The following is a 57,671-nucleotide window of genomic DNA, read 5'->3' as shown; positions in this document are numbered from 1 at the left end:
CGAATATGCACCGCGTGAAAGTGCAGAAGGCCTGGCGTTTGGCTGTCTCTACCATCAACCGACACCAGAAGAAGTAAAATTTATCGCCGATGAAATATCAAAATGCCCACCGAAGGTGCGAATTGAGATTATGCGGGATCATACTAACTTAGACTGGCGGGATTTGTTGCCATTGATCAATCTCCCCACCCTGGTGTGCGTAGCCCGACACAGTGCAGTTTTTGACTGGCAGGGCAGTGCCTATGTTGCTGAGCAGATTCCCGAAGCACAACTGGTGTTTTTTGAAGATTCCGGTCATATGCTTTTCTGGGAAGAAGCCGAGAAATTCAACCAGGTCGTTGCTAATTTTATCAAAGCCTAAAATACAGTGTCAACAATAGCATGGGTTGTTGCTTTACCCATGCTATTGTTTTTAAACCCAAGAAAACGAATTGAAAGGAGAACCCAAATGAAAATCGTGATTGCTCCGGATTCCTTCAAAGGATCATTATCAGCCACTGCAGTTTGTGACATTGTCGGAGATGCGATTCTAAAAATTATGCCAACCGCTGAGATTGTGAAGATACCCATTTCTGATGGTGGGGAGGGGCTAGTAGAAGTACTGGTCAGGCACCAATCCGGTGAAATGATCACAATAAAAGCAAAAGATCCTTTAGCTAGAGAAATAACAGCGACCTACGGAATTCTCCACGACGGGGTGGCAGTAATTGAAATGTCGGCCGCTTCTGGTTTGCCACTGCTTGCTGATGATGAACGCAATCCGTTAAAAACAAGTACCTATGGCACCGGAGAAATGATTGCCGATGCCATTAAGCGGGGCTGTCGTAAGATCATTCTGGGTTTAGGGGGCAGTGCCACCAACGATGGCGGATTGGGTGTTGCCAGTGCTTTGGGGGTATGTTTTTATGATCAGGAGATGGAACTGCTAGAACCAATTGGTAAAAATTTATGTCGGGTGAAAACAGTTGATACCAGTAAAGCCGAGAGCTTATTAAAGGGAGTGGAGATTACCATTGCCTGTGATGTAAAAAATGTACTTTGCGGCCATCTGGGAGCAGCAGCAGTTTATGGACCCCAAAAAGGTGCCAACCCGGATATGGTGACTTTTCTGGATCGGGGACTCGAAGCTTTTGGTCAGTTGCTGGAGATGAAAACGGGGATGAAGCTGATCCAATTAAAAGGGATCGGTGCGGCCGGTGGGATGGCCTTACCTTTGGTGGCTTTCTTCAATGCGCAGCTAAAATCTGGTCTCGAGATTGTATTGGATGAAATTGGTTTTGATTCTGCAATTTGCGGGGCAGATATGATTATTACCGGTGAAGGGAAAACCGATGCGCAGAGTGTGATGGGCAAGGTAATTTCTGGGGTCGGAAAACACGGAAAAAACCAGAATATCCCAGTTGTGGTGATCTCCGGCGCCTTGGATGTGGGCTATGAAACCATCTATCAGTGTGGCGTGGTGGCGGCTTTTGCTCTCTTTAGCAATGATCGGGGGCTGGCATGGCACATGGAAAATGCGGCTGAATTATTGGAGCAACGCATTTGCGACCTTTTTCGTTTTCTGGCGATTATCTGTATGATCCCACAAAATTCAAGTCAGAAAAAAAGGAGTGGATAGATGCTGGATAAAAAAATAGCGCAAAAAATAGCCGATGAGGTGATGAACACCTTGGGTTATAACATCAATGTTATGAATAAGAATGCCATTATTATTGGGAGCGGTTTACCGGAGCGACTGGGCACCTTTCACGAAACTGCGATGTTTGCCATCCGTCATTCCGTTACTTGTGAAGTCACCGAAGAGGAGGCCAAAAAACTTCAGGGTGTAAAGCCAGGGATCAATATGCCGATTGTGGATAAAGCTGGTGATGTCATCGGGGTAGTGGGAATAACCGGCGATCCGGATGAGGTACGCAACATTGGCAAACTGGTGAAAATGACCGCCGAACTGATCATTGAACAGCAGGAAACGATGAACCGCTTCTATACTCACCGTAACGACAAGGAAATATTTTTAAATACCTTAATCAGCGAGCAGCGAACCATCAGTGAAGAAGAAATAACGGATTGGGGCGAGCGCATCGGTTATAATATGGAAAGCAATCGGGTGGCGGTCATTCTGAGTTTTACTGCGGATTATCAAAATTCGGAAGAAAGTATGCTTGAAAATATCCTTAACCAGATCAAGCAGTCAGACAGCCATTTAAAAAATGACATCTCATCAGTGATGTCCGGTGGTTTTATTTTAGTGTTTAAATGCCTTAAAAAAACCGAACCATGGGAAATCGAAAAAACGATCAAAAGATATTTGGATGATTCAATCAATAGTGAAGATGTCAAAAATATGCAGTGTTTTGTAGGTAGCTACTACCTGGGGATTGAGGGTTACGTGAAATCGTATGCCGATGCCTATGGAATGTATCGCAGTGGTGTTTATAAAAGAGATCAACATGTTTATTTTTCACATCAGCACTATTTCTGGCGGCTCTATAATCAATTGGACAAGGAAACGTATGCGTTGGCGGTGGAACCATATATAAAAAAAATACAGAAATATTTCGGAAAAGGTACGGATGAAGCGATGTTGACCATGCGCAAAATAATTGAACATCACTTTCATTTTGATTTAGTGGCTGAGGATTTGTTTATCCATAAAAATACGGTTATTTTCAGAAAAAAGAAAATGGAGGAGTGTCTGGGATTTCCGATCAAATGTGGCAGTGATGACAATCTTTTATTTATGATAATTCTTAATCATTATGAAAAATTAAAAAAAATTAAAGATCAGCCAATCAGGTAAAATTTTGCAGATATTATGGAATTGTAACTAAAAATATGATATTATAGTGACAAATAATATTTGAAAGAGGAATAAAATTGGACGACGTACCGTTATATGAGACAAAAACGAAAACTCAATGTATAAAGCCAGTCACAGTGATGACTGATGGATCTGTTTACTGGGAGGAATCTTAGTCAATGGATAACAGTGTGATAGGTTTTATAATTGTTCTGGGGGTGATGTTGCTGATGTCGGCATATTTTTCGGCGACAGAAACGGCATTTACATCCCTTAATCGTATTCGCATTAAGAATCTGGCAAAGGATGGTAATAAGCGCGCAGCACAAGTACTGGCGCTTTCTGATCGCTATGATGCGTTATTGTCAACGATTCTGATTGGTAATAACATCGTTAATATCGCCTCGGCTTCGATTGCCACAGTGGTGTTTGTTCAGTATTTTGGCAATGCTGGCGTAACCATTTCTACTGCAGTGATGACGGTGCTGGTGCTGATTTTCGGCGAAATTTCGCCCAAAAGTCTGGCCAAAGATTCACCGGAAAAATTTGCAATGTTTTCAGTCCCCTTTATCCGATTGCTGATGTTTCTTTTAACACCGGTCAATTTTCTTTTTTCACAGTGGAAGAGGATGCTGGATCGATTGTTTAAGGTCAGCAGTGAACGCAGTATGACTGAAGAAGAACTGCTGACAATTGTCGAGGAAGCTGAAAATGATGGTGGCATCGATCTCCAGGATGGGGAACTGATCCGTAGTGCCATCGAATTTAATGACCTGGATGTGGATGACATCCTGACCCATCGGGTCGATGTCGTAGCGATTGATATGGATAACCCCAAGGAAGATATTGCCAAAATCTTTTTTGATACCGGCTTCTCCCGGTTGCCGGTTTATCAGGGCACCATTGATCAGATAATCGGTTTTATCAGTTATAAAGACTTTACCCATTACGTAGCCAATGGCAAAAGCAGTTTGGAGGAAATTATCAGTCCGGTGGTTTTTATTACCCCAAACATGAAGATTTCCAAGCTATTAACCCTGCTTCAACAGAAAAAATGCCATATTGCAGTGGTGTCCGATGAATACGGCGGAACCGCCGGGATTGTTACCCTGGAAGATGTCATTGAGGAACTGGTGGGGGAAATCTGGGACGAACACGATGAGGTCATTGATGAATTTGTAAAAATTTCAGATCATGAGTACCGGATTCTAGGTAAAGCCAATCTGGGAAAAATGTTCGATCTGTTTGATATGGATGACGATTTTGATGTGATTACTGTTGGGGGGTGGATTGTTGAATTTCTCGATCGGGTTCCGGAGGTTGGCGAAAGTTTTGAGTTTGAAAATTTGGGCTTTACCATCACCCAGGCGGACGAACGGCATGTGATCGAAATTGTTGCAGTCAAACATGAGATGGTTGATGCTGAAGAAAAATAACCTTGTACAAAAATAAGAGAAATACGTCTGACAGACTAAAAGCTGTCAGGCGTATTTTCATGTCAGGCCATAATACCGTCAACCGTACCAATAAAGGTGTCCACATAGGTGTTGCGCTGATCAGTGCTGATTTGTTGATGCTTCAGCAGGCAAAGATAATCGTCAAAGGTTTGGATCAGCAGTTGATTGACCAGTCGGTATTTTTCGAGGATCACCGGGTCTTTCTTAACGCTCAATTCCCAGGTATCCTTCATATAAGAAAAGATATGATTGGTCATATCCCGCATCATCCCGGCCAGCATTGCGACCTGGGGGTTTTGATAATCGGTATCTGCCTCATAGGTGGAGTGTGGTGAAATATTGAGTCGCTCTTGCTCTTGCAGGGCTTTATAGGATGCGCTACCCTGCAGAATAATCATGTGATGATAGAGGACATTGACGCTAATTTCCAGTTTATCTAAAAGAGCGTTCCGTTTTAAAAAGTCGTAATTGACTTTCAGATCTTCCAGGGTCGAATCAGGCTCAAACATAATAAAACCGACGCTGGGTTCGATCCCGTATTTCCTGAGAATCCGCAGGGCGTTTTCATTATCGGCCACTGTGGTCAGCTTATTAAGTCGTTTCAGGGCTTCATCCCGACCACTTTCTAATCCGATGAGGATGTGCTTAAGACCGGCGTCCACCAAAGATTCGATGGTTTCCTCTTCGATATCGTCGGCTCGGGCTTCAATGCCAAAGTGGATCTGGCGTTCTTTTAAGAGACGGGCCAGTTTCAGGACCCGCTCTTTACCGGCATGACCGGGGCCGTAAAAGTTGGGATCCATAAAGTAAAAGTAGCGGATATCCGTTTCTTTCATCACTGCATCAATTTCGGCAATGATATTTTCCGGGCTTCGTCCCCGCCATTTCCTTTTAATATCACCATAGTAGGGGTTGATGTAACAGAAGGTACAGCCGCCGTAACAGCCGCGACTACCGGAGATATTGACCTCACCAAACGAATAGGAACCCACGCTGCGCAGGGGAAAGGGTAAGGCATCGATATCGATAACCACCTCGCCCCGGGTGGCGACAATGCCGTTTACGCTGCGTATGGCCATTCCCGAATCAGGAATAGTGGGATAGTTTTCGGCAAGTCTTAAGAAGGTCAGCTCAGCTTCACCCAATACGGCGGAATCAATAGCCGGGCAGCGGTTAAGGATTTCCTCATAGGCAAAGGTGGGGTAAAATCCATAAACACAGACATAGGCAATCCCGTAGCTTTGTTTGACGTGTTCGATAAATTGATACAGGGTCTGATTGTCCTTCCAGTGATACACCAGATGAATCCCTAAAATCGTCGGCGGCTGGGCCGCAATTTGTGCTTCAATGGCCGGATAATCCAGCTGTTCCAGATAAGCGTCCACAATGGTTACTGGAATGTTGTTGGCAGCCAGCATGCCACCGATGTAGCCGGTGTTAAGACAGGCGGACAGGGGGGCATTGGCGATATCGTTACAGCGATCAGCGCTGATGGAACGGGGATGCTCGAGTAGAATGACGTTCATGAGGTGACCTCCTGCCACATAAAGATATTTTTTTTAGTGTGATAGATTTCCAGTTCATACCGAGCCCGGTCGTAGGGCGCCGGGTTATAGTAAGTCGGGTAGAGCAGATCGGTTTCAGGGGTGATCACGCCATGCTCCAGCGCCTGTTGTTCGACCCTGGTGCCCGGTAAAATCCGGATATTATTAAGGACGATCGTGCCCAGGGTTTTGGAAGCGTGATGGATTTTATAAATCGCATCAATAAGTTCCTTGGCTTCTTGCTGGGTGGCGGCGGTATCCCCGGGCGTATTGACCAGAAAGTGATAAACGGTAACCACGCCGCTGGCCGCCAGAACCTGAGCGGTGTCGAGGATATCCTGGACCTTCATATTTTTATCCAGCGCATCCAGTGCAGTCTGGCTGAGGCCATCGGGGGACAGTGAAAAACATTCACAGCCGGATTGGGTATAGAGCGCAACGTTTTCCTCGGTTAACAGGTTCTCCCGGAAAAAGCCGCTCCAGTTGATCGGGAGACCCCGCCGGATAATTTCGGCACAGATCGAATCGAGATGATCGACAGGAATATTAACCACCGAATCGGTGAAATGGATCCGGGTGACGCCGTAGCTGTCGTAGAGAAACTGAATTTCGTCGACCACTGCTTCCGGCGTGCGGCAGCGCATTTTCGCGCCCTGTAGCAGCGGATAGGAACAATAGCCGCAACTAAAACAGCAGCCACGTTTGGTTTCCACGCCGATACTTTCGACATATTTATTGACCGTGAGGTAGGGGCGGGGGTCCAGCAGATCGCGGTTGGGCATCACATAGTCCCGCATATCATAATCACCAACTGGTGGGACAACGATCACCGCTTCCTTTTCTCGATAGCAAAGCCCGGGTAGCCGGGGCGGATTGTTAAGGTTATTAAGTAACGGGACGATGATGTTCTCGGCTTCACCAGTGACGCCGAAATCAATTTCCGGGTAGTCCTGCATCAGTCGTTCCGGGAACAACGAAAAACCAGTACCGCCAGCTAAGATTCTGGTCTTTGGGGCGTAGCGTTTAATCACCGCCAGGGTTACGGCAAAGCCGGGAATCAGCGATGAGGTTTTATTGCCCAGAGGATCGATGTTACGCAGCGAGAGACAGACCACATCCGGCTTATCGCTTTCCAGCTGCTGTCGCAGATCCCCATAGGGATCGAGGGCCATGTTCATGTCAAAAAGCGTTAGTGTGTGATCGGTGCAGCGTTCAACCTGGGAGGCTAAAACGACGATTCCAATCGGATAAACCCGCTCGATATCGATGCCCTCCATTGAAAGGGCCTGGATGAAAAGAATTTTCATGGTTTCTCCTTGGTTTGATTAGCAGTTAATTGGTATCTTGTTTAAAACAAAGGCGATCCAGTGCCGACTGAGATCGGGCGGCAAAGATCAGGGCGGTGTCGGTGGCCAGGGGCATCAGCGGTGAGGTGACCAAATCGTGCTTTCCCAGTTCAGCACTTACCCAGGCTCCGGAAAAAACCTTGCCGTTGTAGGTGTTTAAAAACATGTTGATATCGCTCAGATGCGCTTTGACGGGGTGATGTTCATTAAAAAAATCATGGATCAGGATGATGCCGTCATCGCTCAAATGGCTGGCCGCAGTTTTTAAGACTTGTTCATTTTCCGCTTCGGCGTAGGCATGAACAATATTTGAAAGAATAATCAGCTGATATTTTTGAGTTAGCCCCCAGTCCGGTTCCAGAATATTGGCGGGATGATAGCAAACCCGATCAGAAAAAGTGGTGGCCGCAACAAGTTTTTGGGTCTGGGGCAGCATCTGTTTGATATCTAAAAGGGTTGCTTCGGTGTCCGGGAAAGCCTCCAAAAAGGCCAGCGCCATAGCCCCGGAGCCGGTTCCCACATCCAGAATAGCACCGCTTAGTTCCGTAAAAAAGGCGGTACAATCCTGGGCTTTAAGTTTGGCGACATTGTCCATAGCCCGGATATAGTTGGCCCGGCGTCGGTTCAGTTCAGTCTCGCTGATATCTTCCGGTAAAAAATTAACCCGGCCACCGGCAATCAGCGAGGCCTTCAGGGTAGTCCAGTCATCGCGCAGGTTTTTTCGCCACAGAATTGAGTCACCCTGATAAAGCGGACTCTCTTTCAGTAGATATTCTTTGGTAATCAATTGGTTATAGTAAATGTTTTGGTGTTGTCCCAGCAAGCCAAGGCTTTTTAAAAGTGCCAGGTATCGTTTAAGGGCGCTTTCGTTGGCGCCAAGTTTGGGGGCGAGCTCAGCGAGACTGGCACCCCGGATTCCGAAATCATCGATGGTCTGAAAAAGATCCATCTCCAGCGCCGTAAACAGGGCATCGGAAACCCAGTAGGCCGTGGCCAGGTCTTCCAGATACTGACCGCCGTTGGTCTTAGGATCATAGCCCTTCATGACCATTGGTTACTCCGGCATCGGAAAAGGTTAGAACATCACCAATCACCCGGGCCGAGGATTCCACCAGATGCATGGCGACCGCTGCCCCGGTGCCTTCACCCAGGCGGAAATTAAGGTTAAGCAGCGGTCTGAGCCCCAGGGCCTGCCACATCAGCTGATGACCCGGTTCTTCACTCTGATGGGAGGGGATCATGTAATCCAGCGCCTGAGGGCAGAGGGCCTTGGCAATCAGTGCGCCAGCGGTGGAAATAAAGCCGTCCACCAGGACTGGTACCTGTTTGAAGGCGGCACCCAGAATCACTCCGGCAATCCCGGCGATCTCGAAGCCGCCGACTTTGGCGAGGACATCGATGGGGTCGGTTTTGTCGGGCTGATGGCGGTTAATCGATTCCCGGATCACTTTGATCTTATTAATCAGAGCGGCGTTATCAATCCCGGTGCCTCGGCCAGTGACGGATGAAACCGGATACTCGGCCATGACGGCCAGGATTGCAGCGCTGGGTGTGGTGTTGCCGATACCCATATCGCCGGTGGCCAAAAGGTTAATCCCCTGCTCTTCAATGACCTGAGCAGCCACGTTGATTCCGGCTTCCAGAGCAGCAATGGCTTGCTCCCGGGTCATTGCCGGTTCGTAGTAAAAATTCTTGGTGCCACGAGCGATTTTGCAGTCGATAATGGCACCTTGCTTAACCAGCTCGGGCATATCCACGGCGACGCCCATGTCGACAACAATCACTTCAGCCCCGGAGGCCTTCGCCAGAATGTTAATGCCAGCACCGCCTTTGACAAAGTTTTGTACCATCTGGGGGGTAACCTCCTGGGGAAAGGCGGAAACGCCTTCAGCCACAACGCCGTGATCTCCGGCCATGGTGATGACCATTTTTTTATCAACGTTGGGGCGGATGGTGCGCTGAATCCCCGCCAGTTGTTCAGCTACGACCAGTAGCTGACCGAGACTCCAGGGTGGAATGGCCAATTGTTCAATATGATCCCGGGCCGCCTGCCGCCACTTGGGATCAGCTGGTTCGGTGTTATCGATGACGTGTTTTAAGGTATATTTGGTTTCGATCATGGTACTTATCCCTTCTATATGGTATTAATTATAATGCACAGCGTTTCGGGAGGTCACGGACCTCCCCTACGGTCTGATGATTTAGATCGGGTGCTGTTTTTTTGGTGCACAAACAATCCGATAAACAATAACGAGACATCTATTTTAGCAAGGTAGTGATTGGTCAGTTCGGGGCGAACCGTGTTCGCCCGCATCACTTAAGCTATCATTTATGCCAGTCCAAAAAACTCAGCGGCCACATCGGCTGGACATTTGCTGTCGGCACAGACGGCACAGCCATGGGAGGGCTTTTGGGCTGCCAAAGCGGCGATCAGATTGGCCTGATTGATGGCGTTTTTGACCTGTTCTTCCTGATTGCGGGCAACCCGGGCCCGGGACATCGCCAGATCCCGGTTCCAGGCGGCTTTACCACGTTTTAAGACATTAGCGGCATTAGCAGCGATCCGGGTGGTTTCGACACCGATCCGGACATCGTCTTCATTGGGCAGACCCAGATGTTCGGCTGGAGTCAGATAACAAAGGAAGTCGGCCCCGTGCATACCGGCAAAGGCCCCGCCGATGGCTCCGGAAATGTTGTCATAACCGGGAGCAACATCAGTGGCCAGGAAGCCCAGAATATAATAGGGCACCTCAAAGCAAAGTCGCTTCTGCAACAGCATCGCCGATGGAATATGGTTTAAGGGGACATGGCCGGGACCTTCCACCATCACCTGAACGCCTGCGGCCAGAGCCCGTTTGGTCAGTTCACCAGCGACCATCAGGCCCCGCAGATGAGCCTGATCGAGGGAGTCGGCGTTGGCGCCGGGTCGAATGGCGTCGCCGATGCTTAAGACCGTATCGGTGGCTTTAAGAATTTCCAGCAACCGGTCAAACTGTTCATAGAGGGGGTTTTCTTTGTCATTATGGAACATCCAGCCGGTCAGCAGCGAGCCGCCCCGGCTGACCACATCGGCCACCCGACCGGTTTTCTTTAATATTTTGAGAAGATCCATATTCAGAGCCGAGTGAACGGCCATAAAATCCATACCGGACTGACATTGTTTTTCGACCACAGAAAAAAGATCGTCGGCCGTCATATTGACCATCAGGCCGCGTTTTTCGGTGGCTTCTTTGGCCGCCTGATACACCGGCACACAGCCAGCCGCGATATTGGAATTGGTTAAACTCAAGGTTCGCATGGTGTCGATATCTTCGCCCATACTTAAATCCATAAAGCCATGGGCGCCAGCGGCTTCAATGATTTTTAGTTTTTTGACTTCCATTTCCATGTCATCGCGGTCACTGGAGGTGCCCATCAGACCGTTAACTTTGACGTCCAGTCCGCCGCCGATACCACAGATTTTAGTACGGTTGCGCAATTTGTTTTTAGGAATGACAATCCGGCCAGCGGCCACCCCATCCCGAATAAATTCCGGGGTGAAGCCTTCGCTAATCGCCACCATTTCCATTTCTTCGGTAATTTTTCCCGCCCGGGCTTTTAACATTTGGGTCATCGTTCGTTCCTCACTTCCTGGTTTTCATCTCGTAAATACTTACCGACAATTTTCATGGCACAGAAGTCGCCGCACATGCTGCACTCGGAGGCGAAGTTGGTACTGCGATCCTTCCAAACCTTGGTGGCGGTTTCGGTGTCAATGGCCAGTTCCATCTGTCGGCCCCAGTTGAGTTCCCGCCGGGCATGGGACATTTCCAGATCCCAGGCAATCGCTGCCGGATGACCCTTGCCGACATCACCGGCATGGGCGGCAATGCGGCTGGCCATCACACCCAGATAGACATCTTCGGCACTGGGCATACCGATGTGTTCAGCCGGGGTCACATAGCAGAGAAAGTCAGCGCCATAGTAGGCAGCAATGGCGCCACCGATGGCGCCAGTGACATGATCCATCCCGGCCCCGGAATCAGTGGGCAGACAACCAAAGACAAAGTAGGGTGCGCCATCGCATAATTGTTTTTGTAATTGGACAGTCGTTTGGATCTGATCCAGCGGCACGTGACCAGGACCTTTAACCATCACCTGAACGCCAGCCGCCCGGGCCTTTTTAACCAGGCCGCCGAGGATTACCAATTCATGAACCTGAGCGCCATCCAGCGAATCAGCGATACAGCCGGGACGCATGCCGTCGGCAAAACTCAGGACAACATCATATTTTTTGCAGATTTCCAGAACCCGGTCGTATTGGTCAAAAAAGGGGTTTTCACACTGGTTATGAACCATCCAGCCGATCAGATGGGAGCCTCCATAACTGACCAGTGGATCAATCCGGCCCTCATCTTTAGCCCGATTGATCACGTCCATGGTAGTGCCGCAGTGTAGCGCCAGAAAACTGACACCCTCGGCAGCCTGTTTTTCCATCATCGCAAACATGTCGTCGGCGGTCATATCTAAAGCGGTACCGTATTTTTCCTGAGCCATGGCCAGGGTCTGATACAGGGGCAGGGTACCCACCGGCCGATCCACTGTAGCTAAGACTTTTTCACGCATCGCATCAATCGGGCCCCGGACACTTAAGTCCATCAGGGTATCGGCCTTGGCCTTAATGGCCTGGTCAATTTTAGCCATTTCACCGGCGATGGTGTCGTCAACTTCATACATCCCGACGCTGGCTGAGACCTTGGTAAACAGTCCTTTACCGACTGCCACCGGGTTGATATTGGGGCGGGCGCTTTTAAGAATAACGATTTCGCCAGCGGCCACTCCCTGGCGAATCAGCTCGGGATCGAGTCCTTCTTTTTCGGCCACATAAATCATTTCGGCGGTGATTTCACCCGCCCGTGCTTTTTCCAGAATTGTCATTGTTTCCTCCTGAATTTTTAAATAATTGTTTATTCGTTTCAGCTTTTTAAAACTTGCAGAGTACCGACAATTAATAATCTGATTGTTTGCATCGGGGCGGACACGGCAACGCCTGTCCGAAGCCGCAAGCAAACAATGGATTAATAATTGGTCGGGACGGTGTTCAATGAGATCGATTATGGATTAAAGTCACCAAAAACTGAAACGTTGGCAAATAAAAAAGTCCACAGCAGTTATTATAAAAATAACCGCCATGAACTTTACCTTCGTTCATTCAGGATCGATCATAGGCAGGTCTCCTGACTCGGGGTTTTAGCGCTACGCCACACCTTCCCATTAAAAAACAGTGGTCTTTGTGGTTTGCTCCGCCCTTACAGTGATGGGTTCGTTCAGGACTCTCACCTGATTCCCTATTCTCCTTATTGCTAAGGCACCATATGCTCGCTTTTCGATTTACTTGTTTTTGATTATACAACCTAAAAAATAAATGTGCAAGAAAAAAATTAAAAAAATGATTTGGACAGTTGAGATAAAAAAAGAATCAAACTATGTTATAATAAATCAAATGAATGAGGGAGGTGAGAGGATGAATCTTGTTTTTATCTGGTTGATTTTGTTTATCGTTTTTCTGGTAGCTGAACTGGTTACAGCTGGGGCGTTGGTTTCAATCTGGTTTTGTGTGGGCTCTTTGGTGGCTTTAGTTGCCGCCTATTTTGGCGCGGCTTTCTGGGTGCAGATGATCGTTTTTTTTGTCGTTTCCATTGGTTTATTATTGGGTACAAAGCCGTTTTTAAAGAAACATCTGGATCCCCAAAAAATGGCGACCAATGCCGATCGGATCCTTAAAAACCGGGGCATTGTTGAAGAAGAAATCAATAACCTCAAAGGTCAGGGGGCGGTCAAAATAGACGGGAAGTCCTGGTCAGCCCGAAATGTCGATGGTGAGGCTGTTATTCCGATTGGTGCTGAAGTGACTGTTGTGGGAATCGAAGGCGTTAAGGCCATGGTTCGGGCGGCTGAGAAAGAAACTATTTCAAAATAAAAGGAGGAAAAAAACATGTATGGACTCATTATTTTAGGTGTCATCTTTATCATTTTTATTGTTGTGATTATTGTCAATGCCAAGATTGTTCCTCAGGCCAATGCCTATGTAGTCGAACGGCTGGGAGCTTATCATTCTACCTGGGAAACCGGTTTTCATATTGCGATACCAATTATTGACCGGATCTCCAAACGAATCAGTTTAAAAGAGCGGGTAGCCGATTTTCCACCACAACCGGTTATCACCAAAGATAACGTCACAATGCAAATTGACACGGTTATATATTTGCAGGTAACCGATCCCAAATTTTATATGTATGGGGTGGATAATCCCATGAAGGCAATTGAAAACTTAACGGCCACGACACTCCGTAATATCATCGGAGATATGGAGCTTGATGCAACGCTCACCTCCCGAGATGTCATTAATACCAAGATGCGGGTGATTCTCGATGAAGCCACCGATCCCTGGGGGATTAAAATTAATCGGGTCGAGCTTAAAAATATTATGCCACCAGAAGCGATCCAAAATGCGATGGAACGGCAGATGAAGGCCGAGCGGGAACGACGTGAAAAAATTCTTCAGGCCGAAGGGGAAAAAGCCAGCGCTATTCTGGTGGCAGAAGGTGAAAAATCGGCGGCAATTTTGCAGGCAGAAGGGTTGAAAGCGGCCGCTATTTTAAGCGCTGAAGCAGACCGGGAAGCCCAGATCAGACGGGCGGAAGGGGAAGCCGAAGCGATTATCACGGTTCAGGAAGCCGTTGCAAATGGGGTCAAAATGTTAAACGCTGCTGATCCAATCCAGTCGGTGATTGCGCTAAAAAGCCTATCAACCTTTGAAAAGGTAGCCGATGGCAAAGCCACCAAGATCATTATACCATCTGAAATTCAGAGTTTAGCCGGTCTGGCCACATCCCTCAGTGAAATTATGAAGGATCAGACTAAAGTCAGTCAGCAGAGTAATTTATAAACGACCATGAATGGGCAATTGGGAAACGGCAAGCCGTTTTTCGATTGCCCAAATTTTTTAACGAACAATTAAGAAAGAGGGCATATTTTGGAAATCACGAATACGCAACTTATCAAACGTTTTATACCCTATTATCAAAAATATAAATGGATTTTGTTATTGGATCTCTTTTGTGCGACCCTGACCACGGCCTGCGATCTGGTGTTGCCGCTGATCGTGCGGTTTATTACCAATGCCGCAATTAATGATTTGGCCAGTCTGACAGTGGAAACAATTCTAAAACTGGGACTGTTATATCTGATGCTGCGACTGATCGACGCAGTGGCTAATTATTTTATGGCCGATGTCGGTCATGTGATGGGGGCTCAGATCGAAACCGATATGCGCCGGGATCTTTTTTCGCATCTTCAGAAGCTGTCTTTTTCGTTTTACAGCGATACAAAAATCGGTCAGCTGATGTCCCGAATGACCTCGGATCTTTTCGATGTCACTGAGTTTGCGCATCATTGTCCCGAGGAATTTTTTATTGCCGGTCTGAAAATTGGAGTATCCTTTGGGATATTGGCCAGCGTTAATATCTGGCTGACGCTGATTATTTTTGCCGCATTACCGGTGATGCTTTTGACCACCACCTATTTTCGTAAGCGAATGCGCCGGGAAATGATGCGGTCGCGGGTTAAGACCGGGGACATCAACGCCCAGGTGGAAGACAATTTACTGGGAATTCGGGTGGTGAAGTCCTTTGCCAATGAAAGCATTGAAGAGCTGAAGTTTGAGGCGGGGAACAGTCAGTTTCTGGAAGTTAAACGAAAAACGTATCGTTATTTTGCAGGTTTCCAGACCACCACCCGGCTTTTTGACGGACTGATGTACCTGCTGGTAATGGTCTGCGGCGGGATCTTTATGATCAATGGCGCCATCAATCCTGGAGACTATGTGGCATATCTGCTGTATGTGACCACCTTGCTCACATCGATCCGCCGGATTGTCGAGTTTGCCGAACAGTTTCAACGAGGCATGACCGGGTTTGAACGCTTTATCGAAATTCTCGATCAACCGACCGAATATGAAAATCAGGCCAATGAGGTGGAACTGACTGACGTAGTGGGTGATGTCCGTTTTGAAGATGTCAGCTTTCAATACAACGATGGTGGTGATGCGGTGCTGTCTCATATCGATGTTGAGGTGAAGGCAGGGCAGAATATTGCCATTGTCGGACCGTCCGGCAGCGGAAAAACGACCATGTGTCATCTGATTCCGCGCTTCTACACTGTGAGCTCCGGCCGGATTTTGATTGATGGTCAGGATATTCAGGGTCTGACTCTCCATTCGCTGCGAACTCAGGTGGGGGTTGTTCAGCAGGATGTTTATCTTTTTTCGGGGACGGTCTATGAGAACATCAGCTATGGTCGGAATGATGCCGACCGGGACAGCGTAATTCAGGCAGCCAAACACGCCGGGGCCCATTCGTTTATTGAGAAGCTGCCCCAGGGTTATGATACCTATATCGGCGAACGGGGGATCAAACTTTCAGGCGGTCAGAAGCAGCGAATCAGTATTGCCCGGGTATTCTTAAAAAATCCACCGATTCTGATTCTTGATGAAGCCACCTCGGCTTTGGATAATGAAAGCGAACGGATTGTTCAGGAATCCCTAAAAGAGCTGACTCGGGGTCGAACGACCTTTACCATTGCTCATCGGCTGACCACCATCAAAAATGCCGACTCGATCTTGGTTCTTACCGAAGATGGGATTGTCGAAAAAGGCTCTCATGAGGAACTGCTCCGGGAAGAAGGGGTCTACTACGATCTCTACCAGATGTACCGGGAGCTGGATGAATTAAACGAAGAGTTTTAGCCGTTCATATTGCCGCAGTTGTAGCCAGCCAGGTCCAGGGTGATGGATTTGATGCCGAGGTTTTTCAGGGTGTCGATCAGGGCCAGGCGGTTGTCGATGATAACGGTAAAATCGTCAGGGTCGCATTCGATTTTAGCGGTATCGCCCAGCAGTCGCAGCCGGTATTGGCTTAAGCCCAGGGATTTGAGAAAATCCTCCCCGGCTTCTATAGCCGCCAGAGCGGCCGGAGTAATCGGCGTGTTGGTAGGAATCCGGGTGGCCAGGCAGGCCATCGCCGGTTTGGTGGCTGTTGGTAAGCCGTAATAGGCCGAGAGATCCCGGATATCCTGCTTGGTCAGTCCAGACTCTTTTAATGGGCTAAAAACCCCCAACTCACCCAAGGCTTTAATCCCGGGTCGATAGTCCTTCATATCATCAAGATTGGAGCCGTCCAGAATTACCTCGTAGCCATTGGCCAGAGCAGCATCTTTGATCTGGGTAAAAATAAATTTTTTGCAATGATAACAGCGATCAGTTGGGTTTTTGACAAAATTTTCCAATGCAAAGACATCGGCTTCAAGCACTAAGGGGATTGCTCCGATGGCTTTGGCCAGCGCTTGGGCTTCGGCAAATTCCGATCTGGGCAGCATCGCACCGTTAACGGTAATGGGCAATACAGCATCTCCCAGTACAGAAACTGCTACCTGCAGCAACAGGGTACTGTCGACACCGCCGGAAAAGGCAATACTGACTTTGGGGAAACGTTTGATATTATCTTTCAAAACAACCAGTTTTTCGGCAAGAACCGGGGTTAGGATGGTATTTATTTCCATGGCATCTCCTTGTATGTATCAATTTGAATTCTTTGATTCGGATAATGGCTATATTATAACTCCTTAAGAGGGTTCCCCGCCAGTAAATATTTTGTTATAATGTTTACATTAAGTAAGTAATTGCGTAATTTATAAACATTGAAAAAGATTTACTTTGATGTCGGCTTTCGCAAACCGTCCGCGAAGCAAATTGCTATTACCAGGTTTACATTAAAAAGTAGGGGGAATATGGAATGTCCGTAAAAAAAGCTATCTCACTGGGGGTGGGAATTGGAGTTTTGTTTATCATTGTGCTAATTATATATGGGGTAACCCATACATTTAATCAGACCAAAAGGGAGGATCATCTGGTCAAAGGGGTGGATCTGTCTGCTTACCAGGGCGATATTGATTGGGAACTACTGGCTGATCAGAATATTGATTTCGCCTTCATCAAAGCCACAGAGGGTAATGATTATGTGGACACGAAATTTAAAACGAACTGGGAAGCGAGTCAGAAAACAGCCCTTAAGGTCGGCGCATATCACTTTTTAAATTATGACACGACGGGTAAAGCGCAAGCGCAGAACTTTATTGCCAATGTACCGGTTTCTGATCAGAACCTGCCACCGGTAGTTGATCTGGAATTGTATGGAATTTATGAAGACAATGCCTTACCCAAGGAACAGGTTAAGGTTATCCTTGATGAATTTCTAAAGGAACTGGAAAATCATTATGGGGTAAAACCAATAATTTATACCACCCAGCGCATTTTTAAAATGTATATTGGAACCGACTATAAAGATTATCAAATCTGGATCGTCGATCTGGATAATGCCTGGCCTGAAACGTTGCCAAACGGCGAAACCTTTACCTTCTGGCAATATAGTCACCGGGGTATGATGGACGGCTATGATGGTGATGAAACGTTTATTGATATGAACCTTTACAACGGCACTTACGCTGAATTTATTGAAGAATTCTTCTGACAATCTGAAAAAGCTGCCAAGACGGCAGCTTTTATAGTTACTGGATTATTTTTCACAGCATGTGTTTAATTATAAACTTGCTTTCCATAAACCATGAAGGTTACAATATTCATAGGCTGCAATGACTTTATCCCCAGGGGTTAGAGCAAATTCGGCTTTCGGTGCCCCGGTTTCGGCCAGACATTTTCGTTGGCCACCTTCGGTGGTTTCAAGATAGACCCAGGCGATATGGTGTTCAGGCGTCATTGGATGGGGAACACTACCAATATCAACGGTGACGGTATTGCCATTTACGGTGATGACAGGAACGTGTTTTTCCTGAGCGGCATCAGTCGTATTGGGAACAACTTCTGTCATGGGATCGCCACAGCAGATCATTTGAGCACCTGATTCGTGAATCATTCCTACGAAATTCCCACAATGTTTACAGACGAAAAATTTTGGTTCTTTACACATAATAGACCTCCTAAGTCAATGTTAATCTCTTTTGTTATATTCCCCAAAAATAAAGAAATAAACAAATTAGATTAATTCTTATCTACATTATAACATAAGATTTAAGAAAGTGAAGACACAAATTGTTAATTTTGAAAGGAGCGAAGCGTTGCTTCGAGAAGAAAGATGGAAAAACAATGGCTTTTATGGGCAAGAGAATTACAATCAATCTCACAGTCGGGGTTGACCTACTGCAAAAACGACTATGATCTGGTTCGCTATCGTGAAATTGAAAAGCTGTCCCGAGAAATCATCGAAAAACATACAGAGATTTCCCATGAGGTGATAAAAGATTACTATATCAGGGAAGAAGGCTATTTAACGCCCAAGGTCGATGTTCGGGGTGGTGTGATTGTCGACAATAAGATCCTGCTGGTTCGGGAAAAGATTGATGGTCGTTGGTCGCTGCCGGGGGGGTGGGCTGATGTCAACCGGACACCCCAGGAAAATGTCATTAAAGAAGCCTTTGAAGAAGCTGGAGTGCTGGTTAAGCCAACCCGACTGGTCGGGCTGCTGGATCGCAGTAAATGGGTCCAGGATACCTGTCCGTATACTATTTATAAGATCCTGATGCTGTGTGAATTACTGGAGGGGGACTTTAAATGTAACGCTGAAACCATCGAGAGTGGTTTCTTTGCCATGGATCAGCTGCCACCGTTGTCACTGGGGCGAACCACCGAAGCACAGTTGACCCTATTTTTTAAAGCCCACCAAAATCCAGAATATCATCCGGTGTATGACTAAAGCTCAATAAAACCCACAAAAACTGCTGAGTGGCTGTTTTTGTGGGTTAGCTCATACAACATATGTGGTTGGTATGTTGGTACAGGTAATTGGAGTCGTAATCATTTTGGAAACAGCACTTTGTCCCTGAGATTGCAAGGTTTCTTCCACTGACTTGTTAATGGGCAAGGCACCAGCAATCATTTGGCCGTCTTCCGAGGCCGGGAAAAAATTTCCGTTCTTGTTCAGGAAGGTGGCATATACCCGGTATTGGGTTACTCCGTTGGCATCGACAAAGGTGTAAAACCCATCCTTGTCTTCCACTGGGGTATAGAATCCAAAGGGGAGTTCACCATCGTAAACGGTGGGAATTCCGTTACCCTTGTCAACCTTGGTCAGGGGAGAACTGCCGTTTTTCAAGGCCAGATAAACGTTTTGTTCGTCGACCCGATAATCCATTTGATAAAAACCTTGCTCCAGCAAATGAGACTGGTCGTCAGAGATAGATTCTTTTTTGCCGTAAACATAGTAAACCGGTTCTCCGGCGGTATTGGTATAACCAAAAACACCAAACTGAACAGTGGTCGTAGCGCCATTGGGATCATCCGGGATGGGATTAGTGATGCTTAAAATCGAGTCAAGATGCAGTCCATTGGGGATGGTTGCTGATGTGGGAACCGTCATCAAGGTGAGATAGGCGGTGGTACCGTCATCTTTGTCACAACCGGCAAAGAGTAAAACAATCAGGGAAATTAGTATGATAAATAAGAATCTTTTTTTTGACATGCCGTCGCTCCTGTTTCAAAGTTAAGTATATTTTATAACACTTTTGGTACAATAGCAATCACACTTTGGTCACAATTATGTCTAAGAATCAAACTTTCCTTGTGATTATGATGCTTTTCGTTTAAAATAATATCAATGGTTGAGGTTATCGGTACGGGTTATAATTTTCATTTTACCCTAGCTTTAACCAGGCGTAAGAAGCGAGGAAACGAAAATGTGTGCACAAAAAAAACCTTTAATTGGGATTTTACCTTTATATGACAGCAATAAAAAGAGCATCTGGATGTACCCGGGATATCCCGAGGGGATAATTGCCGCCGGTGGAATCCCGGTGATTTTGTCAATTTTGAATCACGACGAGGACATTGAAGCGATTGCCGAGCGATTGGATGGCTTTGTTTTCAGCGGAGGCCATGATGTGGATCCGCAGCACTATGGCGAAGTTTTGCTAAAATACTGCAATGAAATCTATCCACCCCGTGATCATTTGGAATTACGACTGTTACGGGCAGTGATGGATCGGGATAAGCCGGTTTTCGGGGTCTGTCGGGGACTTCAATTATTTAACGTTGCATTAGGAGGAACACTCTACCAGGATATCAATAAGCAGGTCAACCGGGAATTGCCGATTCAGCATTTTCAACAAAACAATTATGAATTTCCAGTTCATGAGGTTATGGTCAATAAAAAATCCCGGCTGTATGAAATCATAGGGATGGAAATGATCCGGGTCAATAGTATGCATCATCAGGCGATTGCCCGCTTAGCACCCCAACTGACCGCCGCGGCGTTTAGCAGGGATGGCCTGGTGGAGGCGGTGGAAATCGAGGGTCTCGCTTTCGGTCTGGCAGTACAATGGCACCCTGAGTTTTTATGGCGGGATGATGAAAATACGTTGAGAATACTGCAGGCTTTTGTTGCTGCCTGCCGAAACTAAAAAAGGAATCCCAGCTGCTTTGATGCAGCCAGGATTCCTTTTTTGATATTGGCATGACTTAGCTATTTTGCCAGTCGCATCCCTTCACCGGATAAGATCGTGGCCACATCGGCATCAGTCAGCGTAAGTTCAAACCATTGCTGATAGTGGTCTTTGACGGTCTGGGTCAGATCGACATCGGCAAACAGCTCCGGATAAAAGGTCATAGCGATAAATAACGCAGCCATATGGGGTTCCATCGAACCAGGGTGGCCCCAGCGGGTGACACCGACCGGCAGGGTGGTGACTCGTTGCTCGGCCACGGCTCTTAAGCCCGACCATTTGGGATCGCTTAGCATATAGTTGCTGGCAATGATGTCATTGGCAATGAAAGCATCGGGATCCCAACTGTAGATCTGTTCCAGAGTAGTCATCGTTTTTTCGGCATCAGTGATCAGACTACCGCCCTGAGTTGAAACATTGATAATCCCGGCGGCATCAGTGATCTGGCTACAGAGATCGCCAGCCAGGTCGGTTCGGGCGGCCTCGTTGACAGCATGGTAAACCCGGGGGCGGGCAGATTCCGGCAGACTGCTGACCCGCTCGGAAATCAGCGTCAGAGTTTGCTGGAGGGCGGCATTGTAATCGGTGGCCCGCTGTTCCTGATTAAAAACGGTGCCGGTTACGGCGATGGCCTTTTGGAGATCATCCAGGCTGGCATAGTCAATGACAACCCAGGGAATTCCGGCCTTATCGAGTTTTTCGATTTCCCCGGCATTTTCGGCGGTGCTTTTGCGCAGCAGTACCAGATCGGTGTTGGTGGCCAGGAGTTCTTCAATATTGATGGCACCGTCGTTAAAGGGAACCGATACCGAACCAATATCCGGCCGTTTATAGGACATCAGTACATCCCGCTTGATGCCGTTGGGAATGCCGACGATCTTAGCTTCCTGGCCCAGCATCGTCATGATGTGAGCGGTGGAGGCGTAGAGACAGGCAACCCGCTGGGGATCTGCCGGAATTTCTACTTCCCGATTTAGACAATCGACAATTGTTTTGGTTGGTACCGTTGTGGCTTGGTTCTGGATCTGGCAGCCGGTCAGGGTGCTTAGCAGTAATCCGACGAGTAGCAGGGTGCCAAACAGAAAGTAATTTCTTTTGAGCATGGAATGATCCTTTCTAGATAAATCAGTTAAGTCAGTCAGCGGATGTTTTTTAGTGGCACAATAAATTTCCGATGAATTCCGGCCTCATCGGTGGTACCAGTGGTGGCAATGATTTTAAAGACGTCTTTGAGATTATCGCTGGTAATCACAGTCGATGGGGGGCCAATGGCTTCGATTCTACCCTCGTTCATCAACGCCACCCGGGTGGGGACCGATGCATTTTCCAGATAAAAGGCCTGGTTGAGAAAGTGGGTAGCCATGATAATGGTTAGACCCCGTTCCTTGACCAGCCAGGTAATGATTTCCATTACCATCAGCTCATGACGAAAATCGAGGTGAGCAGTGGGTTCGTCCAGCACCATGATGCGGGCGTCCTGGGTCAGGGCCCGGGCAATCAGCACCAGCTGCAGTTCGCCGCCGCTGAGTTCGGTGTAAAGCCGTTCCTCAAAACCTTTGAGACCCACTTGGTCAAGGCTTTCTCGAGCTCGTTGCCGCTGGTTACTGTCCGGTGCACCAAAGCCTCGGGTGGCGGCGGTGCGGCCCATTACCACAATGTCCAGCACTGTATAAGGAAAGGTTTTGGTGTGACTCTGGGGGACATAAGCAATATTCTGGGCAAATTCCCGAGGTTTCAACTGGGTAAGACGGGTGCCACCGACTTCAATGGTTCCTTGTTGCGGCTGATTGATCCCTAGGATACTGTCAATCAGAGTGGTTTTGCCACAGCCATTAGGGCCGATCACACAGAAGACTTCTCCGGGCTGAACCACAAAGCTGATATTCTCAAAAATCAGCCGTTTGGGGGTGTAGCCAAAACTCAGGTTGTTTAAACGCAACACGATTCTTACCAGCTCCTTCCTTTGGTTTTTTTTAGCAGATAAATAAAAAAGGGACCGCCAATCAGAGCGGTGACAATTCCCAGCGGGATTTCGCCGCCGGTTAAGCTGCGGCAGAGAGTGTCGCAGAAAATAACAAAACAGGCTCCCAGCGACATGCTAGCCGGTACCAGCCACTTGTTGTCATTGCCCACCAGCATCCGACCTACATGGGGAATAATTAGCCCGATCCAGCCGACGATGCCGCTGACGCAGACGGCTCCGGCGGTGGCCAGGGTGGCAAAGGCGATAATAGCAGCTTTATTGGCTGGCACATTGATCCCCAGGGTACGAGCTTCACGATCACCCATTGACAGGACATTGAGGCGGTAGCGTAAGATCAGCATGCCAGCCATCCCCAGAGCCATTGGGAAGAGGGCCAGGAAGACATCGGCAGTTTTAGTGGAGGCCAGACTGCCCATCAACCAGAAGGTGATCGCTGGCAGTTGGGTAGCGGTATCGGCCAGGTATTTGAGCAGTGAGATCAGCGCCGAAAAAATCGATTGAATAATGGTGCCACCCAGTACTAGGGTGATGGTAGTGGAAGTGTTGTCGATTTTCCCGGCAAAGTAGCTGAGAATTACCGCCAGAATTCCAAAGCAGAAGGCAAACAAGGGTGTTAAAAAAATCGAGTTGAACAGCACAATCGCCAAAGCAGCTCCGAAGCCAGCCCCGGCCGAAACCCCGAGAATACCACTGGAAACCAGAGGATTGCGAAAGAGGCTCTGAAAGGCGGCCCCGCTGGCGCCCAGAGCCGCCCCCACCATGGCACCCTGAAAGGCCCGAGGAAAACGAATCTGTAGAATCACCGTAGCAGTTTCAGCGCTGACACCACGACGGGTGCCGGTGAGCCCCTGCCACAGGGTTGTCAGGACATCGTTTAAAGATACATAGTAACGGCCGATGCAAAGGGTGCCAAAGAAAAAGAACAGTGGTAGGAGAATCAGGATGATGGTGACAAGTGTTTTTTTTTTGCGGTGACATTTAGGCTTTTTTACGTCGGACGATGACGATTCCCACGACAATTGCAATCGCCATCAGACCAATGATGATCCCGGTGGTATTTAGACCGGAACCGCTATTTGCTGTTTCAGAAGTAGCTTGGTTGGCAGCTTCGTTTGTTCCGGCGGTGGTAAAGGTTAAAGTGATGGGAGCTGTCAGAACATCGCCGCTTTTGGAACTTAGGGTGGTGTCAACCTTGATAGTATAAACGGTGCCCTCTTTAAGCTGTTCGCTGGGAACGATGTTGATGAAGTTTCTAAGATCCGGTTCCAATTGGTCATCGGCCATGGTGATTTCGGCTGCCACCGGCTGATCTCCGGCCCAGAGGCTGACAGCTTTGAGGTTGGCATCCCGGACGGTGGCATAGGCGACGTTTTTACTGAATTCCAGTTTGATCGGTGTATCAATAGCAATTTCGGTGGATTTGTCAGCTGGGGTGACAGTGACGATAGTCAGCGGTTCGGTACTACCACCGCCACTGCCACCACCGGAGCCATTACCGCCAGCTGCCATAACGCTGCCGCAGCATCCAAAGGCCAACAGGCCGATTAACAATAAGGATAGGACTGTTTTTGTAAAGTTTTTTGGTTTCATGTTTTCCTCCGTAATTTTAAGATATTAGCCATAAAAAATAAAGACCAGCTGGTCTTTATTAATTAATCAACATTTGGACAGCAACGTCTGTCGCAACGGGTGGTTAATTAATTCCTTCCCAACGTGGAGGCCTAAACGTTTCCATTTAAACCCTAGCGGCCCTGATCCATAGGATGCCTTTAGGATCAAGGGCTCGGAATTAATGATTTGATTCAGTTGAGGAGCGATTAATAACTGTGATAAATATAAAATAAATAAACCAATTTGTCAACTTGTGGGGAAGAATGACAAATTTGACGGATATTTGGTTGTCTTGATTCAAAAATCGGGAAATAAAGCTTTCATACAACGGATTCCCGCTCCGACAAAGCGCCGATAGCGGCAATTATAACAGGAAATGGTTTCCTCGGCCAACCATTCTTCTTCCACATCGGGCTTAAATTCAGGGCAGTTTATTGCCAAGGTTTGTGCCTGTTTCCAGGCTTCCATCGGAAGTTGATGTTGATCAGACATAGAAGTGCTCTCCCAGTTGGCGGATTTCGGCTTTGGGTATTGTAACGTACTGATTATTTTTGTCCTGACGGACAAAAAGTACATAATGGTGGCGGTAAAGTACTGTTTTGGAGCGATTGTCCAGGCGGATCAGGGTCGTATCGGCCAGTGGTTCCTTACTGGTCAGATCGAGAACCTGTTCGACTTCGGGGAGGTTTTTGAGATCTGCAACTGTGTAGCTTTGGTTGATTACGGCATTTTTGAGAGCTCCTTTGATTTCTCCGTCACAGCCGAATAATCGCAATCCAACTCCGGCCAGTGCGCCGATAATACCCTGGCCGGTACCGCCGTGTTCGGACAGATGGAGCTGGTGGTTACGGGCACAGGCCATTGCGTCATCTTTAGTCAGAATTGTCTGCTTGGCCTGGATACCAAACTCCATCAATTCGTCATAATGACAGCTCTCGTCATAAGCTAGCACGCATAGACCAGGGTCGGAACCCACTGCAGCAACGGTATCGAGATGTTTGGCAGCCAGATCGATGATGGTGGCTAGAGCGTCATCTGGGGCTTCGCCGTAAAAACACATCGAGCTGTTATGGGAGGTGTAGAGTATATCCTCATGTATATAAAGCTGGTGTCGGGTCACCAGGCAACAGGGCCCATAGCCCTGGCGGATAATTTTTTCCTGAATCTGCTCGGCGATGGTTCCGGTACCGATGGAATCGAGGTTGTCGGTGTCGTCAATACAAAGGTAAAATTTCATGGCGGAAAACTCCTTGGTTTAATTTGCTGAATATAGTCATTATAAGTGAAGTGATTATAATTGTAAACCGCCTGATAATGATGGTATAATAATACAATCATTATGAAACTGGAAGAAAATGCGATGACAAAAACGAAAATTGATAAAATAACGTGGTTACTTGAGCATCTCCAGGATTTTTGGGAAGAAGCCAGAGAAAATAAAATCAAGGCTTTTGTTTATATTTCGCTGCGGATTTTGGTGGTGATGGTCTTAATCGCTGAGATTTTCAATCGCAATTATAACAATGTCTTTCTTTGTGTACTGACGCTGATTCTCTTTATGATTCCCAACTTTCTCAACAAGCGACTCAATATTGTGCTGCCCGGAACCTTGGAGATTATTGTACTGTTATTTATTTTTGGGGCCGAGATTCTTGGGGAAATCAATGAGTATTATTTGATCTTTGATCGCTGGGACGATATGCTTCACACAATCAACGGCTTTCTTTGTGCAGCCATCGGTTTTTCAATGATTGACATCCTTAACCGTAACGAAAAAGTAACTTTTTCGCTATCACCGGCTTTTGTGGCCCTGGTAGCCTTTTGTTTTTCGATGACAGTGGGTGTAGTCTGGGAGTTTTTTGAATTTGGAATGGATCTGTTTTTTCAAACTGACATGCAGAAGGATAAGGTCTTGACGGTGATCAGTTCAGTGTTTTTTAATCCTGAAGGAAAGAATGTGGCAGTGGTGATGCCGATCGAGAGCATGGTTGTCAATGGGATACCTTGGCATTATGGAGGCTATATCGATATTGGCTTGTATGATACCATGAACGACTTGTTTGTCAATTTTATCGGAGCGATGACCTTTTCAATCATCGGGTATTTTTATATTAAAAACCGCAGCAAAGGGAAGTTTGCCAAGCGGTTTATGCCTCGCCGAAAAACTGAAGCGGAGATTTTAGAAGAACGGGAACACTACGAAAATAAGCATCACCACGATTCGTGAAAAAAATATACAATTTTATAAAAAAAGACTTTTATTCTTGATTTGAATGTGCTATAATAACTTTCGTGGCCAACGGAAGTATCCTAGGTCACGATATGCGTGCCCTTGGCTCAGCTGGATAGAGCGTTCGGCTACGAACCGGAAGGTCGGGGGTTCGAATCCCTCAGGGCACGCCATTTTATTGATTTAATTGCCACCTATATATTATGGGTGGCTTTTTTTTATGTGTAAATTAATGCGTGAAATGTAGTCAATCAGGAGATATCTGATGAGCTGGGATGAAAAATTGCACACATAGAAAAAAACGAACTATTTACTCTTAGAACGGAAATATTGCCTTTATAGCTTCAACAAACGGGGGAACCGCCTTCTAGTACTGGCGCATCATTTCTTTCATCAGTTCCTGGATGTCATTTGGATCTTTGATGGGATTCTCACTTATAAAATTTTCCACTAATTTCCGCCGATTCTTTTCTTCTTTACTTTCGTTTATTCTTGCCATAATAAGAATCTCCTGGCTAATGTATTTAATCTACATCAACCACGAGGTTTACACAATTTTTGAAAAGGCTCTCGTAAAGTGCAATAATATTGCCTTAAATCATCTCGAAAATGAGTAATATCCATTGCTTGATCTTATAAACTGAACGTCAATAAATTCAAATCGATGGTATGCATAATGTTCTCGGCCTTGGTTATGGCTTCTTCTAAATATTTTGTATCTGGCCCTAAATAATGTCCATATACTCTTGCATTGTATGATGCAAGTTCTTCATAAGAATACTCTTCATACTTAGTGTACATATACTTGGGAAGGGATGATTCAACAGCTGCACACGATATAAGATCCAACTCACAATTGCGATCTAATAGAGATGACTCTCTGCCGATGCTTACAAGGTAAGTTCTATAATACTCATGTAGGCTTGATGCGGTATATTCCATTACAGTTTCAAAAGCGAAACGTCGATATTTCGCATCGTTGAAATATTTGTACCAGAAGATATAGGTGCTCAAAATATGACGCAAAAAATCTTGATTTGATTCTGTAACAAAAAGTCTAGTTTCTTCAAAATTTCTGTTCAGATGTCGTTCAAGAACTTCTTGGCAGATTGTATCTTTGCTTCTGAAATGATAATGAAGGTTACCTTGCTGAATGCCAACTTTTTCACAAATATCGGCATAAGTTGTCGAATTATATCCTTTTTCATAAAAGAGTTGTATACACGCTTCAATTATTTTATCTCTTGTTTTAATACCTGATTTGTAAATTGCCATGATTACCTCGAAATTATTTTGTAATTTATTATAACACAAGAAAGCGTAGTACCCCAGATACTAAAATATTTTAAATAATTAATAAAATTCTTCTTGACAAAGAATCTAACTGATAATATATTTAGTGTATACACTAAATTGTAATTTTCTATAAATTGCGAATATCCTTTACAACTTTATAATTTGACTTGGAAGATTTTGATTAGGAGATGATCGAAGATTTATTGAGTTTCCCACCATAAATGCAAAGGATTACAGAATAGAGGTTTGGTTTAGTGAAAAAAGTAAAGGAGAAGAAAATATGGCAACACAATTTAATGCTGAAGTGGAACTTAGGAAAAATGGAAAAACATATGCTACCTATGGTTTGTACGGGGGAGCTCCTTATTCTGAAATTGAATATCTTAATCAACCGATCACACCCAAAGAGAACTTTCTACGATTCATGAATCGTCAGGACTATGAATGGGTTCCTGATTCTTACAGCGACTATTACGAGATTACAACAGAAATTAATCCGGATATCAAGGCGATGGGGTATGAAGGTGGAGTTGATGCCTTTGGAGTGGAATGGGAGGCACTTGAAACTGGGATGCCAGCGATGGTAAGACCCGGAAATGAAAAAATTACTGACATCACTGATTGGCGAACCATTAAAATCCAGGATCCCAGAACTTGGGGGTGGGAAGAGGAAGGAAAAAAATATAAAGAAATTGTTGATCACACCAGACCGATTAGAGGCTGGATTACAACAAGTTTATTTGAACGATTGATTGATGTGATGGGATTTGAAAATGCAGCTAGCTCTCTATTGGAAGATCCTGATGAAGTAAAATCTTTTCTTCAAGTAGTCACAGATTATAATTTAAAGATAGTTGATTTATATCATCAATATTTTGATTTGGATGTTATTGTCATAAGTGATGACTGGGCCACACAACTTCAACCTTTCTTTTCAGAACAGGTTGCAAGAGATATTTTCCTCCCATTTTTGAAACAAATATCTGATCGTGTTCATAGTTATGGTTATAAGTTTGGAATTCATAGTTGCGGGAATGGTTTAAAACATATTCCGGTGTTTATTGAGGCTGGTATTGATATCTGGCAATTTCAGGAAAATGCAGTTGATATTGAAAAGGCACTGACTATGGTGGGGGATAAATTAATACTGGAAGGTTATTGGATGATGCCAGCAGGACTGGATGAAAAAGGTCAGGTTGAATTTATGAAAAATATTTTCGATCGATACTGTAATGAAGGAAAATTGACGATTGCATTTTGTGATGAGAATTTTATGGTAAGTTCGTTTATTCGCGATAATGCTTATATTTTAGGTCGTAAGGTTGTTAACAAATAGACTAAATAAGGAAGGTGTAAAAATGACAACAGAAAATCTCTATAATAACAGACTTGAAGATATTCAAAAAACACTAAAACGTGAAAAACCTCAGTATGTCCCGATTTTTGGAAACCCAGGCCAGGGAGTTGTTGCATATTCAGGAACAACGATACGAGAGGCATATTATGATCCGGAAAAATTTGTCGATGCAATGACACGTATCTATGAAAGGCTTTGGATCGACTGCACCAATTCTAATGGAATTACCTGGATGCCAAATTTTCAAAAATATCAGAAAAGTCCTCAAATTACTTTAGCACCAGATGGCATTTCGAATGTGGCAGTCACTCGCACTCAGATGAATGAAGATGAATATGATGTATTGATAAAAGATCCGGATGCTTTTGTCAGAGATGTTCTTTTACCGAGAACATATCCAGAGTTGTTCGAAAATGGCATTGATCATGGTGTAGAGGCTTTTAAAGCTGGCTTCAATGATATGGGGAATCTATTTTATCTTAATGAATTAGTTATGAAAGCGATGGCAGAAAAATATGGGATCGTTCAACTGACTACTGAAGATTTAATGATTGCCAATCCATTAGACACTATTTTTGATTATCTTCGTGGTTTTGTCGGAACATCAATCGATATTAGAAGGAGAAAATCACAGGTAAAAGAAGCTGCAGATGTATTATGGGAACGTTGTACCAATCAGTTTAAGGAACTACCGTATACATTTCCATTTTGCGTTCAACCGGCTCATTTACCAACTTATCTTAATCCAAAACAGTTTGCAGAACTGTATTGGCCTTATGAAAAAGCAATTATTGAAAATATCGCGAGTCAAGGTGGAAAGGCTGGCATATTCCTTGAAGGAAGCTGGCTGCATGTTCTCGATTTCTTCCGAGATGTACCAAAGGATAGTTGTATTCTTTTTGCTGATAGTGATGATGTGATTGAAGTTTCAAAACGAATTGGTGACTACCAGATTGTAGGTGGTGGTGCGATAAATTCAAAAATGAAATGTGAATCAAAAGAAGTCAATTTGGACTATACAAAGCGTGTAATTGACGAATGCGCTCGTGATGGCGGTTTTTTCTTTACGACGGATAAAAATTGGAACTGTCCATCTGATATTATGGATAATATGTTTGATGTTTTTGATTGTGCTCATGAATATGGAAGATACTAAGGAGGGAATTGTAATGGATGAAGCGAATAAGGTAACCTATGAAGAAATACTGAATGTTTTAATGGAAGATGAGACTTGGGAAGTGCCGAAGGAAGAACGCGAAATGTTCAGATACGGAATGGAGTGGTTTTTCATCGCATTTTAAGAAGTTTCAGGGTATAGATTTCAAGGCGAAAGATTTTATAAAAACGGTAACCTTTTTAAAAACAAAAAAGGAGAAGAAAATGTCCATTGAAATGTCCAAAATAAAAAAAATTCTCTTTCTAATAACCATTATGCTTTCTAGTGTAATAATCATGGGGGAATTGGTAGTGGTACCAATTATCTTCAACCTGTATGATTCATTCCCGGAAAATATAGGTGCGGTTAATACTCTCATTTCGATTCCAATGATGGCAATGATCTTTGCATCTCTGTTTGCATCGGTTCTGCTCAGAAAAATGAGCAAAAAAAGGTTATTGATTGTCGGTGGTTCAATTTTTGCCCTCTGCAGTCTGTTTGGTGCGGCAGTGGATAATGTCTGGTATATGCTTTTGCTGCGGATCCCCTATGGCGTTGGTATTGCATTTGTCAATGTAGCAGCAGTTGCCCTTATTGCAGAAGTTTACACAGATGAGAAAAAAAGAGCCACTATTATGGGTTTTTATTATGCGTTTATATCTGTTGCCGGGATTATCATTACGATTGTATCTGGCAGTCTGGCTGTTGGTTTTTGGAAAAATGCGTATTTCACATATTGGTCAGCGATACCCGTGGTTATCATGTTTGTGCTTTTTCTGCCTAATACTAAAACGTTAGAACCAGAAGTGAGATGTGATCAAGAAAAAAAATTAGATCCGATGGGAAGTAAATTCTGGATCATGATTGGAAATTTCATTCTCTATAACATTGTCTATGGGTTTGTACTCTACTTCATTTCATCTTATAGCATCGAAAATAATCTGGGAAATGCAGCATTTGTCGGCGTATTAAGCGCACTGACAACATTGGGTAGTTTTTTTCTCTGTGCAACATTTGGCGTGATTTATAAAAAAATGACTAAGTGGGCGATCCTGCCGAGTTATGCGTTTTCCATTGTTAGCATGTTGATTTTATATTTTTTCCCGAGTACGGTTGGTGTGATTGCTGCATGTCTGATTTTGGGGGCAACCTATGGTTTAGCAATTTCATTCAGTTATGCACATTTACCACTGATGGTTCCTCAGCAAAGAGTTGATGATGCAATTGGTATTGTGACTGCCGCCTATTCCCTTGGTAATTTTGCTACATCGTATTGTGTGACTGGTATTATGATGTTTATGGGTTCGGCGAATGTCACAATTGTCTGCATCGTTTTTGCGATAATTGCTGTTTTCTACACGACTATTCAATTGCTTGTTAGTCGTGGTGAAGTAAATGTGGTAATAGGTGAAGAAATATAGATTGGGATTAGTGTTAGCACTTGTTTTTAGTGAAAATGAAGAACCTCATAAAGTATGTCACAGCGAGTGCTTTGGTATTTCATTAAATATTGTTCTGGTGTCTCAGAAATTTTGTGGTTATTAAATGGGGATATTTTATTAAACTCTATCTCATTATTTCTGGAAAAAATTAAAAATATTCGAAGAGTTACATATTTTACGATTTTATAGTTAAAAGGAGAAACATATGTTAGATTTAAAAAGATTGACACAGGTGTTAGGAGACTTAGAAGAAGATCAGGTTATGGATCTGTTAAAGGAGTTTGTATCCACCAACCCTAGCGAGGCAGAAGCATTAGAAGCCGTGGGCGCCTGTCAGGCAGGCATGGCAATTGTCGGAGATTCTTTCGAGAATGGTGATTATTTTGTCGGAGATCTGATCTTTGCCGGCGAACTCTTAACCGAAGCCATTAATGTTTTAAAACCGGCTCTTGGAGCTGGTGCTTCAACGGTTATGGGAACTATTCTTTTGGGAACCGTTCATGGCGATTTACACGATATCGGCAAAAACATTTTCCGCAGTATGTCTGAAGCAGCTGGCTTTGAAGTAGTGGATATCGGCATTGACGTGGCCGTGGAAGAATTTGTGACCAAAGCCAAAGAAGTGAAGCCTCAAATCATTGGTATGAGTGGAGTCTTGACTCTGGCTATCGATTCCATGAAAGAAACGATAGATGCTCTTAAAGCAGTTGGAATTGACGCCAAAATTATCATCGGCGGAAACCCGGTAACTAGAGAAGCTTGCAAGTTTGTCGGTGCTGATGCTTTCACCACCAACGCAGCTGAAGGCGTTAAAATTTGTCAAGCCTGGGTATAGGAGTTTAAGATGATTATTATCGGAGAAAAAATCAACGGCACTATCCCAGTGGTTAAAGAGGCTATTGAAAAGCGGGATGCAGCCTTTATCGCTGATCGTGCTATCAAGCAGACCGAGGCCGGTGCCAGTTTTATTGATGTTTGTGCCAGCACTGCTCCGGAGTACGAAATTGAAACACTGAAATGGCTTATGGAAGTGGTTCAGGATGCAACCGATACGCCCCTATGTATCGACAGTCCAAATCCAAGAGTCATTGAAGCGGTATTCAAATATGCCAGTAAACCGGGGATGCTCAATTCCATTTCCGAAGAAGGGGATAAATGCGAGGTGCTTCTGCCTCTGATGGAAGGGAATAGCTGGGAAGTTGTGGGGCTTACCTGCGATAATAATGGTATTCCCAACGATCTTGAGACAAAGATGGCGATTACCAAAAGCATGGTGGAAAAAGCTGCCAAATTCGGAGTAACCCCTGATCGGATTCATATCGATCCCTGTGTCATGGCTCTGTCCACTGAAAACAATTCACTTTTAAATTTTGCCGCAGAAATTAGAGCGATCAAAGCGTTGTATCCCACTATCCACGTTACCGGCGCAATCAGTAATATTTCTTTTGGCTTGCCGGTAAGGTCGCTGTTAAATAAGACCTGTATGGCCTTTGCCATTCAGGCAGGTATGGATTCAGCCGTTATGGATCCGATGAATCGAGACTTGATGGGTACTATTTATGCCACCTATGCTCTGCTTGGAAAAGATCGACATTGCCGGAAATACAGTAAAGCATTTCGATCTGGACAGATTGGGCCAGCAGGAAAATAAAGGATATTAACCAGTGTTGTCTTATAAAAATCATTAAAAAGAAAGTCAAACAAATATCTTTACTTTCTTTTATTATGGTGTGCATGTGATGGTTTAATCTAACAAGTGAAGGTCCCAAGTACGGGTAAATAATATTAGAATCGAAACGAACCTCAAAAAGAAAATAAGGAGAAATAAATGTCAATTCAAGAAATAAAAATTTTAGTCGAAACAGGTAAATCAAAAAAAATTGCTGCTGCGGTACAGGAAGCCTTAGATGCTGGCGCAAAAGCTCAAGAAATTCTGGATGAAATGATCGCATCGATGGGCGTTGTTGGTGATAAATTTTCGACTGGTGAAATCTTTGTGCCGGAAATGCTGATTGCAGCAAAAACCATGTCCAAAGGGGTTGAAGTATTAAAACCGATTATGGCTGGAGATTCATCATCCTCATTAGGTACCTGTATCATGGGAACCGTTGCTGGAGATCTTCACGATATCGGAAAAAATCTGGTTGTTATGATGCTGGAAAGCTCTGGCTTTGAGATGGTGGATTTAGGCGTGGATGTGCCCGCTGAACGTTTTGTCGAAGCTGTTAAAGAAAATGACAATGTAGTTTTAGTAGCCTGTTCAGGGCTGTTAACCACAACTATGCCAGCTCTTAAAGAAGCTGTTCAAACCATTAAAGCGGCGCTACCAGAAATGAAAGTCATTGTAGGCGGGGCACCAGTTACACCTGAATATGCCCAAGAAATTGGTGCCGACGGTTATGCGCCGGATGCCGGCAGTTCAGCGACCAAAGCGAAAGAAATTCTTGGTCTTGCTTAAAACACGGCATATCGCAATTGGTAAACTCATGAATTATTAAATAAATTCATTGTATAAGCTAAAAATGTTACAATGCTTACATTGAGAGCGTTTTCTAGGAACAGTTTTTGTTCACCTGAATGGTTATCCCAAAAGGTATTATTTAGGTGAAGGGTTTCAGATATTCTAAAACAAGTGAAAGACGCACTATGATGCTTTAGGCATTGTAATGCGTCTTAATTTGTGCGCCCGGCATGGGCGCAATCTAACGGGCAAAAGTCCCAAGCACGGGTAGTTAGTGCCAAGTGCATTGCTTAAGGCAAGAGTGGACCCGGCGACGAGGAATCTGAAGGAAGCTGTCGGCAACTTCCGGTTTGACGAATAGAAATCATATCAGGCAACTTCAACTGGGTAGGGAAGCAAATCAAACTAAAGTCCCAAAATTATCTGGAAGTGGCAGATAGATGGAAGGAAAGATCGCGTTTTTAACTGGGTAGATCTCACGGATGTGTGGAAACAGAGTATGAAATGCGGTTGAAAGAAGATTTATCGTGAGAAGTCAGCTGAAGCCATAGTACAGAGACATTCCAGATGTCAAAAGAAGGGTAGAACCGGAGGAGGTATAGAAAAATAAAGGTGCAGGTGGAATTGACGGTATGCAGGTGGCTGAACTTCTGCCCTACCTGAAGAAAACCGGAATGAACTCATCGAATCCATACGAAGTGGAAAATACAAACCACAACCCGTCAGACGCGTAGAAATACCAAAAGATAACAGAAAAATACGAAAGTTGGGAATTCCAACCGTATTCGATCGACTGGTCCAACAGGCGATCGCCCAGATGCTGACGCCGATATTCGAGCAACAGTTCTCAGACAACAGATGTAGATTAAGACCCAAACGCAGTGCTCAAGGCGCCTTGAAAAAATGTCATAAAAATATCCGCGACGGATACAAATAAGTCGTGAATATGAAGTTGGAAAGGTACTTTGAAACAGTCAATCACTGTCGACTCATTCAGATTCTGTCTGAAACCACCAAAGATGGCCGGGTCATTTCCCAATTCACAAATATCTCAACGCTGCAAGTTGAGTTCCATTTTTCGCCAATGTCATTCGTCATAATATATGAAAAAATAAAAATATTCACTATTTTGACCATTAAAGAAAAAACTGCAAAGCTATAATTTACGTTTTGCAGATAATTATAAGGAGAAATAAATGATTATTATCGGAGAAAAAATTAACGGTGCCATTCCTTCAACAGGAAAGGCCATTGTCGAAAAAGATGCGGAATTTATCCGCAATCTGGCGATTAAACAAGCAGAAGCTGGAGCTGATTTTATTGATGTCTGTGCCTCAGTGGATGATGACATCGAACTGGAAACCATGAAATGGTTGATTGACATTGTTCAGAATGCCACTGATGTGCCAATTGCGGTTGACAGCCCTAATGTCTACACCTGCATCGAATCGATGAAGTATTGTAAGAAACCGGGGCTATTTAACTCGGTTTCATTAGAAGGAGATAAAGTTGATGTCGCATTCAAAATGATCGCTGACACCAAATGGGAATGTGTAGCTCTGTTAAATAGTGATAAGGGAATCCCCAAAACGGCAAAAGACCGTCTGGAAGTCTTCACTGACTTAATGGCAAAATGTCAGGAGTGCAACATTGATCCGTCCAGAATGCACATCGATCCATTGATCGAAATGCTTTGTACATCTGAAGATGGCATCAACATGGTTACCGAAGTGATCCGGGAAATCAAGAAACAGTATCCCACCATCCATGTCACCGGTGCGGTCAGCAACATTTCCTTCAATCTGCCGGCCCGCCGGATTGCTAACCAGGCCTTTGCGGTTCTGGCCATGAACGCCGGCATGGACAGCTTTATCCTCGATCCTTTAAACAAGGACATGATGGGAATGCTCTATGCTACCGAAGCGATGATGGGCGAAGATGAATTTTGCATGGAATACATAGGTGCATTTCGTGAGGGAATTTTTGAGAAATAGGCAAAATTAAGGGGGCCAAAAAGAATAACTTATAAAAAGGCAGGAAAAATAATTTTCCGGTCGGAGCTTTGACAAACCGAGACGTTTCAAAAATTGTGTAAACCTCGTGGTTGATGTAGAATAAATACAGTAGCCAGGAGGTTTTTATTATGGCAAGAAGAAACGAAAGTAACGAAGAAAAGAATCATCGAAAATTAGTGAAAAATTTTTTAAGTAAGAATCCCATCAAAGATCCAAATGACATTCCAGGAACTGATGAAGGAAATGATGCGCCAAGTGCTGGAAAGCGGTCTCACTGCTGAATTGGATGACGAACGGGGTTATACCCACTATGATTATCGGAATATGGAAACTGGGAACAGCCGGAATGACTATACGAAAAAAAAGACCATACTAGTCTGGGCGATATGAAATTGACGTTTCCAGAGACCGGAATGAGGCGTTTGAGCCACAATTGATACCCAAACACAAAAATAACCTGACTCAGGACATTGAAGCAAAAATCATTTTCCAGCATGGTATTGAGCGTTTCTTCGACGCTGTTTCTCACCAGATCACGTAATTCATTATGGATAATTTCTTTGGTTTAGTTGTATAATATTCTCAGACATGGCTTTAGCCTCCTGGTTTATATTTGGTTGTGGTGACTTTATTCTAAAAAATGGCTATAAACAGTGTACTATTTTTCATTATTCACTTTTGCGAAATATATTATACGTTATCGCTAACGACATGTTGTTTTCGAGAGATATTTCTAAAAGTTTGTTGTAGTTTGTTTTCTTTATTTTATCATTGTGTACTAAACTCAATAGGCCTTCTGGGCAGAGCGCCTCAGGAATTTGCTTATTTTGATTTTGATGTTCTGCATTTCTGTTTCCAAAGATAATAGGTTTGAAAAAGATCAGAAATACGATCAAGAAGCTTTAGCTTGCTCACCGTTTTTGTATGATTTTTCATGGTCGAATTAAAGACACACTTACCCCAGTTATTCGAGAAAAACTCAAAGAATATAACATGGAAATAACAGATCATTGTGTCACTGATGCTAATGTTGAGATAATTGAAAAGTTATACAAAAACTACTGAAAGCAATATCTGCAGAATTCGGTTTAAGATAATTTTCTCTTAATTTTGGATATAAAGTTTTAAACTTGCGCAAAAAACGAAATTGGTCTTGTCGGTTTAAAAAAAATATCGTACAGCAGATACCGAATAGTTGCACATACTTATTAAATACGTAAATTTAGTTTTCAGTTTTATTTCGATACACTTTATATGATATAATTAGTCATATTGATAATTTATGTAAACCATGACTTTGGCTACATAAGAAAACATTTAATCATGACTTGAAAAGGAAAACGAAATGGTATATCAAAAGAGCATTGAAACAAAAAAAATGATTGTTAATGCATCGAAACAATTATTCAAAGAGCAGGGATTTCGAAAAACCACTATTAGACAAATTGCCACAAAGGTAAATGATCTGAATTCAGCGACGTTATATTATTATTTTAAATCCAAAGATAGAATTGCGGAAGAAATATACGCTGAGTATTATGAAAAAATAATAGAGCTTTCAAAAAAACTCACAGTGGATTTTTATCAGCCATTATTGTTTTTTTATATCCAAACGAAGATCCATTTTAAAAGTGTTTTTGCAACTCAGGCAAGCAAAAAATTTTATCTGGAGATTTTTGATCTAGACTGGTTTGATGAATTCTATTTCCAATCACTGTTTGACTTAGCTTTTGAAATTGCTAATTATTATGAGATCGATATTGATAAAGAGCAAATCATACTATTTTTTATTGAAACAGGGGGAGCAGAACGAAATATTTTACTTTATCATATGTCTGGACGAATCGCGCTAGAGGATGAAAAAATTATTAATTATATTATTAAGATATTTCCCAAATTGCTGGGAATAAATGAAAAGCTGATTAATGATTTAGTGGAAGAGTGTGACATGATTATTAAAGATGTGGATATATCGCAACTTAACTTTTTTGGAAATTGAAACGTTTGGATACATGAGTTACCCCAGGCACTTAATTCAGTACTTAAATGCCTGGGTAATTTTTAAAAATAATTTCAATCATGATTGAAAAATATTGACTAAATGATCAAAAGGTGCTAAACTTAAAATCAATCATGATTGAAAAAGTGATGTTAGCAATTTATAGTGTTGAAATGCATAGGATAAATGCGGCATCCAATGAAAACACGAGTTCATTTTTCTATGAAATCGTTTATTTTTAGTAACGTTCAAAATATTTTTAAATACTGACAATATTATGGACATTGAAAAAAGAAACAGTTCAAATATTGTTGCTTAGTAAGAAGGAGAAGGAATGTCAATTGAAATGACTAAATTAAGTAAAGTGCTTTTTTTAATAACCATTATGCTATCCAGCGTGATGATCATGGGAGAGTTGGTTATTGTGCCAATCACCTACAATTTGTTTGACGCATTTCCGAACGATCGGGGAGTCGTTAATACGATTGTCTCAATCCCGATGATGGCCATGATCTTTTCGTCCCTGTTAGCGTCAGTGCTGCTGAGAAAGATTAGCAAGAAAACGCTCCTAATTATTGGTGGAACAATGTTTGCCGTCTGTAGTATTCTTGGTGCAGCAGTGGACAACGTCTGGTATATGCTGGTAATGCGCATCCCGTATGGTATTGGTATTGCTTTTGTTAATGTGGCAGCGGTGGCATTGATTGCTGAGGTTTACTCAGATGAGAAAAAACGTGCGGCCATTATGGGATATTATTACGCATTTATATCCCTGTCGGGCATTGTCATCACTCTGGTGGCTGGGAGTCTGGCTGTCAGTTTCTGGAAAAATGCTTATTTCACATACTGGTCTGTCATCCCAATTGTCATCATGTTTGTCTTTTTTCTGCCGAATATCAAACCAGTTGAACAGGAAGTCAAACGGGTTCAAGGTCAGAAGTCAGATCCGCTTGGCAGTAAATTCTGGATCATGATTGCTAACTTCATTGTTTATAACATTGTTTATGGGTATGCAATGTATTTTATATCCTCCTATAGCATTGAAAACAATTTGGGTAATACCGCATTTGTCGGTATACTAAGTGCGATTACCACTCTGGGAAGTTTTATACTTTGTGCTACCTTTGGGCAGATCTATAAAAAAATGGTCAAATGGACAATTATACCCAGCTATGCATTATCTTGTATCAGTATGCTGACCTTATATCTGTATCCAAGCAGCATCACTGTAATTGTGGCATGCCTGATCATGGGTGCATCCTATGGATTAGCCATTTCATACAGCTATGCACATTTACCGCTATTGGTTCCTCAAAAACGGATTGATGATGCCATCGGTGTTGTTACTGCTTCCTACTCTCTGGGTAATTTTGCTACTTCTTATTTAGTCACCGGAATTATGTTAGTACTGGGAACCAATAATGTTACCAGTGTCTGTATTGTGTTTGCGGGGTTTGCCGTTATCTACACCGCAATCCAATTCCTGGTCAGTCGAAATGAAGATGAAATTGCAGTTGATCAGGCAATATAACATTTATAAATAAAAACATCATGTTATCTAACTGTTGCTTCAACAGTTTTATAAAATTAATATTTTTAAGGAGCTAATTCAATGGAAAAAGAAAAAATGGTTTTTGAACACAGTCCCGTCTATCCCTATGATCCTACTGTTGGTAAATATCATATGGTACTACCACCTTTCATTCAACCTTGGGAATATAATGGTTGGCAGGCCGAAACCATGTCATGGAAAAAAACATGTTCTATCAGCGCCCAATTAAACCCCAATACTTGCTCTAAAATTGTCGGACCAGATGCATTGAAATTTTTATCAGATTGTACAACCAATGGTTATAAGAACTTTGCAGTTGGACGCTGCAAGCATGCAGTTATGACTGATGACCAGGGACGCGTTTTAACACATGGTCTTGTATTGCGAATGAACGAAAATGAAGTCATGACTTATTCACTTTCTCCATGGTTAGATTATGCTGCAACCAAGAAGGATTACGACATGGAAATCATTGACTGGTCCATGAATGATTTTAATTTCCAATGTGGTGGTCCTCGTGTTCTCGAAATGCTGGAGACTGCTACAGGTGATGATCTTCATGATATCCCTTTCATGGGACATCGTCAGAGCAGCATTAATGGGAAGCCGGTAACTATCCTGAGAATGGGAATGTCGGGAACATTGGGGTATGAAGTGCATGGTAATATGGAAGACGCAGCCGAACTTTATGAAATCGTTTATGAAGCAGGCAAGAAATTTGGCGTTGAACGTTTGGGCTGGCTTTGTTATGCTGCTAATCATACTGAAAATGGATTCCCACAGGAAGCCTTCCATTTTAAAACTGCATCTATCGAAGACGAAGGTTTTCTAAAATATCTAGCCGATCTGGGATATGACCCATATGAATGGCCATTGGGTGGAGAATACAGTGGTAGCAGCGGAGCTGATCTTTCAAAAAGAATGAGAAATCCAGTCGAACTGGGTTGGGCAAATTCGATTTCATTAAATCATGATTTTCCGGGTAAAGCAGTAATTGAAAAACTACTGGCAAAACCAGAACGAAAAACGGTCACCTTAATCTGGAATCAGGATGATATTATTGACATCTTTAAATCCCTGTTCCAAACAGAAGAAGACCCGTATAAGATTTTAAATTTCCCTCTGGAAGATATTGGTTTGACCAGTGGCGGTGGTATCCGCTTATTTCAGGACGATGTATTTGACAAAGATGGTAAGTTGATTGGTTACTCATCAGGACGTGAATACACGTTGCATCAACGTCTTATTTTCTCAATGGGGTGTATAGATATTGACGAAGCAGAAATTGGCAACGAAGTATTTGTTTTATGGGGGGAACCAGGAACACGACAGAAAAAAGTCAGAGCGACAGTTGATGTGTTCCCAATTCTTTCAAAGAAAATGGTAATGAACAAAGACTTTGATGTTGAAACCATACCACATATTAACCAGAAATAGAAGATTTACAGTTTTGTTAATTATAATTTTCAAATCCGGGCATTTTTGCTCGGATTTTGTCATATTAACTCAATATTTTCTGTTGCTAAATCAAGTCAGTTCATCAATTTTATCAAAATTACTATGTGAACTTCCAGTCGTGTAACCAAAAATATTCTGACAAAACAGATCTCTTTAATGAATAATCGATTGGCGACTCGGAAGATATCCTGATTTAAAAGTATCAGGTGGTGAGTCGTTTTACCAATTGATCGTCGTTTGCTATTCCATTGAAATTGAGATCTCTCTGATCTTCTTTAATAATTTGCAAGTTGAGTTCCATTTTTAACCAATGTCATTCGTATAAAACATATGAAAAAAAATAAAATATTCCTCTATTTTGAAGCTTAGTTTTGAACCTCATAACTGATAAAATCATAAACATCAAAAAATTATATTGAAAGAACAGCAAAGGTGGAGTAGAAAAATGTCAAGAATTGAAGAAGTAAAAGTTTTAGTAGAAACAGGGAAGTCAAAAAAAGTGGCGACTGCCGTTCAGGAAGCCCTCGATGCAGGTGATAAAGCTCAGGATATTCTGGATGCTATGATTGCCTCTATGGGTGTAGTGGGAGAGAAATTCTCATCTGGTGAAATATTTGTTCCAGAAATGTTAATTGCTGCCAAAGCCATGTCAAAAGGGGTTGAAGTAATAAAACCAATTATGGCGGGAGAAAACTCCAACTCGTTAGGAACTTGTATCATGGGAACGGTTGCCGGAGATCTTCACGATATCGGAAAAAACCTGGTGGTCATGATGCTTGAAAGTGCCGGGTTTGATATGGTCGATCTGGGCGTGGATGTACCTGCGGAAAAATTTGTGGAAGCGATTAAAGAAAGTGAAAACGTGGTACTAGTGGCTTGCTCTGGTCTTTTAACAACCACCATGCCAGCCTTGAAAGAAGCGGTGCAAACTATTAAAACAGCTTATCCGGAAATGAAAGTAATTGTCGGGGGTGCTCCAGTTACTCAGGAATACGCCAACGAAATTGGTGCCGATGGCTATGCCCCCGATGCAGGTAGCTCGGCATCAAAAGCAAAAGAACTAATCGGTGCTTAGAATTTTAAGTCGTTTAAAAGAATTTGTGATTAAGAAAGGATACTAAATATGGGAAAGATAAATTTTAAGGAGACTGAGTTACAGGGACAAGGCATGTATGAGTATGAAGGAACTTGGTATGGGTTACCTTATGCACCGGTTGAGCGTCTTATGCCACCGATTTCGCCAGCTGAAAATTTCAAAAGATGTTTAGACGGCAAAGCATTTGAGTGGATTCCAGATGGTACGTGTGATATGGTTGATATCACACCTCACTGTATTCCGGATGTGGATGCTAGCGATTATGAAGGTGGCATAGATACCTTTGGTGTAAAATGGGTAGCTCTTGAGAATGGCTTACCGGCAATGGTAGAACCGGGAAAACCAGCGCTTAAAGACATTTCCGAGTGGAAAAATCTTGCCTGGCCGGATGTGTCCTCGTGGGATTGGGAAAACTTTGGCAAAAGATATCAGGAAAAAATTGGTACGGAGCGAATCAAACGGGGCGTAATGTTGTCGAGTTATTTTGAGCGCCTAATTTCCCTGATGGATTTTGAAGGAGCTGCTATGGCACTTGTTGAAGATCCGGAAGAAGTTGAGGAATTTTTTAATAAATTGACAGATTATCACATTGAAGTAGTAAATCATTACAAAAAATATTTCGATGTTGATGTGATTATGGCTCACGATGACTGGGCAGCACAACGATCGCCATTTTTTTCAATTAATACCGTTAGAGCACTACTTGTGCCGCAATACAAACGTTTTGTCCAGCATTGTCATAATCTTGGTATATATTTTACACTTCACAGTTGTGGAAATGGTAAAATTCTCGCACCTGCAATGATTGAAGCTGGAATTGATTCCTGGCAATTACAGCAAAATGCCATGGATCTTGAAGAAGTGGTCGATTTATATGGGGATGCATTGGGATTGGAAGCTTATTTTGAAATCACTCAAGATGATGAAGCCGCCAAACAATTTATTATTGAGCAAATGCGGTTGTTTTCAAAAGTAAAAAAACCGACAATTTCATTCTATGATATGAAAGAAGAGAGAAGCTTTGATGTTCGCCGATTTATTTATGAAGAAGCAAGAAAAGCAGCTTTAACAAGATCAAATTAAGCTGGGGTAGATGAGGTAATTATGACCAGGAAATTTCTTTCTGGTCATTTTTTCTGCGAACAAAAATTGAAACGAGGTGTAAATTTATGGAAAATGAAAAAAATCTAACTATGAAAATGATTTCATCTTATGGAGTTCCAGTTGTGTTGATTAACTTCATAATGGCCGTTGCCTTTGGTGTTATCTTAAATCAGAATTGGTCGGAACAATCCGGGAACAGTCACATATATTTTGAATTGTCAATCATATTCGTTTTAGGTTTGGCTCTAATGATTGGGGTCATTTTTTATTCGTTGAAGAAAATAGCGAAAACAATTTCTGCAAATAGCGAAAACGAGCGTGTATTAATAGAAATGATGAATTATTATACTCTGTTAGCTGAAAAAATTGTTGAAGGTGATTTCGCTGATGTGAATGAGCCCGTTTTTAATGAGGAGGCCAAGAGTAAGCTAGAGAATAATCTGAAACAGATAGTCAATTTTCTGAAGTATGCCAAAATTGAACTCCAACGCATTTTAGAACAGGCAAACGCGGGAATATTTGATGACCAGATTGGGATGCTAAAATGTTCAAGCAGTGGTGAGAAATTAATACAAATGTTTAATCAGATCCTTGCAAAGGCAGCAGAGAAAATATTTTGGTATGAATCCATTCTGGATGCAATTCCCTATCCAATTCATGTCCTGGATTTAAATGGGATTGAACTTCATATGAACACTGCTTTGGAAAAATATCTAGCAGATGCTGGACAATATCCCAACCGTGAAGCCGCGTATGGGTATAAAAGCTGTGAGGCGAAACTGGAACAGTGTAATTCACCAGAGTGCCCGGATGATTGCAGTGTCAAGCGGTTATTGGTAGAGAACCTGACAGAAACGAATTTTTTCTTTGAAGGCATGTATGGCAAAATGAACACAGCTTATCTAAAAAACAAGCAGGGCAAAAATGTAGGTATTGTTGAGATCAGTGCCGATATCACACCAACGATGAGTGTAAACGATTATACTCAGGCAGAAATTGCCCGACTGGAGAAAAATCTCTATCGTTTGGCAAAGGGAAATCTGGATTTCGACTTGGAAATCTCAATGGGTAATGCGTATACGACAGAAGTATATGAGCATTTTAAAGCAATTGGCAGGAGCCTGAAAGAGGTCAAGAAATCAATTGATAATTTAATTGAAGATAGTATGATGTTGACAAATTCGGTATTGAAAGGTGATTTAGGTGTAAAGGCAGATGAAGAAAAATTCAGCGGATCCTGGAAAGCACTGATTAGTGGAATGAATCAGATACTGACGGTTATTGCTAGTCCAATTATAGAGGTTGCAACAGTGATGGATGCGATTTCAAAAGGTAATCTTGATCAATCAGTCAGTGGGATCTATGAAGGTGAGTTCGAAAAATTGAAGAAATCTGTCAACAATACAACCTTATATTTGAAACAGGTTATGGCAGAAATTACAGAAGTGACCGGGAAAATGGGGAAAGGTGATTTGAACATTTCTGCAGTCAATGTATTCCATGGCGACTTTTCAGAAATTTCACTGGCATTGAACAAGATTGTTGAAACATTAAACATCTTAATGAATGATGTAAATATTGCTGCACAACAGGTTACAGTTGGATCAAATCAGGTTTCTGTAAGCAGTCAGTCTCTTGCACAGGGGTCCACTGAGCAGGCAAGTTCTATTGAAGAACTTATGGCATCGTTTGTAGAAATTGCCGAGCAGACAAAATATAACGCAATCAATGCTAATGCTGCAAAAGAGCAGGTTTTACTTGTTCGGGAGAAGGCTGGAAATGGGAATCAAAAAATGTCAGAAATGCAGGAATCAATGATTAAAATCAACCAATCATCAAAAGATATTTCCAGGATTATCAAAGTTATTGACGAGATTGCCTTTCAGACAAATATTCTGGCACTGAATGCTGCGGTCGAAGCGGCCAGGGCCGGGCAGCATGGTAAGGGTTTTGCTGTAGTAGCCGAAGAAGTTCGGACACTGGCAGCAAGAAGTGCCGAGGCCGCAAAAGAAACTACGATTTTAATTGAAGATTCCATTGAAAACGTCGAAGGTGGCACAAAAATCGCTAGTGAAACAGCCGCTGCTTTAACGGAAATCGTCAATGAGATAGTTACAATAACAGATTTAATGGAAACTATTGCGAAGGCGTCTAGTGAACAGGCCACTGGTATTGCTCAGGTTAATACCGGGATTGAAATGGTGGGCCATGTGGTACAGCAGAATTCAGCTATAGCAGAACAATCTGCTGCTGCCAGTCAGGACCTATCTGGCCAAGCAGCGGTTTTACAGGAAATGATCGGTCAATTTGAACTGCGAGAGGATTAAGATTCCCGCTTGTTATGAGCGAGAATCTTAAAAGCGATCATTAAAGTCAGTCGTACATCGGGGTCAGCTAAGTCCATTTGTAAAATGTCGATGATTTTTTCGATTCGGTATATAAAGGTGCTGCGATGTAGAAAGGTCTGACGGGTCGTCTCAGCGATATGCATATTGTTTTCCAGATGAATTCGCAACAGATCGGCGTAATCCGTTCCTTTTAGTGCATCGTACTCTAACAGACGTAGAAGTCCGGCCGGGTAGAAAAGCTCAGGGATGGTTTTTACATTGCATTTTGAGACAATATAAGGAAGGATATAATCTTCAAATTTATACAAATTAGAGGAAGCGTTCAGCTGTCTGCCAAGGGTGGCCGCATTTAATGCTTGAAGGTGGTAGTAATAAAAGTTTTTAAAATCAGAAAAAACAGAACTGATTCCGGCGTGAATGTGATTAGTCTTTAATTGCTTGTCAAATAAGTCAAGAATTTCATCTTGGGTTCTGGAGGATTTGCTCAGATTAAAAAGAAAAATGAGATTATCCTGGTAAATGATATAACAATTATGGGTATTGATCCGGGATAAATGATATGCCAAGGCGGTCATGGGATCTTCGTCTTTGTCTGGATGGAGCTGTTCAATGCAAATGCAGAAATAATGGTCATTTACCAACCATTTGTTTTCTCGGAGAACCGATTCGATTTTCTCGGCGGGAACCAGTTTGTGATCCAGAAGTCGTTTCAAAACAGACTGAAGTTCCCGAGGCTGATTGAGATTATTTAAATCTTTTTGATGAAGCCCTAGCTGAAGCGCATCAGCAAGAACCTTGATCAAGGCTAAATCTCGCTCGGTAAAGGGACGGATAATTTCATCAATGCAGAGCCGAGCGATAAATTCCCCGTCGTTGCGAAGATTGTAAAACAGGGTGCGAAAACCATAAAGTCGATCTGAATAGATGGCCGGTTCGGTTTTCGTAGCAGCTTCATTGTATTCCGGATCCGTATTCAGTTTATTGACTTCTTCAATACTGAGATATTCGAAGGTGCTGGCAACAGCGACGTAGCTTTCCGGAATTGGATTATGTTTGTCAACAACGATAAAGACGGTTTTAAAACTGGATTCGTACAAAGAAATCGGATTGCTGAAAATATCAATAGAGGCTTCTCCCAAGGATTTGAGAGGGAGTCGCTGATTATTGATGTTTTGCATTTTCTTTTCCCATTGGTTGTAAAATTGAAATAAATCAGTCAGGCGATTCAATAGATCATAAAGCTGAATAGGTTTGGTGGTGTAGAGAATGTTGCAGTTGGAAGTCAGCAGATAACTCGGGGGAACGCCGATGCAAATGAAAGAGGGGCGGTTTTTCAGGTTTAAGATACTCGGCATGTTATCAGCTTCGATGATGTATAATCGGTCTTCCGTGAGATTGGTTTGCGAGGTATAGATTACCGGGTGCGTCAGCTGTCGAACCAGGCAATCATCCAGGATCCGGCTTTCAAATTTCAGATCGTTCAGGTCTTCTTTGATAATTTGCAAGTTTAATTCCATTCGCAGGCTCCTTTAGTTAAAATGTACGAAAAAGATGTTTCTTTTCCTCTGTTTTGAAGACTATCATATACTTATAATAGCTGATAAAATCGTAAAAGACAAGATAAATAACATAAATATCGTATTATTGCGAATAATCGTATTGTTATTAATGATAATTATTTCGATTTTTATAAAGACAATATATTATAAGTCTTTGATAAAAAAATATTAAAAATGATTAAATTAGTAGTAAATCATCATAAATTAATTGAAAGTCGGGAACATTTCCCGTTTCGATTTTTTTATAAAGACTTAAAAAAAGGAGAAAAAACATGTCAAAAATTCAAGAAGTAAAAGAGTTGGTTGAAGGTGGAAAATCTAAAAAAGTAGCGGCTGCCGTTCAAAAAGCATTGGAAGCAGGTGATAAAGCACAGGATATTCTAGATGCCATGGTTGCATCCATGGGCGTTGTAGGCGAAAAATTCTCAGCCGGTGAAATTTTTGTGCCGGAAATGTTGATCGCTGCCAAAGCCATGTCTAAAGGTGTTGAAGAGTTAAAACCGGTGATGGCTGGGGATTCATCTAGTTCTTTAGGTACCTGTATTATGGGAACCGTTGCTGGAGATTTACATGACATTGGGAAAAATCTGGTTGTGATGATGTTAGAAAGTGCTGGTTTTGATATGGTTGATTTGGGTGTAGACGTCCCAGCGGAACGCTTTGTTGAAGCGATTAAAGAAAATGATAACGTCGTTTTGGTGGCCTGTTCAGGTTTACTAACAACTACCATGCCAGCATTAAAGGAAGCGGTACAGACCATTAAAGCAGCAATGCCGGAAATGAAAGTAATTGTTGGTGGTGCGCCAGTGACTCAGGAATATGCCGATGAAATAGGGGCTGATGGTTATGCGCCGGATGCTGGTAGTTCTGCAGCTAAAGCAAAAGAATTAATCGGAGCATAATACAATTTAAAACTGATAAAATTTATTATAGGGATATAAAAGGAGAAAAGATGTTAACAGCAAAACAGAATTTACAAGAGACTATTAAGGGTGGGAAGCCAGATCGCTTTGTCAATCAGAATGAATTTCTGGAGTTTGTCTTTGAAGCACCGATGACCTCATTCTGCACAGGTCCAGGCACAGAAATTGAGGATGAGTGGGGCATCCTGTGGCGATGGCCCGAAGGTCAATTGGGACCCTTCCCGGTTCACGATGAGGAACACAAAGTAATCAAAGACATCACTGAGTGGAAGCAATACGTCAAAACACCAGACCATTATAAAAATCCCGAGGCCTGGATTGAGGCAAAGGAACATGTCAAACAGATTGATCAGAATGAAAAGTACATCACCATTATGTTTTTTCCGGGCATTTTTGAAATGACTCATTCCCTGATGGGAATGGAAGACGCATTGATGGCTCTTTATGAAGAACCCGAAGCAATGCATGAGTTGATCGATTGGTACACCGACTATCTACTCGACTATGCAAAGGTTTTAATTGAACAGATTGGACCAACAGCCATTTATCAGCATGATGATTGGGGTAGCCAAATTTCAACGTTTATGTCTCCTGAAACGTTTAAAGAATTTTTCTTACCGTCTTATAAGAAGATTTTTAGTTTCTACAAAGAGAATGGCGTGGAACTGATCCTTCATCACAGTGACTCTTATGCAGCAACTCTGGTGCCATCAATGATCGAAATGGGTATTGATATCTGGCAGGGCGTGATGACAACCAACAATATCCCGGCTCTGATTAAAGAATATGGCGGGAAAATTTCGTTCATGGGCGGAATTCACAGCGGCGAAGTTGACTTTCCCGAGTGGAATGAAGCCATCATCAAAGAGCATGTAGACAGAATCTGTAAGAAATGCGGACAACTATATTTTATACCCAACCTGACCCAGGGAGCTGATGTTAGTTCCTTCCCGGGGGTATACGAGGCGGTGACGGCGGAAATTGACCGGATCAGCAAGGAAATGTTTTAATAACTAAATAAGAGCTTCGCTGTCATATCATTTTGACTGCGAAGCTAAAATGATATGAAAAGGGGGTCATTTATGAACATTAAGTCCGAAAAAATCAGAAATACTATGTTGATGGTCACACTGATTTGTGTAACCATCGCGTTGATGGGAGACATGGTCATTATTCCGGTGGCTGGCAATATCTTTGAGGAGTATGCCAATGCCAATATGGCAGTTTTAAATTTTATTTTATCCGGGCCGGCATTAATCGGTGCGTTTAGCGGGTTGATAGCTGGAAAACTGATGCAGTATTTAAGTAAGAAAAAATTACTGCTAGTTTCTTTCGCCATTTTTAGTGTTGGGGCTATTTTTGGTTATACTGTTCATGATGCTAATTACATGGCAGCCATGAGAGTGCTGGTTGGTATCGGTATGGGGATGGTTTCGGTAATAGCCATGGCAATTATTGCCGATGTCTTTGTTGATGAAGACAAAAGAAGCTCGATGGTGGGAGTATATAACGGTGGGATGGCGGCAGTGGGGGCTGCATTAGGATGGATTTCAGGATTTGTGGCAACACTGGGCTGGACAACGGTATTTTACATTTATTTGGTTGCAATTCCGATTCTGGTGATGATCATCTTTTTTATACCGGCAGATAAAGTCACAGTGACTGGAGCAGTCGATCAGACCCAGGCCGGAAGCGGCAATGATCAAATTAATTGGCTCAGCCTGATGGCACTGTGCGGAGCGTTTCTGATTTTCAACATTATTTATTGTATCGTATATTATAAGATTTCAATGATCGTTTCAGAGAAGGCTATTGGTGATGTGGCTTTTGTCGGCACCTTATCGGCGCTGGGAACCATTGGCAGTTTTATTGCGTGCATGTTTTTTGGCAAATACTATGCAGTCTTAAAACGGGCAACCCCTATTTTAGCTTATGTTCTGATGGCACTGTGTTTTTGTTTGTTATATTTTTCAGCAAACCCTGCGATTGCCAGTGTTGCCTGTACCTTACTGGGTGCTACCTATGGGGTTGGGATATCCTACTATTTTATGCATTGCACAATGATTGTGCCGGAATCACAAATACCAATTTCGATTTCTTTTACATCTTTTGCCATGAGTATTGGTTCATTTCTTTCAGTTTATGTGGCTGCTTTTATTCAGGGATTTATGGGCGTTGAAACAATTACTGAGATCATGCCGATATTGATTGGAATACTGTTAATAGGGGCTGTTTTGTCAGCAATTTTGACCATTAAAGAGAAAAAAGCAGCAAAGCTATAATTTGCATTTTGAAAATAATTTTAAGGAGAAAAAAATGATTATTATTGGAGAAAAAATTAACGGTGCCATTCCTTCAACAGGAAAGGCCATTGTCGAAAAAGATGCGGAATTTATCCGCAATCTGGCGATTAAACAAGCAGAAGCTGGAGCTGATTTTATTGATGTCTGTGCCTCAGTAGATGATGACATCGAACTGGAAACCATGAAATGGTTGATTGACATTGTTCAGAATGCCACTGATGTGCCAATTGCTGTGGACAGCCCCAATGTCTACACCTGCATCGAATCGATGAAGTATTGTAAAAAACCGGGCCTGTTCAACTCCGTGTCGTTAGAAGGTGACAAGGTTGATGTGGCATTTAAAATAATCGCTGACACCAAATGGGAATGTGTGGCGCTCTTAAATAGCGATAAGGGGATTCCTAAAACTGCCAAAGACCGTTTGGATGTGTTTACTGATCTGATGGCTAAATGTAAAGAATATAACATCGATTCGTCGAGAATGCATATCGATCCCTTAATTGAAATGTTGTGTACCTCAGAAGACGGCATCAACATGGTCACCGAAGTGATCCGGGAAATCAAGAAACAATACCCCACCATCCATGTCACCGGTGCGGTCAGCAACATTTCCTTCAATCTGCCGGCCCGCCGGATTGCTAACCAGGCCTTTGCGGTTCTGGCCATGAACGCCGGCATGGACAGCTTTATCCTCGATCCTTTAAACAAGGACATGATGGGAATGCTCTATGCTACCGAAGCGATGATGGGCGAAGATGAATTTTGCATGGAATACATTGGTGCATTCCGCGAAGGAATTTTTGTAAAATAGGAAATTAAGAGGTCCCAAAAGAATAACTTAGGCAGGAAAAATAATTTTCCTGTCTCTTTTTTTTTGAAACCAGCAAATCTACACTTCAAATTTATCGTTAAAAAGTGATTTTTGGAAACTTAAAGTTAATACAAAATGTAGGAAAAAAAAGAAAAAATACCTACATTTTAAAACTGATATATTGGAAGGTTGATTGATATAATCGTAAATATAAAAGTTTTAATATTGAAAACAAATACAAATCCGGATTTTAAATAATGTATTTGAAAGAAATTGATTTTTTACAGGAATGGAGTGATGTACACTAAGTTTATGTCCAAATTAAGTTTATGTCCAAATAGAGTTTGGTTAAAGTTATGCGTTGGTGAATAGAGAAAAAGATCATAAAAAATTGTAGGAATTATTTTAGATAGTTTCACCACGCTAAAGTGATTGCAAATAATAATAAAAAGTAGAAAAGAGGTTTAAAATGAATATTAAATCAGAAAAACTCAGAAATGGCATGCTGATGTTGACATTGATTCTGGTAACGATTGCATTAATGGCGGATATGGTGATTATACCAGTTGCCGAAAATTTATTCAGTGAGTTTGGGGATGCTAATGTTGCTATCTTGAATTTTATTTTGACAGGTCCCGCACTGATCGGTGCCTTTTCAGGATTGGCTTTTGGCAAACTAATGCAATATATTAGCAAAAAAAAGCTGCTGATTATTGCTTTTGCCATTTTTAGTATTGGTGCTATTTTGGGATTTGCAGTACACAATGCTTACTTTATGGCAGCGATGAGAGTCCTAGTAGGAATTGGCATGGGGTCCCTGGGTGTTATTTCCATGGCAATTATCGCTGATATTTTTAACGATGAGTCGAAACGAAGCTCAATGTTAGGGATTTTCAATGGTGGAATGGCTGCAGTTGGTGCGGCAATTGGCTGGATTTCAGGTTTTGTAGCGACATTGGGCTGGTCTATGGTATTTCGTATTTATCTGGTTGCCATTCCAATATTAATCATGATTTTCCTGTTTGTTCCTGCAGATGAAACAGTACCTGTAAAAGAAAATAAAGACGATGTCGACGGTAGTGTCGATGAAAAAATGCCATGGACGAAGGTTATCGCACTTGGGGTAGCGTTCTTAATATTTAGTAGTGTTTATTGTATTGCTTTTTATCAGATATCAATGATTGTTACTGAAAAAGCCATTGGAGACGTTACCTTTATCGGCACGATTTCAGCGCTCGGCACAGTGGGGAGTTTTGTAGCATGTTTTTTATTTGGTAAAACCTATGGATTTTTTAAACGAAGTACCCCCATTGTTGCCTATACAGTAATGGCTCTGAGTTTTTGTATGTTGTATTTTTCATCCAGTTCGATCATTGCCGCCATTGCTTGTACCTTGTTAGGTGCGATGTATGGTATGGGAATGTCCTATTATTTTATGCATTGCACTATGATCGTGCCGGAATCACGAATTCCTATGTCTATCGGCTTCACGTCTTTCTGTATGAGTATTGGCACATTCCTCTCTGTATATATAGCTACCTTTTTACAGAGCGTCATGGGCGTGACAACCATTACTGAGATCATGCCGGTTTTAATTACTACTTTGGCTGTTGGTGCAGTGTTATCAGCAGTCTTTACTATTAAAGATCGTAAAACAGGTCTGGTAAACAGTCCAGAACATGAGATGTCTGAATAATCATCATTTATTTGAACTGCATTTGGAAATCTAATGACCAGACAAGTCAAGATGATGACTTGTCTGGTTGATTTTTACAAATATGGAAGGAATCCACAAAATGAAACATTCATTTATTATAAAATTAACCATCATTTCAATGAGTTTTGCAATGATGTCCGATTCGGTTGTGGTGCCACTGGTTTCTCAGATTTTTGCCACATATCCGGAGGCAAGTGCTTTTTCACAGAATTTTATTATCAGTGGGACGGCTCTGATGATGACTATGGTTTCGCTACTTTCTGGGAAATTGGCTCAACATTTCAGTAAAAAAGACTTGCTGATCGTTGGGTTCAGTCTTTTTGCTATTGCTGGTATTGTCAGTGGTTTAGTGAATAATATTGTTATGCTATCAGTCTGCAGAGGGCTGACTGGTGTCGCCATGGGACTTATCTCTCCGTTGGCATTGGGTTTAATATCGGAATTATACACGGACATCAAAGAACGCAGTGGGATTATCGGGGTTTATAATGGCATGATGGCAGCATTTGGGGCTGCTATGTCCATCGCAGCGGGATATATTGCAGTGACAAATTGGCAAGCAGCTTTTTTCATCAATGCGATTGCTATACCGGTACTAATTCTCACCATCGTTTTTCTTCCGCGCACACCGCCGGAAAAACAGGTCAATCATGATAGTATTAAAGTAGACGCTCCAATCAGAGAAAAAATCCCAGCTTTGAAACTTACTGCAATCTCGGTCTCAGCTTTTTTTATGAATACTCTTTATTGTGTTATTTTCTATTGCATCGCCTTGTATATAACCGATCGAAATCTTGGGGATTCATCTGTGATTGGAATTTTATCATCGTTGGGGACCTTGGGTTCTTTTTCCATTGGGATGATTTTTTCGGTTATTTATATGCGAACTAAAAGGTTTTCTCCAACAATCTTTTTCATCCTTCTGGCAGCCAGCTATTTTGTCTTAAGCTTGCCGGTGGGGATTATTCCAGTTGGCTTGGCATGTGTTGTTGGCGGTGCCTGCTACGGCATGTCCTATTCTTATTATATTGTAGAAATATCGGAAGTCATGCCTGCTCATGCAGTCTCAATAGGGATGGCTATTATCACTTCAGTGATCGGCGTTTCCATGTTTCTGGCTCCTTATGTTATTAGTGTTTATGAAAGTATTTTTAACCTGCATTCTATCAGCGAAACGTTTTTATATATCGCCATCACACTACTGACATGCGGAACTTTGTCGTTGATTTTGAGCTTAAGAGAACGTAAACTCCTGATTACCAGCTCGTTGGAATAGACGGTTGAAAAAGTATTTGAAAAAATTAGATAATATTTCAAATAGTATTTGTGAAAGTATTTAAAGATTTGAATTATTGTCGTTACATATGGGAGGGTGCGCCAAGGGAATGCGATTTGTATAAATGATATTAAAAATAATTATGACGATACTCTTCAATGCAAATTGTCACCTCAAAACGGTACGGATCATCTCCACAAAGGAAATTGACAAATAAACTTAAGTAATTATTAAAAATTTCATATGTTTTTTTTAATAATTGTCGTACATACGGTAGGGTACGCCCAGGGCACGCCATAAATCGCAGTGTTATCCCATTCGCAAGTTTCTTGTGGATGGGATTTTTTACATTTTAACCGATAGAAATAACATTTGTAATTTCCTCCTTTTTATAAAGCGCATCAATGAGTGATGCTATTTTCGTTTTTCTTAGAAATAATATCTTTTACACAGCTGTGATTTTTATTGATCCGGATGGTTAAGCCCAGGTTAAAGCAAATAATTCGCCCTGTCGCATTCCAGTATCTAGGGCGGTATTAAAGAGCGTTGAATCATTGAAATTTTTCGCAAGCTGAATATTTCTTTTCAATAACAAAGGGGTGTGTAGTAGTCGTGTGATTGCTGCACACCCTTTTTGTTGTGCTTAAAATTTGATTTAAGAAGGATCAGACAGCTAAATAATGAGGGTGGGGACAACGTTAGAGCACCGAAAACAGAAGCGTGGTGTGGTAGAGCCTAAATAATAAATCTATTCGGCTTTTTAATGTGCTGCTGCATTAAAATGTCGTCATTGGGGATGAGAATGTAAACCCAAGTAAAATAATCACGGTTCGGGGAAAACTTCGGGAGAGATTTTGGATTCGTTAAGGTGTTTATCACCTTTGTAGTTTGGACGAAGGATGATGAGAATCCAGTGGTCATGAAAAAACAACCTATCCAGCAGACTTTTTTAATAAATGATGTAGAAATGACAAGCTTTATGCTTTTTTGTATATTCCGACAGTGAAATCCCATCTGCACGGACAAACTGGGCTCTTCCGCAAAAAGCCGTCTATTAAGCTATATATTAAACCTGAAGTGATATAATAAAAGCATCAAATAGCTAGAAAGGGTGGTAAAAATGGATTCGCCAAATACTCTGATTTTGGATCATTACTTCCCATCCGATGTTTTAAAGATCACGGAAGTAATTGAAACGGATAAAATCATTATCCATATGAAATCTCTTTCCAAAACCTGTATCTGTCCCAGGTGTCACCAGACACTTAAGCATTATCACGGTACCTATACAAGAAAAGTTCAGGATCTTCCCATACTGGGAAAAAATGTTCAGCTCAGGATTAAAGCCCATGAGTACATTTGTGACAATGAAGCGTGCCCGGTTAGAACCGTTGCTGAAACATTCAATGGCTTTCTTAATGCAAACCGAAGAATGACTCAGCGCTGTGAAGATTTCATCTGTATGCTGGCAATGGAAACCAGTTGTGAGGGGTGCGCACGGATCTGTCAGGCAATGAACCTGCATATCAGTGGTGACAGTGTGATCCGCTTTCTGACAGAACATTATGAGGCTCAGCCGGCTCCGGTTTGTGGTGAAACGATCGGTGTCGATGATTTCGCATTCAAAAAAAGAAGCCGGTACGGAACGGTGATTGTTGATGAAGCCACACACAAACCGGTTGCGGTCCTTAACGGTCGTGACAGCAGCACGCTCAAGGCCTGGCTGCGGCAGAACCGACAGGTCAAGCGGATCACTCGAGACCGGGCCGGAGCCTATGCTTCCGCCATTGGGGAAATCCTTCCTGATGCCATGCAGATTGCCGACCGGTTTCATCTACACCAGAATCTTTTGGAGGCCGTTCAGAACGCACTCAAATCGGTTGTTCCGACTGATATAAAAATACCAATTGATCTGGGTCATTCTGATAATCAGCAACCGGAAGAAAAAATTGCATCCGATCGTTTTAAAAAAAAATGATATCCCAGAAAAACCGGTCATTTATGATGAAAACCGGATCCAACTCTACAATGGAATAAAGGAGCATATTAATGCCGGTTTCAGTTCCCGACAAATTGCAATAATCTTCCATTGTAGCAGAAATACAGTTCGCAAGTATATGAATGGAGATTTTGATGCATTATGTCGCCGCGAACTGCTGAGCGGGGCTGATCGTTATTATGATTTCATTATGAAATCATTGGCTTCCGGAATGATCCGTAAAGACATCTATCGCGAGATAAAAAAACAGGGCTATACCGGAAAACTGACCGCCGCATATGACTATATGAACAAATTGATTGAGGTGCACGGCATTGAAATCGCTGTTTATCGAAGCGCTTCGATTGAGTCTATCTGCCGAAAGAAACAGTTAAACAAATTTGACCATATAACCCGGAGAAGTATCTTCCGGTTTCTCTGGATGAATGATGCTGTTGTATCCGGGTATCGTGACTACCTGATGGACAGATACCCGATTATCGGTGAGCTTTACAAATGCATTAAAGAATTCCGCCAGATCTTCAAAGAAAAAAGTTTACCTCAACTGTATTTGTTTATAGACAGATACAAAAAATCTGAGATCAAACAGCTGGCAGTTTTTGCATCTGGTCTGGAAAAAGATCTTGATGCAATCGAAAATGCTGTTGTCAGTGATTTGTCAAACGGATTTGTGGAAGGGGTCAACAACAAACTTAAAATGATAAAAAGAACCATGTATGGCCGGTGCGGTCAAAAATTATTGACGGCCAAACTGATGTATGATCCGTATTTAAAATCGGGATAACGGATGTTTGCGGAAGAACCCGGTTTGACCGTGCAGATGGGATTTCACGGTCGGAATATACATTTTTTGCATTCAGGATTTCTACGCCCTTTTTTAGTGATTGAAAAAGAAAATAAAAGTGTTTTGATCGCAATCACAAACTTTTCAACATGGGTAGATATGGTAAATCTGTTTCCTCGGGAAACAGAAAACAATCAAGGAGGTTATTGATAAGAAAAATGAATCGCTGTGTTTAGACGTGTCAAAAAGGGGTTATTAGTAAGAATAACAGTCACAAAGGAGGTATATCAGTAAGAAAAGTGATGAAAATGATATGTTTCGACATTTGGATATAGTCACGAATCGGGTTTAGGATGATAAAACAAGAATTTGAGAGGTGAACTACAAATGAATTCTGTATTTGAAAGTTATGCCAATGTTGTTAAAAATGAGTGGGGTTATTATCCGGTATTTCCTCCGGGATATCCACTATCACTGGGTGATTTTGGATCGGTT

52 protein-coding genes, 1 tRNA gene, 1 pseudogene and 2 riboswitches (1 of these 56 running past the window's edge) are annotated in these 57,671 nt (G+C 42.6%); of the genes and pseudogenes, 36 read left to right on the top strand and 18 right to left on the bottom strand.

From position 1 onward, the window contains the following. The 4 genes from ACWI_RS17605 to ACWI_RS17590 form a co-directional block, all read left to right on the top strand. On the top strand, window positions 1-361 hold the 3' end of the coding sequence (locus ACWI_RS17605; RefSeq protein ID WP_070372753.1) for an alpha/beta fold hydrolase. Its footprint begins 449 nt before the window's first position; 361 of the gene's 810 nt are visible here — the last part of the coding sequence; the start codon falls outside the window, past its left edge; it ends in the stop codon at window positions 359-361. 87 nt (window positions 362-448) lie between these two features. Beyond that, a complete protein-coding gene (locus ACWI_RS17600; RefSeq protein WP_070372752.1) occupies window positions 449-1,618 on the top strand; it encodes a glycerate kinase in 1,170 nt (389 codons plus the stop codon). Continuing rightward, window positions 1,619-2,800 carry a CdaR family transcriptional regulator gene (locus ACWI_RS17595; RefSeq protein ID WP_070372751.1) on the top strand — a complete coding sequence of 394 codons (1,182 nt, stop codon included), beginning with the start codon at window positions 1,619-1,621 and terminating at the stop codon, window positions 2,798-2,800. Between the two features lie 179 nt (window positions 2,801-2,979). Beyond that, window positions 2,980-4,236: an HlyC/CorC family transporter gene (locus ACWI_RS17590; RefSeq protein ID WP_070372750.1), complete on the top strand. Its 1,257-nt coding sequence runs from the start codon at window positions 2,980-2,982 to the stop codon at window positions 4,234-4,236. Between the two features lie 62 nt (window positions 4,237-4,298). Here ACWI_RS17590 and ACWI_RS17585 read toward each other — a convergent pair whose 3' ends face one another. The 6 genes from ACWI_RS17585 to thiC all read right to left on the bottom strand — a co-directional run bounded on the left by ACWI_RS17585 (window position 4,299) and on the right by thiC (window position 12,064). After that, entirely contained in the window at window positions 4,299-5,783 is a 1,485-nt protein-coding gene (locus ACWI_RS17585; protein ID WP_070372749.1) for a B12-binding domain-containing radical SAM protein, read from the bottom strand. Continuing rightward, a complete protein-coding gene (gene bzaD / locus ACWI_RS17580) occupies window positions 5,780-7,108 on the bottom strand; it encodes a B12 lower ligand biosynthesis radical SAM protein BzaD (protein WP_070372748.1) in 1,329 nt (442 codons plus the stop codon). The genes ACWI_RS17585 and bzaD overlap by 4 nt, the downstream gene beginning before the upstream one ends. Before the next feature lie 25 nt (window positions 7,109-7,133). Beyond that, window positions 7,134-8,198 carry a methyltransferase gene (locus ACWI_RS17575; RefSeq protein ID WP_084633842.1) on the bottom strand — a complete coding sequence of 355 codons (1,065 nt, stop codon included), beginning with the start codon at window positions 8,196-8,198 and terminating at the stop codon, window positions 7,134-7,136. Further along, window positions 8,179-9,267: a nicotinate-nucleotide--dimethylbenzimidazole phosphoribosyltransferase gene (gene cobT / locus ACWI_RS17570; RefSeq protein ID WP_070372747.1), complete on the bottom strand. Its 1,089-nt coding sequence runs from the start codon at window positions 9,265-9,267 to the stop codon at window positions 8,179-8,181. Before cobT ends, ACWI_RS17575 begins: the two co-directional genes overlap by 20 nt. Before the next feature lie 209 nt (window positions 9,268-9,476). Beyond that, entirely contained in the window at window positions 9,477-10,760 is a 1,284-nt protein-coding gene (gene bzaB, locus ACWI_RS17565) for a B12 lower ligand biosynthesis ThiC-like protein BzaB (RefSeq protein ID WP_070372746.1), read from the bottom strand. Further along, window positions 10,757-12,064, bottom strand: coding sequence for a phosphomethylpyrimidine synthase ThiC (gene thiC, locus ACWI_RS17560; protein WP_070372745.1), 1,308 nt, complete (start codon window positions 12,062-12,064; stop codon window positions 10,757-10,759). Before thiC ends, bzaB begins: the two co-directional genes overlap by 4 nt. 273 nt (window positions 12,065-12,337) lie before the next feature. Then, window positions 12,338-12,517: riboswitch (cobalamin riboswitch) on the bottom strand. Between the two features lie 133 nt (window positions 12,518-12,650). Between thiC and ACWI_RS17555 the strand changes: the two genes are divergently transcribed. From ACWI_RS17555 to ACWI_RS17545, 3 genes are all read left to right on the top strand, one after another. After that, the gene (locus tag ACWI_RS17555) at window positions 12,651-13,106 is read left to right on the top strand and encodes an NfeD family protein (RefSeq protein WP_070372744.1); all 456 of its coding nucleotides are present in this window, start codon (window positions 12,651-12,653) and stop codon (window positions 13,104-13,106) included. Window positions 13,107-13,121: 15 nt separating this feature from the next. Further along, the gene (locus ACWI_RS17550) at window positions 13,122-14,075 is read left to right on the top strand and encodes an SPFH domain-containing protein (protein WP_070372743.1); all 954 of its coding nucleotides are present in this window, start codon (window positions 13,122-13,124) and stop codon (window positions 14,073-14,075) included. A gap of 93 nt (window positions 14,076-14,168) precedes the next feature. Continuing rightward, complete coding sequence (locus ACWI_RS17545; RefSeq protein WP_070372822.1) at window positions 14,169-15,932, top strand: ABC transporter ATP-binding protein; 1,764 nt, start codon at window positions 14,169-14,171, stop codon at window positions 15,930-15,932. Here ACWI_RS17545 and larE read toward each other — a convergent pair. Continuing rightward, complete coding sequence (larE, locus tag ACWI_RS17540; protein WP_070372742.1) at window positions 15,929-16,744, bottom strand: ATP-dependent sacrificial sulfur transferase LarE; 816 nt, start codon at window positions 16,742-16,744, stop codon at window positions 15,929-15,931. The two genes, ACWI_RS17545 and larE, sit on opposite strands and share 4 nt — an antisense overlap. 233 nt (window positions 16,745-16,977) lie before the next feature. Between larE and ACWI_RS17535 the strand changes: the two genes are divergently transcribed. Next, the gene (locus ACWI_RS17535; protein ID WP_070372741.1) at window positions 16,978-17,712 is read left to right on the top strand and encodes a glycoside hydrolase family 25 protein; all 735 of its coding nucleotides are present in this window, start codon (window positions 16,978-16,980) and stop codon (window positions 17,710-17,712) included. Between the two features lie 69 nt (window positions 17,713-17,781). On the opposite strand, the gene ACWI_RS17530 is transcribed toward ACWI_RS17535, so the two are convergent. Beyond that, window positions 17,782-18,168, bottom strand: a complete 387-nt coding sequence (locus tag ACWI_RS17530) for a desulfoferrodoxin family protein (RefSeq protein ID WP_070372740.1) — start codon at window positions 18,166-18,168, stop codon at window positions 17,782-17,784. A 165-nt stretch (window positions 18,169-18,333) separates the two neighbouring features. Here ACWI_RS17530 and ACWI_RS17525 point away from each other — a divergent pair, with 165 nt between their 5' ends. After that, window positions 18,334-18,951: an NUDIX hydrolase gene (locus tag ACWI_RS17525; RefSeq protein WP_070372739.1), complete on the top strand. Its 618-nt coding sequence runs from the start codon at window positions 18,334-18,336 to the stop codon at window positions 18,949-18,951. A 51-nt stretch (window positions 18,952-19,002) separates the two neighbouring features. On the opposite strand, the gene ACWI_RS17520 is transcribed toward ACWI_RS17525, so the two are convergent. Further along, window positions 19,003-19,716, bottom strand: coding sequence for a hypothetical protein (locus ACWI_RS17520; protein ID WP_070372738.1), 714 nt, complete (start codon window positions 19,714-19,716; stop codon window positions 19,003-19,005). Between the two features lie 214 nt (window positions 19,717-19,930). On the opposite strand from ACWI_RS17520, the gene ACWI_RS17515 reads away from it, so the two are divergent. Next, complete coding sequence (locus ACWI_RS17515; protein ID WP_070372737.1) at window positions 19,931-20,653, top strand: gamma-glutamyl-gamma-aminobutyrate hydrolase family protein; 723 nt, start codon at window positions 19,931-19,933, stop codon at window positions 20,651-20,653. A gap of 62 nt (window positions 20,654-20,715) precedes the next feature. Here ACWI_RS17515 and ACWI_RS17510 read toward each other — a convergent pair whose 3' ends face one another. The 6 genes from ACWI_RS17510 to ACWI_RS17485 form a co-directional block, all read right to left on the bottom strand. Then, window positions 20,716-21,798 carry an ABC transporter substrate-binding protein gene (locus ACWI_RS17510; RefSeq protein ID WP_070372736.1) on the bottom strand — a complete coding sequence of 361 codons (1,083 nt, stop codon included), beginning with the start codon at window positions 21,796-21,798 and terminating at the stop codon, window positions 20,716-20,718. Between the two features lie 35 nt (window positions 21,799-21,833). Continuing rightward, entirely contained in the window at window positions 21,834-22,637 is an 804-nt protein-coding gene (locus ACWI_RS17505; RefSeq protein ID WP_207648663.1) for an ABC transporter ATP-binding protein, read from the bottom strand. Between the two features lie 5 nt (window positions 22,638-22,642). Further along, complete coding sequence (locus tag ACWI_RS17500) at window positions 22,643-23,698, bottom strand: FecCD family ABC transporter permease (protein WP_070372734.1); 1,056 nt, start codon at window positions 23,696-23,698, stop codon at window positions 22,643-22,645. Then, window positions 23,658-24,269 (bottom strand): Ig-like domain-containing domain, encoded by a 612-nt coding sequence (locus ACWI_RS17495; RefSeq protein ID WP_070372733.1) that lies wholly within the window; start codon window positions 24,267-24,269, stop codon window positions 23,658-23,660. The genes ACWI_RS17500 and ACWI_RS17495 overlap by 41 nt, the downstream gene beginning before the upstream one ends. A 95-nt stretch (window positions 24,270-24,364) precedes the next feature. Further along, window positions 24,365-24,480: riboswitch (molybdenum cofactor riboswitch) on the bottom strand. A 107-nt stretch (window positions 24,481-24,587) separates the two neighbouring features. Beyond that, window positions 24,588-24,782 (bottom strand): hypothetical protein, encoded by a 195-nt coding sequence (locus ACWI_RS17490; protein ID WP_070372732.1) that lies wholly within the window; start codon window positions 24,780-24,782, stop codon window positions 24,588-24,590. Next, on the bottom strand, window positions 24,775-25,527 hold the full coding sequence (locus ACWI_RS17485) for a hypothetical protein (protein ID WP_070372731.1): 753 nt from the start codon (window positions 25,525-25,527) through the stop codon (window positions 24,775-24,777). The genes ACWI_RS17490 and ACWI_RS17485 overlap by 8 nt, the downstream gene beginning before the upstream one ends. A 123-nt stretch (window positions 25,528-25,650) precedes the next feature. On the opposite strand from ACWI_RS17485, the gene ACWI_RS17480 reads away from it, so the two are divergent. Next, the gene (locus ACWI_RS17480; RefSeq protein ID WP_228883012.1) at window positions 25,651-26,517 is read left to right on the top strand and encodes a DUF2238 domain-containing protein; all 867 of its coding nucleotides are present in this window, start codon (window positions 25,651-25,653) and stop codon (window positions 26,515-26,517) included. Between the two features lie 99 nt (window positions 26,518-26,616). Next, window positions 26,617-26,693, top strand: a tRNA-Arg gene (locus tag ACWI_RS17475). A gap of 194 nt (window positions 26,694-26,887) precedes the next feature. On the opposite strand, the gene ACWI_RS19510 is transcribed toward ACWI_RS17475, so the two are convergent. Both ACWI_RS19510 and ACWI_RS17470 read right to left on the bottom strand, forming a co-directional pair. Next, window positions 26,888-27,019, bottom strand: a complete 132-nt coding sequence (locus ACWI_RS19510) for a hypothetical protein (RefSeq protein ID WP_278278308.1) — start codon at window positions 27,017-27,019, stop codon at window positions 26,888-26,890. A 134-nt stretch (window positions 27,020-27,153) separates the two neighbouring features. Continuing rightward, window positions 27,154-27,795 carry a TetR/AcrR family transcriptional regulator gene (locus ACWI_RS17470; protein WP_070372730.1) on the bottom strand — a complete coding sequence of 214 codons (642 nt, stop codon included), beginning with the start codon at window positions 27,793-27,795 and terminating at the stop codon, window positions 27,154-27,156. Between the two features lie 301 nt (window positions 27,796-28,096). Between ACWI_RS17470 and ACWI_RS17465 the strand changes: the two genes are divergently transcribed. From ACWI_RS17465 to ACWI_RS17405, 16 genes and pseudogenes are all read left to right on the top strand, one after another. Next, the gene (locus ACWI_RS17465) at window positions 28,097-29,152 is read left to right on the top strand and encodes a uroporphyrinogen decarboxylase family protein (protein WP_070372729.1); all 1,056 of its coding nucleotides are present in this window, start codon (window positions 28,097-28,099) and stop codon (window positions 29,150-29,152) included. 22 nt (window positions 29,153-29,174) lie between these two features. Further along, entirely contained in the window at window positions 29,175-30,329 is a 1,155-nt protein-coding gene (locus ACWI_RS17460; protein WP_070372728.1) for a uroporphyrinogen decarboxylase/cobalamine-independent methonine synthase family protein, read from the top strand. Window positions 30,330-30,342: 13 nt separating this feature from the next. Then, a complete protein-coding gene (locus ACWI_RS19505; protein ID WP_278278307.1) occupies window positions 30,343-30,474 on the top strand; it encodes a hypothetical protein in 132 nt (43 codons plus the stop codon). A gap of 79 nt (window positions 30,475-30,553) precedes the next feature. Further along, window positions 30,554-31,750, top strand: coding sequence for an MFS transporter (locus tag ACWI_RS17455; protein WP_070372727.1), 1,197 nt, complete (start codon window positions 30,554-30,556; stop codon window positions 31,748-31,750). Window positions 31,751-31,976: 226 nt separating this feature from the next. Continuing rightward, a complete protein-coding gene (locus tag ACWI_RS17450; protein ID WP_070372726.1) occupies window positions 31,977-32,606 on the top strand; it encodes a cobalamin B12-binding domain-containing protein in 630 nt (209 codons plus the stop codon). A 9-nt stretch (window positions 32,607-32,615) separates the two neighbouring features. Then, a complete protein-coding gene (locus tag ACWI_RS17445) occupies window positions 32,616-33,422 on the top strand; it encodes a methyltetrahydrofolate cobalamin methyltransferase (RefSeq protein ID WP_070372725.1) in 807 nt (268 codons plus the stop codon). 177 nt (window positions 33,423-33,599) lie between these two features. Further along, the gene (locus ACWI_RS17440; RefSeq protein WP_070372724.1) at window positions 33,600-34,229 is read left to right on the top strand and encodes a corrinoid protein; all 630 of its coding nucleotides are present in this window, start codon (window positions 33,600-33,602) and stop codon (window positions 34,227-34,229) included. A 605-nt stretch (window positions 34,230-34,834) separates the two neighbouring features. Next, window positions 34,835-35,291, top strand: a pseudogene (locus ACWI_RS18865) (reverse transcriptase domain-containing protein); the annotation flags it as partial. 137 nt (window positions 35,292-35,428) lie between these two features. Beyond that, window positions 35,429-36,226, top strand: a complete 798-nt coding sequence (locus ACWI_RS17435) for a methyltetrahydrofolate cobalamin methyltransferase (RefSeq protein ID WP_070372723.1) — start codon at window positions 35,429-35,431, stop codon at window positions 36,224-36,226. 149 nt (window positions 36,227-36,375) lie between these two features. Then, complete coding sequence (locus ACWI_RS19160) at window positions 36,376-36,528, top strand: hypothetical protein (protein WP_175440980.1); 153 nt, start codon at window positions 36,376-36,378, stop codon at window positions 36,526-36,528. Between the two features lie 1,064 nt (window positions 36,529-37,592). Next, on the top strand, window positions 37,593-38,246 hold the full coding sequence (locus tag ACWI_RS17430; protein ID WP_070372722.1) for a TetR/AcrR family transcriptional regulator: 654 nt from the start codon (window positions 37,593-37,595) through the stop codon (window positions 38,244-38,246). Between the two features lie 334 nt (window positions 38,247-38,580). Continuing rightward, on the top strand, window positions 38,581-39,777 hold the full coding sequence (locus tag ACWI_RS17425; protein WP_070372721.1) for an MFS transporter: 1,197 nt from the start codon (window positions 38,581-38,583) through the stop codon (window positions 39,775-39,777). Window positions 39,778-39,858: 81 nt separating this feature from the next. After that, window positions 39,859-41,235: an aminomethyltransferase family protein gene (locus tag ACWI_RS17420; RefSeq protein WP_070372720.1), complete on the top strand. Its 1,377-nt coding sequence runs from the start codon at window positions 39,859-39,861 to the stop codon at window positions 41,233-41,235. Window positions 41,236-41,701: 466 nt separating this feature from the next. Beyond that, a complete protein-coding gene (locus tag ACWI_RS17415; RefSeq protein ID WP_070372719.1) occupies window positions 41,702-42,331 on the top strand; it encodes a corrinoid protein in 630 nt (209 codons plus the stop codon). Window positions 42,332-42,379: 48 nt separating this feature from the next. Next, window positions 42,380-43,435, top strand: coding sequence for a uroporphyrinogen decarboxylase family protein (locus ACWI_RS17410; RefSeq protein WP_070372718.1), 1,056 nt, complete (start codon window positions 42,380-42,382; stop codon window positions 43,433-43,435). 86 nt (window positions 43,436-43,521) lie between these two features. Next, window positions 43,522-45,783: a methyl-accepting chemotaxis protein gene (locus tag ACWI_RS17405; protein WP_070372717.1), complete on the top strand. Its 2,262-nt coding sequence runs from the start codon at window positions 43,522-43,524 to the stop codon at window positions 45,781-45,783. On the opposite strand, the gene ACWI_RS17400 is transcribed toward ACWI_RS17405, so the two are convergent. After that, window positions 45,780-47,321 carry a PucR family transcriptional regulator gene (locus ACWI_RS17400; protein ID WP_070372716.1) on the bottom strand — a complete coding sequence of 514 codons (1,542 nt, stop codon included), beginning with the start codon at window positions 47,319-47,321 and terminating at the stop codon, window positions 45,780-45,782. The two genes, ACWI_RS17405 and ACWI_RS17400, sit on opposite strands and share 4 nt — an antisense overlap. Before the next feature lie 314 nt (window positions 47,322-47,635). Here ACWI_RS17400 and ACWI_RS17395 point away from each other — a divergent pair, with 314 nt between their 5' ends. From ACWI_RS17395 to ACWI_RS17360, 8 genes are all read left to right on the top strand, one after another. After that, the gene (locus ACWI_RS17395) at window positions 47,636-48,265 is read left to right on the top strand and encodes a corrinoid protein (RefSeq protein ID WP_070372715.1); all 630 of its coding nucleotides are present in this window, start codon (window positions 47,636-47,638) and stop codon (window positions 48,263-48,265) included. A gap of 50 nt (window positions 48,266-48,315) precedes the next feature. Then, window positions 48,316-49,296, top strand: a complete 981-nt coding sequence (locus tag ACWI_RS17390; protein ID WP_070372714.1) for a uroporphyrinogen decarboxylase family protein — start codon at window positions 48,316-48,318, stop codon at window positions 49,294-49,296. Between the two features lie 72 nt (window positions 49,297-49,368). Next, window positions 49,369-50,568: an MFS transporter gene (locus ACWI_RS17385; protein ID WP_070372713.1), complete on the top strand. Its 1,200-nt coding sequence runs from the start codon at window positions 49,369-49,371 to the stop codon at window positions 50,566-50,568. Between the two features lie 34 nt (window positions 50,569-50,602). After that, entirely contained in the window at window positions 50,603-51,400 is a 798-nt protein-coding gene (locus tag ACWI_RS17380; protein WP_070372712.1) for a methyltetrahydrofolate cobalamin methyltransferase, read from the top strand. 469 nt (window positions 51,401-51,869) lie between these two features. After that, window positions 51,870-53,096 carry an MFS transporter gene (locus ACWI_RS17375; protein WP_070372711.1) on the top strand — a complete coding sequence of 409 codons (1,227 nt, stop codon included), beginning with the start codon at window positions 51,870-51,872 and terminating at the stop codon, window positions 53,094-53,096. Between the two features lie 100 nt (window positions 53,097-53,196). Beyond that, a complete protein-coding gene (locus ACWI_RS17370) occupies window positions 53,197-54,393 on the top strand; it encodes an MFS transporter (RefSeq protein ID WP_070372710.1) in 1,197 nt (398 codons plus the stop codon). 1,120 nt (window positions 54,394-55,513) lie between these two features. Further along, window positions 55,514-56,371, top strand: a complete 858-nt coding sequence (locus ACWI_RS17365) for a transposase (RefSeq protein ID WP_070372709.1) — start codon at window positions 55,514-55,516, stop codon at window positions 56,369-56,371. Then, entirely contained in the window at window positions 56,343-57,176 is an 834-nt protein-coding gene (locus tag ACWI_RS17360; protein WP_242871648.1) for a transposase, read from the top strand. Before ACWI_RS17365 ends, ACWI_RS17360 begins: the two co-directional genes overlap by 29 nt. Window positions 57,177-57,671: the final 495 nt, after the last annotated feature.

Origin of the sequence: Acetobacterium wieringae (assembly GCF_001766835.1) — a bacterium.
Lineage (GTDB): Bacteria > Bacillota > Clostridia > Eubacteriales > Eubacteriaceae > Acetobacterium > Acetobacterium wieringae.
The sequence above is the reverse complement of the archived record's forward strand: the minus strand, read 5'-3'. Positions and strand labels throughout refer to the sequence as shown.

Bases quoted from the DNA above. Each gene is read 5' to 3' on its own strand.
- ACWI_RS17585 (WP_070372749.1), bottom strand. From the start codon at position 5,783: ATGAACGTCATTCTACTCGAGCATCCCCGTTCCATCAGCGCTGATCGC.
- ACWI_RS17410 (WP_070372718.1), top strand. From the start codon at position 42,380: ATGGGAAAGATAAATTTTAAGGAGACTGAGTTACAGGGACAAGGCATG.
- ACWI_RS17550 (WP_070372743.1), top strand. From the start codon at position 13,122: ATGTATGGACTCATTATTTTAGGTGTCATCTTTATCATTTTTATTGTT.
- ACWI_RS17485 (WP_070372731.1), bottom strand. From the start codon at position 25,527: ATGAAATTTTACCTTTGTATTGACGACACCGACAACCTCGATTCCATC.
- ACWI_RS17525 (WP_070372739.1), top strand. From the start codon at position 18,334: ATGGAAAAACAATGGCTTTTATGGGCAAGAGAATTACAATCAATCTCA.
- ACWI_RS17400 (WP_070372716.1), bottom strand. From the start codon at position 47,321: ATGGAATTAAACTTGCAAATTATCAAAGAAGACCTGAACGATCTGAAA.
- ACWI_RS17600 (WP_070372752.1), top strand. From the start codon at position 449: ATGAAAATCGTGATTGCTCCGGATTCCTTCAAAGGATCATTATCAGCC.
- ACWI_RS17515 (WP_070372737.1), top strand. From the start codon at position 19,931: ATGTGTGCACAAAAAAAACCTTTAATTGGGATTTTACCTTTATATGAC.
- thiC (WP_070372745.1), bottom strand. From the start codon at position 12,064: ATGACAATTCTGGAAAAAGCACGGGCGGGTGAAATCACCGCCGAAATG.
- bzaD (WP_070372748.1), bottom strand. From the start codon at position 7,108: ATGAAAATTCTTTTCATCCAGGCCCTTTCAATGGAGGGCATCGATATC.
- ACWI_RS17420 (WP_070372720.1), top strand. From the start codon at position 39,859: ATGGAAAAAGAAAAAATGGTTTTTGAACACAGTCCCGTCTATCCCTAT.
- ACWI_RS17470 (WP_070372730.1), bottom strand. From the start codon at position 27,795: ATGGCAATTTACAAATCAGGTATTAAAACAAGAGATAAAATAATTGAA.
- ACWI_RS17455 (WP_070372727.1), top strand. From the start codon at position 30,554: ATGTCCATTGAAATGTCCAAAATAAAAAAAATTCTCTTTCTAATAACC.
- ACWI_RS17380 (WP_070372712.1), top strand. From the start codon at position 50,603: ATGATTATTATTGGAGAAAAAATTAACGGTGCCATTCCTTCAACAGGA.
- ACWI_RS17450 (WP_070372726.1), top strand. From the start codon at position 31,977: ATGTTAGATTTAAAAAGATTGACACAGGTGTTAGGAGACTTAGAAGAA.
- ACWI_RS17590 (WP_070372750.1), top strand. From the start codon at position 2,980: ATGGATAACAGTGTGATAGGTTTTATAATTGTTCTGGGGGTGATGTTG.
- ACWI_RS17465 (WP_070372729.1), top strand. From the start codon at position 28,097: ATGGCAACACAATTTAATGCTGAAGTGGAACTTAGGAAAAATGGAAAA.
- ACWI_RS17555 (WP_070372744.1), top strand. From the start codon at position 12,651: ATGAATCTTGTTTTTATCTGGTTGATTTTGTTTATCGTTTTTCTGGTA.
- ACWI_RS17595 (WP_070372751.1), top strand. From the start codon at position 1,619: ATGCTGGATAAAAAAATAGCGCAAAAAATAGCCGATGAGGTGATGAAC.
- ACWI_RS17520 (WP_070372738.1), bottom strand. From the start codon at position 19,716: ATGTCAAAAAAAAGATTCTTATTTATCATACTAATTTCCCTGATTGTT.
- ACWI_RS19505 (WP_278278307.1), top strand. From the start codon at position 30,343: ATGGATGAAGCGAATAAGGTAACCTATGAAGAAATACTGAATGTTTTA.
- bzaB (WP_070372746.1), bottom strand. From the start codon at position 10,760: ATGACCCAAATGTTAAAAGCCCGGGCGGGAAAAATTACCGAAGAAATG.
- ACWI_RS17575 (WP_084633842.1), bottom strand. From the start codon at position 8,198: ATGGTCATGAAGGGCTATGATCCTAAGACCAACGGCGGTCAGTATCTG.
- ACWI_RS17375 (WP_070372711.1), top strand. From the start codon at position 51,870: ATGAATATTAAATCAGAAAAACTCAGAAATGGCATGCTGATGTTGACA.
- ACWI_RS17430 (WP_070372722.1), top strand. From the start codon at position 37,593: ATGGTATATCAAAAGAGCATTGAAACAAAAAAAATGATTGTTAATGCA.
- ACWI_RS17440 (WP_070372724.1), top strand. From the start codon at position 33,600: ATGTCAATTCAAGAAATAAAAATTTTAGTCGAAACAGGTAAATCAAAA.
- ACWI_RS19510 (WP_278278308.1), bottom strand. From the start codon at position 27,019: ATGGCAAGAATAAACGAAAGTAAAGAAGAAAAGAATCGGCGGAAATTA.
- ACWI_RS17390 (WP_070372714.1), top strand. From the start codon at position 48,316: ATGTTAACAGCAAAACAGAATTTACAAGAGACTATTAAGGGTGGGAAG.
- cobT (WP_070372747.1), bottom strand. From the start codon at position 9,267: ATGATCGAAACCAAATATACCTTAAAACACGTCATCGATAACACCGAA.
- larE (WP_070372742.1), bottom strand. From the start codon at position 16,744: ATGGAAATAAATACCATCCTAACCCCGGTTCTTGCCGAAAAACTGGTT.
- ACWI_RS17495 (WP_070372733.1), bottom strand. From the start codon at position 24,269: ATGAAACCAAAAAACTTTACAAAAACAGTCCTATCCTTATTGTTAATC.
- ACWI_RS17385 (WP_070372713.1), top strand. From the start codon at position 49,369: ATGAACATTAAGTCCGAAAAAATCAGAAATACTATGTTGATGGTCACA.
- ACWI_RS17530 (WP_070372740.1), bottom strand. From the start codon at position 18,168: ATGTGTAAAGAACCAAAATTTTTCGTCTGTAAACATTGTGGGAATTTC.
- ACWI_RS17490 (WP_070372732.1), bottom strand. From the start codon at position 24,782: ATGTCTGATCAACATCAACTTCCGATGGAAGCCTGGAAACAGGCACAA.
- ACWI_RS17435 (WP_070372723.1), top strand. From the start codon at position 35,429: ATGATTATTATCGGAGAAAAAATTAACGGTGCCATTCCTTCAACAGGA.
- ACWI_RS17535 (WP_070372741.1), top strand. From the start codon at position 16,978: ATGTCCGTAAAAAAAGCTATCTCACTGGGGGTGGGAATTGGAGTTTTG.
- ACWI_RS17510 (WP_070372736.1), bottom strand. From the start codon at position 21,798: ATGCTCAAAAGAAATTACTTTCTGTTTGGCACCCTGCTACTCGTCGGA.
- ACWI_RS17395 (WP_070372715.1), top strand. From the start codon at position 47,636: ATGTCAAAAATTCAAGAAGTAAAAGAGTTGGTTGAAGGTGGAAAATCT.
- ACWI_RS17365 (WP_070372709.1), top strand. From the start codon at position 55,514: ATGGATTCGCCAAATACTCTGATTTTGGATCATTACTTCCCATCCGAT.
- ACWI_RS17370 (WP_070372710.1), top strand. From the start codon at position 53,197: ATGAAACATTCATTTATTATAAAATTAACCATCATTTCAATGAGTTTT.
- ACWI_RS17405 (WP_070372717.1), top strand. From the start codon at position 43,522: ATGGAAAATGAAAAAAATCTAACTATGAAAATGATTTCATCTTATGGA.
- ACWI_RS19160 (WP_175440980.1), top strand. From the start codon at position 36,376: ATGGCAAGAAGAAACGAAAGTAACGAAGAAAAGAATCATCGAAAATTA.
- ACWI_RS17445 (WP_070372725.1), top strand. From the start codon at position 32,616: ATGATTATTATCGGAGAAAAAATCAACGGCACTATCCCAGTGGTTAAA.
- ACWI_RS17480 (WP_228883012.1), top strand. From the start codon at position 25,651: ATGACAAAAACGAAAATTGATAAAATAACGTGGTTACTTGAGCATCTC.
- ACWI_RS17415 (WP_070372719.1), top strand. From the start codon at position 41,702: ATGTCAAGAATTGAAGAAGTAAAAGTTTTAGTAGAAACAGGGAAGTCA.
- ACWI_RS17460 (WP_070372728.1), top strand. From the start codon at position 29,175: ATGACAACAGAAAATCTCTATAATAACAGACTTGAAGATATTCAAAAA.
- ACWI_RS17425 (WP_070372721.1), top strand. From the start codon at position 38,581: ATGTCAATTGAAATGACTAAATTAAGTAAAGTGCTTTTTTTAATAACC.